Genomic DNA, 55,305 nt, shown 5'->3' on the forward strand with positions numbered 1-55,305 from the left:
GGATGTAGCGCTTGAGGCTCTCGACGACGACCGGGGCTAGCCCCTCCAGCGGTTCGTCGAGGATGAGCAGGTCGGGCTGAAGCGCCAGTGCCCGGCCGATAGCGACCATCTTCGCCTGGCCGCCACTGAGGTTCTGGACCTTCGCGTCCCGGCGGTCATCGAGTTCGGTCAGCACGTCGTAGACGCTCTCGATGACCGCGTCCTCGTCGTCGATACCGCGGGCCTTCCCGCTGGTCCAGATGGGGAGCCGGAAGTTTTCGTCGACAGTCATCCCGGTGAACAGCTTCCGGTCTTCGGGCTGGTAGCCGATGCCTCGCTTGGGTATCAGCTCCGAGCGGATGCTGGTCAGCTCCTCGCCGCGGAACTTGACTGAGCCGCTCCAGACCGGCGTCAGGCCCATGATGCCGCGAAAGGTACTCGTCTTGCCGGCCCCGTTCCGGCCGACGAGACCGACCGCCTCGCCGGCGTTCACGTCGAGGTCGATGTCCTCGGTCACCTGGAACCCTTCGACGGCGGCGTTGAGACCGCGGACGGACAGCAGGGCGTCGCTACTCATCGTCACCCACCCCAAGGAGGAGCCGCCGGAGTTCGTCGTCCGTTTCGAGCATCGTCGGCGGCCCGACGCCGTGGACGGTCCCCTGGTGGAGCGCCACGACGCGGTCGGCGTACTCGGTGACGATGTCCATGTCGTGCTCGATGGTGACCGTCGTGACGCCCTCGGCCCGACCGACCTCGACAATCGTCTCGATGACGTACTCCTTCTCGCGGGTCGACACCCCGGAGGTCGGCTCGTCGAGCAAGAGGTAGTCCGGGTCGAGACCGAACGACATCGCTACGTCCAGTAGCTTCCGGTCGCCGTGGGGCAGTTCCTCGGCGAGGGTGTCGGCGGCGTCTTCGAGCCGGAACTTCGCAAGCAGTTCATCGACCTTGGTCTCCACTTCCGCGTGGCCGTCGGCCATCGAGAACAGGCTCCAGGTCTTGCCCTGTTCGGTCAGCACCACCGTCCGGAGGTTCTCCCGGACCGTCATCTCCTCGAACACCTTGACGACCTGAAAGCTCCGGGCGATACCGGCGTCGACACGACCGTTTGCCGACATGCCGGTGATGTCGTCGCCGTCGAGGACGATGGAGCCCTCGTCCGGCGAGAGAAAGCCGGTCAGCAGGTTGATGAACGTCGTCTTCCCGGCCCCGTTCGGGCCGACGATGAAGACGAGTTCGCCGTCCTCTTTCCCGAACTCGAGCGTGATGTCGTCAGTTGCGACCAGTTCACCGAAGGACTTCCGCAGATTGCGTGCTTCGAGCATATCAGTCGACTCCGAAGAGGATTATTCGCAGGCTGGTCAGCGACTCGGCCACCTTCTGCTCTATCGATTGCACGGCGGTCCGGCCCCACGATGACAGGACGGAGGGCTCTCGACGCAGTTCATTGAGCCGCGTGTTGACGATGCCGCCGGACCGGAGCGAGCCGACGATTCCCCGCGGGAAGCCGTACACCAGGATCAGGAGCACCACACCGGTCAGGAACTCGTAGTACTGGGTCACGTCTTGCCCCACGTCCTGCAGGAAGACGAGGACGACACCGCCGATGAGCGGGCCGACCAGCGTCCGGAACCCGCCCAGTATCGCCATGAACAGGATGTCGCCCGACCGGAGGAAAAACAGCGTCCCCTCCGGGCGAACGTACTGGCGGACGACGGCGTACAGCCCGCCCGCGACGCCGCCGTAGATGCCCGAGATGACGAACGCGGCCCAGACGTAGCGGCGGACCGGCAGGCCGATGAACCGCGCCCGGGTCCGTTCCTGCCCGATGGCGTCGAGGGCGTTTCGGAACGGCGACTGCGTGATGCGGTACATCACGAACAGGCCGATGAGGATGACGACCACTGTCAGGTAATACGTCAAGATCTGGTACACGTCGGGGCTAAACGCGGTCCCGAACAGGAGCGGCTGGTTCGCCGGCCCCGGCCGGATCGGGAGCCCGTCGCTCCCGCCGAGCGCGCTCTGGCCGAGCGCGATGGCGTACAGGAGCTGGCCGAAGGCCAGCGTCAGGAGGGCGAAGTACAGCCCGGTGTGTCGCAGGGATAGCACTCCGATGATGGCCGCCATCACCGTCGCGGCGGCGATGGCCCCGAGCAACAGCAGGCCGACGCTCTGGACGCCGGCGTAGCGGGCCAGCACTGCGGTCGCGTACGCGCCGGTGCCGAAGAAGGCCGCGTGGCCGAACGACGTGAGCTTCGTGTGGCGAAGCAGGAGGTTCAGCCCGACCGCCGCGAAGCCAAACAGCAGGCCCTGGTGGATGACGCTGAGCTGGAGGCTGTCCGAGAGGCTCGCGACGTCGGGAATGATGAACAGGAACACCACCCCGAGGGCGAGGAAGGCCGCCTCCCGGCGAGTCACTTCGACCCCGAGGAAGCGGTACGCCGGCGTCCCGTCGCGGTCGACGCGCTCCGGCATCACGCCGTCTCACCCCACGTCCCGAACAGCCCTTCGGGCTTGACTAGCAGGATTAGCGCCATGATAGCGAACGGGGCGGCGATCTCACCCGGCGGATACAGCGTGATCATCCAGCTCCGGATGACGCCGACCAGGAGCGCGCCGACGAACGCCCCGCGGAGGCTTCCCAGGCCGCCGATGACGATGACGACGAACGAGAGCACCAGCGGGTTGGTGCCCATCTCCAGGGTCGCCGACGTGGGCGGGACCGCCATTGCACCGGCGAAACCGGCGAGGAAGGCTCCGAGCGCGAACACCAGCGTGAACACGCGGTCGGTGCTGACGCCGATGGCGGTGGCCATCTCGCGGTCGATGGCCGTCGCGCGGATGATGCGCCCCGTCTTTGTGCGCTCGAAGAACCAGAACAGGCCCACGACGACGACCGAGCCGACGAGGATGACGAACACGTTGTAAGTCGGGTAGTTCAGCCCGACGAGTTCGCTCGTCGGAATCGTGTTGATGGCGCTGTACACGGCGTCGGTCCGTATCGAACTGTCCCCCCAGATGAACTTCTTCACGTCGAGGAGGATGAGCAAGAGGGCGAAGGTCAGCACCAGCTGGTACACCTGGTCGCGGTCGTAGATCTGCCGGAGGAACACCGCCTCGAAGAGGGTCCCGACGGGGAGGAGGATGGCTGCTGTCACCAGAACGGCTGCGAGAACCGCGAGAACGAACACGGCGGTACCGACGACGTCGCCACCCGGTGGGCCGACGACACCGATAATAAACCCGAACACACCGATGGCGGTGTACGCGCCGATGGAGAACAACTCTCCGTGGGCCAGGTTCAGGACGTCCAGGATGCCCAGGATGACGGTCAGGCCCGAGGCTATCATGAACAGAATGAACCCGAACTGGATGCCGTTGAGCGTCTGGACGAGCGCGGCTGTGGGTGTTACGGCCATGGCTCGGTATCAGGCGCTCCAGCTGTCCAGCCAGTCGCTGCCGGTGACGCCCGGCGGCGGCGCGGTCTCGGTCGCCGCGTAGGTGTTCACGTCGTTGAGCCTGGCCGCCCCGAGGTCGTCGTCGTACACCATCTGGCCGGCGAAGGAGTTCGACGCGCCCTGATGGTCCTCGGCGATGTTGTGGTAGCCGGCCGGCGTAAAGAAGCCGTGGCCCTCCAGAACCTGTGCGATCTGCTCCTGGCTGGGGTAGGTCCCAAGCAGGTCGATAGCCTTCTCGACGGCCGTCGCCCACGCGGTGACCGCGCCGTAGCCGCTCATGTAGTGAGCCGTCGGGACCGTCACGCCCTCTTGCTGTGTCGCGGCGTCGAACAGCTCCCGGCCGGGCTGCCAGTTGCCCAGCGCCGGCTTCCCCCAGTAGTAGTTGCGCGACCCGGAGTAGATATCCGTCCCGGCCAGCGCGTCGCCCGGCACGTCGCCGGCCGCGCTGTACAGCGTCGTGCCGAACACCGTCGTGTTCTCGAACATGTCGTTGGCGTTCGCCTGTCGCACAAACGTCGTCACGTCGCCGCCCCACAGGCTGGAGAAGGTCACGTCCGGCTCCTCGTTGTTGATCGAGGTGATGTGGTTCGACATGTCGCTGGCTCCGAGTTCCGGGAACCCCTCGTAGACGATTTCGGCGTCCGTGAGTTTCTGGATTGCCTGCGTGAACACCCGCATCTCGTCCTCGCCGAAGGAGTAGCCGGGGTTGACCCCGGCGACGGTCGAGATGTTGTCCGCACCGATGCGTTCGACGGCCTCGCGGGCCATCGTCACCACCTCCATGATGTCGTAGTTCTGGAAGCGGAAGGAGTAGGTCGGATCGGGGACGGTCTCCTCGTAGAGCGTCGTCACCGTCCCGTCGGTGCTGACGTTGATGATTCCGTTCTTCTCGACCTCAGGGGCGATCTGGCTGTGTGTGCCACTGGAAATCGGGCCGAAGGTGACCTCTTTCCCCTCCTCGATGAACTGGTTGTAGCTGTCGAGCGGGTTCGACCCCTCGTTGACGACGTCCAGTTCGATTTCGCGTTGTCCACCGATACCGCCGGCTTCGTTGATGCGCTGGACGGCGAGTTCGGCCCCGCGCTGGGCCTGAATCCCGAGTACGCCCGGTGCGCCACGTGTGAACGTCAACAACCCGGCCTGTATCGGTTCGTCGGAAATCTCACCGCCGGACTGCTCGCCCTGATCCGCTGTTTCACCGTCGCTCAGCAGCGTCGAGCAGCCAGCGAGTGCTGCGGCGACGGCCGAGCCGCCGACGGCGGAGAGCAGTTTTCGCCTGCCGATGCCACCAGTGTCATGGTCCGTTGTCGTTTGTTCCATAGGTGTGTCCCAATACGCCCCGGATGAGTCCGGGATGTCTGGTCACGCGGTGTGTGCCACGCTCACAGGGATGACTGATTCTTCCGACGTAACCCCCGAATAACGGGAGGTTTACACGTAAACCACGTCGTCGGTGAGACAGCGGAGCAGCGTTCTCGCGCCGGGCTGTGACAGCACCACACGGTCAGTCGGGTATACATGTCAACCCGCCCCTATTCGGACATGTCTAGAGAACGTGTGACTGAATGGCATCCAGCACCTCTCACGAACGGCTCGAAGTCGAGCCCATCGACGAGTCCTCGATACTGTTCGTCGACGACGACCACTACACGAGCGACACTGTCTGTCTGGTGACCGGCGGCGGATCGGGCATCGGCCGGGCGACAGCGCTGGCGATGGCCGCCAACGGGGTGACTGCCGTCGCCACGGATATCGACGAAGACGGTCTCGCTGAGGTCGCGGACACGGCGGCGGACCTCGACCTTGATGGGGCCGTCGAGACCGTGGCCGGCGACCTCGCGAACGACGCGGATATCGAGTCCATCGTCGAGACCGCGGCCTCCCACGGCACCATACGGTATCTCGCGAACATCGCCGGCCTCCAGCACATCGACGCCATCGAGGACTTCCCGATGGAGACGTACGACCAGATGCACGACGTAATGCTTCGCGCGCCGCTCGCGCTGTCGAAGCGCGTCATCCCTCACATCCGCGGGACTGACGACGGCGTGGGTGCTATCGCGAACATGGCGTCGGTCCACGGCCACTACGTCACCTCGGATAAGGTGGCCTACAACGTCTCGAAGTTCGGCCTGCGGGGGCTGACGCAGTCTATCGCCGCCGAGGGCGGCGACGGCCTCCGTGGATTCTCTATCAGCACGGGCTACGTGAAGACGCCGCTGGTCGTCGACCAGATTCCCGACACCGCCGAGCAACGTGGCATCAGCGTCGACGAGGTCATCGACGACGTGATGCTGGGCCAGGCGCGGGTCAAGGAGATGATGGACCCCATCGACGTGGCGAACCTCTTCGTGTTCGGGCTCTCGACACACGCCGACCATCTCAACGGCGGGGACCTGCTGTTCGACGGCGGCATGACAACGACCTACGAGTGAGACAGTGGTGTGTGGACATGCACTGTCCCTGCGCCACACACAAGCGACGCGGAGTCGGGCTACCCCGACCGACCAACGGACGCACGGGGCAGCGGCGGTACGAGTTTATACCAGACGGCCAAACACTACGGAATACTGACGCTATGAGCGACCAAACCGACGTAGACTCAATCGTCCACGAACCGAGCCATTCGTTCGTCGAATCGACGAACGTCTGGGAGTTCATGCAGGAATACGACATCGACAACTACGACGAACTCATCAAGCGAACGACCACGGACCTGCCGGACGAACCTGATTCGGGCGTCGAGTGGTTCTGGGACCTACTCCCGGAGTACCTCGACATCGAATTCTTCGACGCATACGATCAGGTCCGGGACAACAGTGAGGGGCCGCAGTTCACCGACTGGTACACCGGCGGGACGATCAACGCCGCCCACAACGTGCTGGACCGCCACGCGGCGCGGGACAGCCCCACTCGAAACACGGTCGCGCTCATCTGGGAGGGTGAACTCGGCGACGTGCGGGAGGTCACGTACCACGAACTGAACCGGCAGGCAAGCAAGGTGGCGAACTACCTGGAATCCGTCGGCGTCGGCACCGGCGACACTGTCGGCCTGTACATGCCGATGGTCCCCGAGGTGGCGTCGATACTGTACGGCTGTCTCAAGGTCGGCGCGATCGCCGTGCCGATTTTCTCCGGGTTCGGCGTCGACGCGACGGCGACCCGCATCGCCGATGCCGAGTGCTCCGTCCTGTTCACTGGTGACGGCTTCTATCGCCGGGGCTCCGGTGTCCACCTCAAGGAAAGCGCCGACGAGGCCATCAAGCAGGCCGGCGAGGAACTCGGGACGACACCGGTCGAACACACTGTCGTCTATGACCGCCTCGGTATCGCGGACGACCCCGACGAGACGATTCGCTGGACCCGCCGCGACGAGTGGTGGGACGAAGCGATAGAGACCGCCAACGACGAGTACGCGGCGAAGGAACTCCCGAGCAACCAGGAGTCGATGCTGCTGTACTCCTCCGGGACGACCGGGAAACCGAAGGGCATCGTCCACACGCACGCCGGCGCACTCATGCAGGCGGCCAAGGAGATCTACTTCGGGTTCGACCACAAGCCGAGCGACCGCTTCTTCTGGGTGAGCGACATCGGCTGGATGATGGGTCCGTGGACGCTGCTGGGGAACCACGCCTTCGGCGGCACCGTCTTCATGTACGAGGGCGCGCCGGACCACCCCGAACCAGACCGTTTCTGGGAGATGATCGACCGCCACGACCTCACCACGTTCGGCGTCTCGCCGACCGCAATACGGGCACTCCGAAAGAAAGGGGACGAGTGGCTGGAGGGCCACGACCTCTCCAGCCTCCGGTTGCTGGGCTCGACCGGCGAACCCTGGGACCCCGAGAGCTGGCAGTGGTTCCACGAAAACGTCGGGAACGAGGACTGTCCAATCATCAACATCTCCGGCGGGACCGAGATCATGGGCTGCTTTCTCATGCCGATGCCGATTCAATCGCTCAAACCCTGCACACTCGGCGGTCCGGGACTGGGGATGGACATCGACATCGTTGATTCCGATGGTGAATCGATAGCCGACACCCACGAGCGCGGCTATCTGGTCGCCAGGGACTCTTGCCCGTCGATGACCCGGTCGCTCTGGTCGGGCGACGACCGCTACCTGCATGAGTACTGGTCGACCTGGGACGACGTCTGGGACCACGGCGACTGGGCGCAGAAAGACGAGGACGGCCTCTGGTTCCTCCACGGCCGAGCGGACGACGTGCTCAACGTCGCCGGGCGGAAGGTCGGGCCGGCGGAGGTCGAGGGTGCGGCGATGGAACACGACGCCGTCAATCAGGCCGCCGCCGTCGGCGCGCCGGACGACACCACCGGCACTGCCGTCGTCCTCTACACCGTGCTGGAAGCGGGCTACGAACCCGACGACGACCTCCGGGACGACATCCGCGCCGCCGTCGGCGAGGAACTCGGCAAGCCGTTCCGGCCCCGAGAAGTACTGTTCGTCGATGAGTTCCCCAAGACCCAGAGCGGGAAAATAATCCGCCGGGCAATCGCCGGCGTCTACCGCGGCGAGGATCTGGGCGACATGTCCAGCATCGAGAACCCGGACGCACTGGACGAGGTCCGCGAGGCGTCGTAGTCAGCCCCCGACGGCGTCCTCGGCCGGCTTCTCCAGCCGGAGCAATCCAGGGAGCGCCAGCACCGCGAGGACGACTTCTGTCCCGCCGGCGACAAAGAACGCGACTGCGTAGCCGAAGGCTCCCGCGACGGTACCGCCGATGAGGATGCCGGCGAGGAAGCCGACGCTACCGAAGATGTTGAACCCGGCCATAGCGGTCCCGCGCTCCGTCTCGCCGGCGAGGTCCGAAACGAGCGCCATTGTCGCCGGAGCCATCAGTGCGCCGATGACACCGGTCAGTACCATCCCCGCACCGGCGATGGTCACCGTCGGCGCTTGCCCGACGCCGATAACGGTGAGCCCGTACAGTACCGATCCGGCGACGATGGGTGCGGTTCGACCGATGCGGTCCGAGAGCACGCCGAAGGGGTACTGCAGGAGGGCGAACGGCGCGAAAAACAGCGCCAGCATGACGCCGGTTTCGCCGGGTCCCAGTTGGAACGTCTCCCTGAAGTACAGGGTTCCGACAAGCGCGAAAAATCCCGCGGTGAGCCGGTCGATGAACCCGAAGGCGTACGGCACGCCGAGGGTCGGTCGCTGTTTGAGCCCGGACACGGTCGCAGCCAGGCCCGACCGCCCGTCCGACGGTGCGCGGTCGGTCACGAGCAGGGCGGCCACTGCGACGACGAGCGACAACGCGCTCGCCACGTACAGCGGGAGCGTGGTCTGGATTTCGTACAGTTGGCCGCCCAGTGGCGCACCGAGCGCCGTTCCACTGCCGATAGCGATGCCTGCCGCCCCCATGTTCTTGCCGTGGCCGCCGCCGAGATCCATCAGCATCGTCATCGCCAGCGAGAACGCCGCGATGGTGGCTCCGCCCTGAAGCGCTCGCAGGACCAGTACGCCGGCAAACGGGAGCGAGACAGCGCCGGGGAGCCACGCGATGAGGGCGTACAGCACTGCGCCGGCGCCCGCCCCGCCGATGATGAACGGCGTGCGCCGTCCGGTGGCGTCGCTGAGCACGCCCCATACGCCAGCGAAGACGACGAAAGCCCCGAACTCAGCGGCCAGGAACCACATGCTCGCGTTCAGGTCCGTCGTCGCACCCAGCGACCGGACGAGCCTGTCGACACCCGGATACAGCAAGACCTGCGCCAGTAAAACGGCGAAGATAACGCCCGCGAGAACGCCCCGGTCTGTGCGGTCCGTCACAGACAACGGATACAGCGAGCCGAGAAAAATAGATGTCGACCCGAATACGTGACGCTAATCGTAGGATTCCACAACTATCTACCACAGAACGTCGCAGCCGCTAACTCGGGCCAAACCGCCTTACTCAGCGCTATGCGGCGGAACGAACCCGCAGTTCGAACAGCCGTTGTGCTTCGTCGTCTGGTAGCTCAATTCCGCCCCGCAGTTCGGACAGTTGTACTGGTCTGAACTCATTCACCTACTCGTATTGTTCGACAGTACCTAAACCTTTTCTCGACAATCGTCTATAACGTTTTTTCGGCCGCGTTACGGGACGTAGCGAGGCTTAGACTGCAATCAACCGGCTTGTGGGACGGATAATTGCATCGTTCAGAAAGGATGAACAAGGGTCTAAAACGGGTATTGGTCGCCGCCTGTAGCCGTTGCCGCGCACATAACGGCAGCCGTGTCCACTCTGTGCGTTCGACCACACCGGGTCCGGGATTGCTGCCGGCGCGGAATACATCGACTCCTGTCGAAGTGTTAGAGTGACAATATTCAGTGCTGATAGGGGCTTCTGTGCTCCGGGGGTCAGCTACCGGCGACCACTCGTCTCGGTCGACAGGCGGATTCGGCCGTGTATTTACTGTTTGTCGTGGCGAACGTCGCTACTGAGACAGCAAGAGAAACAGCGATACGGAACCGGCGTCGTTCCGTGGCCGTTTACATGTAGCCGAGGTCGCGCAGGCGCTCCATCAGGTCTTCCTTGTCCTGGGCGCGGCCGGCGCGCTCGGTCGTGTTCGCCATGTCCTGCAGCCAAGCGGGCTCTTCGGCGGACTTGTCGGTGCTGACCTCGCTCCCGAGCGAACGGAATCCGGCGAAGTACTTCGGCGAGACCGGCACGTCTTCCTTCTCGATGCCCTCAGGCAGGTCGTCCTGTCCCTGCGGGACGTAGCCGTCGTCCGGGTAGCCCTCGACGGTGTCCGGGACGACGAAGTTCCAGAAGGCCTCCCACACGTCGGCTTCCGCGAACTGGAGAATCGACTGGATGCGGTCGTGCGGCGGGTAGATGTCCGGGTCGTGACGCGGCGAGAAGAACGTCTCGTCGGCGCGGGACTCCTGCTCGTCCCAGCGGATGCCCGACAGGATGCCGTCGACGTCGTGCTCCTCGATAGTGTCGTTGAGCGCCACCGTCTTCAGGAGGTGGTTGCCGACGTAGGTGTCGAGCAGGAACGGGAACGTGTCCTCCTCGTATTCGAGGATGTTCCGAATGTGGTGCTGGTTGTGCTCAGAGAGTTCGTCGACGGGGATGTCGTCACCCGGTTCGAGGCCGTTTTCGTCGACGTAGTTGCCCACGTCCTCGTTGCGCGCCCAGATGACGTCGAGGTCCCACTCGTCGGCCCAGTGTTCGACGAAGTCGATGAGTTCGTCGAAGTGCTGATAGTGGTCGATGAAGACAACCGGGGGTACTTCGAGGTCGAAGCGCTCGGCGACTTCCTTGACGAAGTACAGCGTCAGCGTCGAGTCCTTGCCGCCGGTCCACATCACGACAGGGTTCTCGTACTCTTCGAGGCCGGTCTTCGTGACCTCGATTGCCTTCTCGATCTTGTGGTTGACAGTCGGGTACTCTTCGGGGTCTTCGCCTTCCCCGTCAGTGTAATCAACGTCCAGATAGTCCGGGAACTCTGCTGATTCGGACATAGTGTAATGAGATATAATTACGAGTGCCAAGTACTTTTTGGATGGCCGACAGGTGTGTGAGGCGGTGTCAAATAAAACGGCGGCCGCGCCCGTTCAGGTCACTCGGGTTTTTTGCTGCCGGCGCGAAAGGCGTGGTATGGACGACCGCCCAACCCTCCCGGCTCGCCTCTTTCACCGCTGGCTGTTGCGCTATGTCCCTGTAGCCGCGCTGATCCTGATAGTCAGTGGACTCCTCGGGTACGGACTCGGCAGTCAGGTACCCGCCGAGTGGCTTCAGAACCCCGGAACGACCGGCGAGAATCCCTTCATGCCGGCTGAGCTCACGACAGTCTCTCTGACCGTTAACAACCTCGGGGCGTTGCTCGTGATGGCACTCGGCGCTATCTCGCTCGGTTCGATGACGGTCCTGTCGCTCGTCTTGAACGGCCTGCTCATCGGGGTCGTCGTCGGTATCGCACTCAAGCAGGTCTCGCCCGTCGTCGTCGCCGCACTCATCGTTCCACACGGCCTCATCGAGATCCCCGCACTGCTCATCGTCGCCGCCGTCGGGCTCCGGTTCGGGTGGCGCACGATACAGTACATCCGCGGCCGCACAAACGAACTGGTTACTGGACAGGATCTCCGGGAAGCCGGCTGGCTGCTTGCGACGGCCGCCGTGCTAATCGTGATTGCGGCCTACATCGAAGCGAACCTCACAATCGAAATCGCGTCACGGTTCACGGACGCCGATCTCTCGGGCATCACGCCAGCGTAGCGGTTCGGACCGTCCGCTATTCTGTGTTGAGCTACGGCTCAGCAAAATTGAATCCGTGACCGGACTACGCGCGTTACGAGATGAACTCGTTGTCGCGCCAGTTGACGCCCTCTTCTTCCTCGCCGTCGCGGGGTTCCTCTGCAACGTTGATCGCGGCGGGTCGCTCTTCCCCATCGACGATGCGGACAGCTTCGAGTTCCTCGTCGACCGCCGCAATTGCCGTCAGCGTGCCCTTTTCCGCGACTTTCGCGACCTCACACAGGACCTCGAACATCGCGTACTGGAGCGCTGTGTTCTGGAGCACGGTCTCGCGGTCGCCCTTGAAGCAGGCGTACTCAACGAGTTCGGACTCGATTTCTTCCTCTTCCTCTTCGAGTGCGCCCCACTGGGGGCCACCGCCGGAACTCCCGGTACTCGCGGCCCCGGGCGGTCCCATCTCGTCGGGGTCTTCCTCGTACACCCGATTCTCCGTGACGCTGGCCTTGAGCTGGGCCGTCGGGGTGTACTTACTCATGGAGTCGTCTTTGGCGACAGCGCTGACGATTAGCGTATTGTTTCGACGGGTGATGTCGATGTCAGCGATTTCGGGGGGAAGGTCCGGATCCTCGAAGAAATCGTAGGCGTCTTCCAGTGGCAGTTCAAGTGTCGAGTGAAGTCTGTATACGCGGCTGGTCATGGTTGGGGAAGCGTGTATCAGTCGTCGAAGGCCGTCCGCTGACGCTGTAGTCACTACTCTATAGGGGCCACTTGCTTATATGACCTGTCCTTCATTCGCGGTTTCACCGCTCTATATCAGGCAATATATCAGGCGTATGTTAAAGGTATTTACAGACCTTCTAGCAGGCTATATGGTAGTGGTATTCAGTGCCTACTAGTCGTCCGCAGGCGTGGGATCGCCGTCCTCCAGGTCGACATCCGCTTCAATACTGGGCGGGTACTTCCCGCGGTCGAGTTTCAGGTCCGACTGCGGCCGCGCCATGCAAGTCAGTGCGTAGTCCTCCCGTTCCCGGTCGGTCAGTCCGCGGGCGGCAGGCTGGGTAACCGACCCCTCGACAATCTTCGCCGAGCAGGCCAGGCACATCCCCACGCGGCAGGAGTACTCCTGGGCGATACCCTCCTCGATACACCGCGAGAGAATCGTCTCCTTCTCGGAGACGGTGATTTCCTCGCCCGTCCCCACGAACGTCACCGTGTACTCGGTCATGCTCGGCCCTTTGACACCCCCCAGCAAAACTCTTTATCACCGCTGTCCCGGAGTGAAACGGACCGCTGTCCGTCAATGCCGCATGACGCACCCGTAGTCGGCTGTGCATCGCAGAAACAGTTATAGCAGTGCGTAAAACCGATAGTCGGAATAATTTTCTCTCTCCGGGCAGGACGGGAGTGCATGACCACACACCAGGACGGCAACGCCGGCGGAGCGTCGGCGACTGCACGGACCGTTTCCGTGGACGTTGTCGTCGTCGGGGCCGGGACATCCGGCTGTTACGCCGCAGCGACCATTGCGGACGCGGGCTACGACGTCGTCGTCGTAGAGCGAAAGGACGAGACCGAGGCCGGCCACATCGCCTGCGGGGACGCGCTCAAGGGAGCCAGCGACTTCCCTGAAGCGATTCCGAAGTCACAGCTCGAACCGGCGTTTACCAACACCGATGTCGACCACGGCCGGTTCGAGATTCCACAGGAGGACACCGTTCTCGAAATTCCCGTGCCGGGCGAACTCGCCGTCATCGACCGCTGGGAGTACGGTCGCTGTCTCATCGAGGGTGCAAACGACAGCGGTGTGGAGTTCCACTACGACACGGTCGTTCAGGACGTGTTGCAGGACGACAGCGGCCGCGTGACAGGCGTGAAAGCCATGCGGAAAGGCGACCCCGTCACATACGAGGGTGACATGGTCATCGACGGGGCCGGCGCGCTCTCGATTCTGCAGGACAAGACCGACCTCGAAGACGCGACCTTCGACACGAACGTCCAGTACTCGCAGTTTTGCTCCGCCTACCGGGAGATTATCGAGGTTGACGAGCCGGTCGAGTGGGACGACGCGCTCGTGTTCAAGCCGACCGAGCGCTCCGCCGGCTACCTCTGGTACTTCCCGCGTACGGACACGGAGATCAACGCCGGCCTCGGTTTCCAGATGAACGAGGAGCCGATGGAACTGGTCGACGACCTCAAGCGCGACCTGCAGGGCCGAAGCGAGTTCGAGGGTGCGGAGGTACAGGATAAACTCGGCGCTGCGCTGCCGACGCGCCGGCCATACGACTCCGCCGTCGCGCCCGGATTCATGGCCGTCGGGGATGCCGCTGGACACGTCAATCCAACCACCGGCGGCGGTATCGCCGGTGCGGCCTACGCCGGGACCTACGCCGCCGAACAGGCAATCGAGGCTATCGAATCCGGCCGGACGGACGACGAAGCCGCGCTCTGGGAGTACAACGAGCGCGTGATGGAGCACTTCGGCGCCCGGTACGCGGCGCTTGACGTGTACAACATCTTCACCACCGCCTACGACGTCGACGACCTGATGGCGCTGCTGGCCGCGTTACCCGGCGAGAAGCTCGCCGAGGCGCTGTACGGCGGCTCGACCAGTATCGGGCTCGGACTCAAAATCAAGATGGCAGTCAAGAGCATCGGCCACTTGGGGACCATCCGGGACCTCTACCAGACGAAAAAGGCTGCCGACCGGCTGCTGGACCATTACCAATCCTACCCCAGCGACCGCAGCGGCTTCGAGGCCTGGCAACGCGAGCGTGATTCGATTATGGACGATATCTACGAAGTCACTGGCGCAGAGCCCAAGTACTGACTCGGCGGCTCGTTGCGTTTTTCGGCTGATTCTAATATACTGGTCCGGCTTGTCACCAGCAGAGCTAGTGCTTTTTGGCTGTAATCTGAATAGTAGTTGATTAATCTATGAACTATAGTTCTGAACAACAAGTTTTATTATTTAACAACATGATATCAAAATGAAGTCACACTGGGGTCGGTCGACCGGGGGGTCACCGAGACGGAGACAGCGTGTCGACCGTCGCCCGAGTGGGGGTCAATCATGCTAGCACGCAGATTCCAATCCGACGATAGTGCAGTCTCGCCAGTTGTTGGTGTCATTCTAATGGTTGCAATAACAGTGCTGTTGGCGGCGACAGCAGCGACGTTCTTCCTCGATTTCGGTTCTGGGAGTCTCGGCCAAAGCGCGCCACAGGCGGCGTTTACGTTCGATTACGACGCGGGTAGTCCCGACAGCCTGACAATCGAGCACCGGAGCGGCGACTCTATTCAGGCCGGGAATCTGTACATCACCGTTAGCGGGGCTTCAACCGCCAACGGACAGCACGATTTCCCGAGTCTCGGCGGCGCACCGGCGGCCGGTTCGGAAATCACAGCCGGGTCGAAGGTGACGTTTTCGAAGGCCGCTGATCTCTCGGATGCGACGGTCACGCTGAACTGGAAGTCGCCGGATAGCGGCAAATCGATCCAACTCGCCAGCTGGGAAGCGCCGTAGCGTATTCACTCACTCAGTTGGCTAATCGCTTTACTGACGACATCGATACCGATTGCCAGTGAATTCTCGTCGACGTCGAACGTGGGCGTGTGGTGGCCGCCGGGGTGGTCGGTCCCGATACCGACGAACGTCGCCGTCCCGCTGCGGCCCTGGACGCGGTCCATCAGATAGGTCGCGTCCTCGCTCCCACCGAGGTCGTCGGTCCGAAGGCGGCTTGTGACGCCGGGAACTGATTCTGCTGCGTCGTACACTACACCCGCAAGCGCGTCGTCGCTCACCGCACTCGGCGCTTCTGCGGTCGTCTCGACAGCGACTTCGCAGTCGTGCATCTCGGCCGCGGACGACATGACGGTGTCCGCCCGTTCGCTCATGTATTCCTTGAGCGAGGTCGTCTCACCCCGGACTTCTCCTTCCAGCGTCGCTTCCTCGGGGACGATGTTCGTGGCTGTGCCACCCTCGACGACCCCGGCGTTGACCCGGGTCGCGCCGTCGCCGTGCCGTCGAATCGCGTGAAGGTTCTGGACGGCAGTCGCCAACGCTTGTACGGCGTCCCGTCCCTGTGCGGGATGCCCTCCAGCGTGCGCCGTCTCGCCGGTGAACGTCGCCTCGAACTGCCGAACCGCGAGGAAGCCGCCGACGCCGGCGACGATCTCACCGGTCGGATGATCGAGACCGATATGTATCGCCAGCAAGTGGTCCACGTCATCCAGATGTCCACTCTCGGCGACGGCCTTCCCGCCGCCGATAACCTCTTCGGCCGGCTGGAAGACGACTTTGAACGTCCCCTTGAAATCACTCTCTTTCACTGCCTCCAGCACGCCAAGGCCAATCGTCGCGTGGGCGTCGTGCCCGCAGGCGTGCATGTACCCCTCGTTGGCTGAGCGGAACTCCTCCGTCACCGGGGCATGTGCCACGCTGTCTGACTCCGTTATTGGAAGCGCGTCGATGTCGACCCGGAGCGCGACGGTCGGCCCATCGCCCTGTTCGAGCACAGCGAGGGCACCGGTGAATCCCCCAGTGGCGGCCTCCAGCACGTCCTCACGGGCCCCGGCCTCTCGGGCCTTCGCCTGCCAGTCTTCGAGTTCATCAGCGTCCGGGACTGCCATCCGCGCGTCGCCATCCACGACATCCTGACCGAGATGCAACTGGTCGACGCCGATCCGTTCGAGTTCGTCGACGATGCGACTGGTGGTGTAGAACTCCCGCCACGCGGGTTCGGGATAGCTGTGTAAGTCGCGCCGAACGGACCTGAGCCGTTCCTGTTGAGACTCGTTCATGCCGGCGAAACGGGGCACAGCTACTTATACGAATCCACAGGAGCGGACGACAGTCACTCCGGGGCTACGACCCGCTGCCGACCTGCGTCCGCTGTTCGACGCCGGCCTCGACGTGGATGGCGTTCGGGAAGGTTCGCTGAGTAACGTTCCGAGCGAACTCCTCGTACCCGACGATCTCTATCGTTCGGGTGTAGACGGTGTGAGTCCAGGACTCGAAGCGGCCGCCGCTTGGCCCCAGTGACTTCGACTGAGGAACCCGCAGCTCCTGTGGCTGCTTCGGATGCGGGCCTTTCAGTTCGACCCCCTTCTGTTCGGCGCTCTCTTTGATCTCTGTGACAATGTCCTCGAGGCGGTGTCGGTCCCCACTGGTGAAAGTCAGCGTCGTGACGAAGGGCATCTGTAGACGAACACTCAGCCGCGAGTGACAAAAGGCCATCTGTTTCCGTTGTGTCTCCGATATTCTCTTAAGTAGCGGTGTCATAAAATCCGATAATGATAGAGGCCACGAGCGCGGGAGCCATCCTCTTTCGCGATACGCGTGGCCGGCGGGAGTACCTCCTGCTCAAGAGCCGACCCGGCGATTGGGAGTTCCCCAAGGGCGGCGTCGAGGGCGAGGAAGAGCTCCAGCAGACCGCCATACGCGAAGTGAAAGAGGAGGCCGGCATCGGTGATTTCCGGCTTTTAGACGGGTTCCGCGAAGACTACGACTACGTGTTCGAGGCGAACGGCAACACCATCCACAAGACGGTCCACCTGTTCGTCGCGAAATCGTTCGAAGCGTCAGCCGAACTGTCCACAGAACACCGCGACCTGCAGTGGCGCGACTACGAGCAGGCCATCAACACAGTCACGCAGGACGGCCCCCGCGAGATACTCGAACAGGCAGACGAGTTCCTCGACGAACGAGCGGACGACGAGGAGTAGAGAGAGCGGCGACACTCGGCCGGATTCATCCAGCACCGACGCGGCGCTCTGGATAGCTACCGCTCCGTCGTCGCTTGCTGACCGGCTCAAGTGACCTCACCGGATAACCAGCCCATGAACACAGATCCCCTAAACTAACATATAAATTAAAATACAGAATTACCTTCGATAGTAAAATGCACGACTGCCCACCCCATATGTAGCCTAACCTTTATTTCCGCGATATCATCTGCCGTTGAGATAATTACGAATGGGGATTTATTTTATAAACAGTATTTCCCCCAATACTAACAGTATTTTTAAATAGGATAAGATTACAGTTTTCAAAGAGGCGTCTAAAATGTTAGAAGACGGACTATCGTACCCAATGCAAGGCGACAGTTGGATAGCACAGATGTTGATCGGCGGCGTACTGCTGGTGTTCTTTTTCCTCCTGATCCCAGTGTTCGCGTTCAACGGCTACTTGCTTCGTGTGATCGGAACGACCGTCGAGGGCGAATCCGAACCACCTGCCTGGGACGACTGGGGTGAACTCATCATCGACGGAGTCAAGTTCAGTATCGTCGGTCTCGTGTACTCTATCGTTCCCATAGCTGTCATCTTCGGTATCGGGAGCGTCCTCCTCGGATTGGGTGGTGCTGCTGGGAACTCTGGCGGCGGAATCATCGCCGGCTTCGGGCTCATGACACTGCTCCTTCTGATTCCGGTAATGTTTCTCATTTACTATATTGTCCCGGCAGCACTCGCCAATATGGCGGTCGAAGGCAGCCTTGGAGCAGCGTTCGACTTCTCGCTGCTGAAAAATGTCGTCCTTACGAGTGACTACTTCATCGCAGTCCTGATGCCGATTGTCGTTGGCATTATTACGAACCTCATCAGCAATATTCTGGCGTTTACTGTCATCGGACTCGTTCTCGTTCCGTTCGTCACCTACTACGGGCAGGTCGCCGTCTTCCGTATGTTCGGAACGGCATTCGCAAGCCAGACGAACAAGAGCGCACAGCAGGTAACAGGTCCGACCACGTCAGCCTAACCCAGCAGTTCTTACGCGGCCGGCTATTTTTTCGAGATACGTGACATCGAGTGGTGGAGCCGATTCAGACTCCGAGTTCGCCTTCGAACTGGCCGTCTGTCAATGGGCCGAGCGAGCGTGGTCGCCGTCCGACGATGCGGCGGTGCTGATCGCCAGACAGTTCGGGACGAAACACCGACGCTGGGACACGATTGTACTGGAGTGTGACCCCGACGGACTCCGCGAGCGAGCGACGTTCGGCGGAGACGCGTTCGACTCGGACCTCCTGCACGTCCTGCAGAACGCGCCGGCCGACTGGACGTACTACCGCGACGCGCTGCCTGACCCGGGCTATCCGTGGCGGTACGTCCGGGAGTCGATTCACGAGGCGGCCGACCGGGACGCCATCGAGACCCGAAAGCGGGGCAACCGCATCGAAATCCGTCGGGTGCGACCCTATCCCGACTGGCTCCGTCGGGTCGTCGCCATCGAGAACAAGCCCGACCTGACGGCCAGCGCCGCCAGGAATCTCGTCCCACAACTGGAGCGGGACATCGCGCTGTCGCTGGCCGACGAGGTGTGGGTCGCGACGGCGACGACCGACGAGCGCGTGGAACCGGTCCTGCTGGCGGACCTGCCCGCGGCCGCCGGCGTGCTGACTGTCGATCCCGAATCCGGCACAGCCGAGGCGGTCTGGCAACCGCGGTCGCTGTCAGTGACCGACCCCGGAACGCGCATTCTGGACCGACCGGACGACGACACCAGCGCGGCGCGGTTCGAGTACGCGAGTCCTGATTGGAAGCAAGAGCGGCGGCTCGCCATCGCCGAACGGGCATACGATCGCGGCTGGCGCGCGTACGCGGACACGATGCGCCCCGACTGCAGGCACTTCCAACTCAGCGCCGACGAAACTGGCGTCTATCCACACTGCGCCGCGAAAGGGTGTCTCCCGACGGCGGCGGAGTGTCGGGGGCAGTGTCCGTCTTACGAGCCGGAACCGCCGGCGTGGCGGTCGAAGGACTGGCCGCTCGACGGCGGGCCGGGCAAAGCAATAAAACGGGTGTTAGCGCGGCGACGCCGCCGCCAGCGGCCGGGGCTGTCGGAGTAGCGGACCGACACCGCGACCCGGACTTATTCTTCGGATAGCTCGATGTCGAGTTCGTCCCGGGGAACGGCGAGCCTGAACGTCGGCACCGTCTTCTCGACCGTCTCCACGATACCTTTGTCTGCGAGGCTGCGGAGCGCGGAGCGAACATCGTCGGTGTCGCGGTCCTCACCGACCTCACGGAGGGCGTGTAACACGGCGACGACGCTCTGGCTCTCCTCGTCTGGTCCGGCAATCACGTCGACGATAGCCTGCTGGAGCGGGGTGACTGTCACCGTCTGTATCCGTTCGGAGTCCTCCCCGTCGATGAGCGTCGTCGCCTCCGGCGTCGCACAGATGAGGCTGTTGTCGTTGCGGTAGTAGTACTCCTTGAGTTCGGATTCGAGGTACTGGTGCACCTCGCTCCCGCTGTCCATGTCCCAGCGCTCCTGCAACTCGCCGTTTTTCGTCGGCTGGAGTTCGACGATGTCGGCGAGTCGCTCGCGGGCCTCCTCCGAGAGGGTCATGGCCCGTCGGTACGACGACCACGTATTTCGGTGTTCTGAATCCCGATCACTCGTGCCTGAGTGCGTCGATGGGGTCGACCCGCGCCGCTCGCCAGGCCGGGTAGAGGCCGGCGACGACGCCGACGAGCACGCCCACGCCGACCGCGAGCGCCATCCACAGCGGCGCAAGCGAGAACGTGACCTCGGCGTACTGGGTCGCGCCGTAGCCGACGAGCAGTCCGAGCGGGACGCCGAGCAGCGAGCCGATGGTTCCGAGCAGCGCGGCCTCGACGAGGAACACCTGCATCACGTCGCGGTTCCGCGCGCCGACGGCTTTCATAATGCCGATCTCGCGGGTCCGTTCGGTCACGCTGACGAGCATCACGTTGGCGATGCCGATAGCGCCGACGACGAGCGCGATGACGGCGATGCCGGTGACGAAGCGCGTGATGCGCTCGATGACGTCGCTGATCTCCTCGACGAAGTCGTTGCCCGAGCGAGCGACCAGTTCCGTGTCGTCGGCCGACAGCGACCGCGCGTCAGAATTACCGGAGAGGTACGTCTGAATCGCCGACTGCGTTTCCGGGATCGCCCGAGGATCGACGACGAGGGTCACCTGCGGATACGCACGCTGTCGCACGCCCGCCGAAGGACTCTCGACGACGGAGTCGTAGAACGGGTCGATGGGGACGTACACCCGTGGCTGACGAGCGAACTCGCTGACCGGGACCTCGCCGCGGGTCCCGTTGACGACGCCGACGACGGTGACAGTCCGCTCACTACCGTCGGGCATCGTCATCGTGAGCCGTTCGCCGGTCGTGAGGTTCTCGGAGAACGACCCGGCCATGCGCTCGTTGACGACGACTGCTTCTTCGTCAGCCTCGAAGGAACGGCCCTCGACGAGGACACCGTCGGTGATGCTGGCCGGTCGCGTCGCCGTGACCTGCTGTCTGGCGAGCGTCCGATTCCCGTGCTGTATCGATTGTGTCTGGACGATCCCGCGCGGGAGCACCGCCTGTACGCCCTGGATTCCTTCTAACTGCTGAATGTCGTACTCCGTGAACACCGGCTGGAGCGTCCGGTCGAAGTCGTCGTCGCCCGACGGCGTCCCGAACACGTAGATGTTGCCCGCGTTCGACGTCTCGATGTCGCCGACGATTTCGGCCTCGACGCTGGCCCCGAACGTGGCGAACGTGATGACCGACGCGATGCCGATGACGACGCCGACGACCGTCAGCGCCGACCGGAGCTTGTGCGCCCTGATAGATCGGAGCGTGATGCGGACACTCTCGCCGGTGTCCATCAGTGCCGCCCCCCGGAGACGTTCTCGACGGACTGGATGTGACCGTCCTCGACGTGGACGATGCGCTCGGCCCGCTCGGCGACGTGGCGCTCGTGGGTCACCAGCAGGAACGTGTTGCCCGCCGCGTGGAGGTCGTCGAACAGGTCGAGTATCTGCGCGCCGGTGTCCGTGTCGACGTTACCGGTGGGCTCGTCGGCGAGTATCAGCGCCGGGTCGGTCGATAGTGCGCGGGCGATGGCGACCCGCTGGCGCTGGCCGCCGCTGAGTTCCGAGGGGACGTGGTCGGTACGGTCGGCGAGCCCCACCTCCGAGAGGAGCGACACTGCCCGTTCGCGGCGACGGTCGCGGTCCCAGCCGTCGAAGACGAGCGGCAAGGCGACGTTCTCCACCGCGGACAGGCGCGGCATGAGGTTGAACGTCTGGAAGACAAAGCCCACCTCGGTGCCGCGGATGTCAGCCCGTTCGGCCTCGCTAGCCGACGAAACGTCCTGTCCGTTGACCACGACCTGCCCCGACGACGGCGTGTCCAGCCCGCCGATGAGGTTCAGGAGCGTGCTCTTGCCGGAACCGCTTGGACCCATCACCGCCGTGTACGACCCCGCCGACAGGTCCAGGCTCACGTCGTCCAGCGCCGTCACCGTCCCGCCGAGGTCGTACTGCTTGCTGACGCCGTCGACGCGGACAGTCGTGTTCGCTGACTCGCTCACAGCCCGGCGTACGGACTGGACAGCAATGAGGGGTTCGCCGGGTGCAGATTCCGCCGGATACAGTCCGTTTTCTGACAAGAGGAACCCACTTACCACTCCAGTCCTAAGGCCGGGCAATGACAGCCGATACCGGACGGAGACTGGCTATCGTCGCGGTGTTCGTCACCATTGGACTACTGGCTGCTGGGGCGGTCGCCGGCGTGTCCGGCCTCAGCGAAATGGGGCAGCCGTCCGGCGACGACGTGCTCGACCGAACCGAGCAGCGCTACGATGCGGCCGAGACAATTACCGGGACCGCGACAGTGACCGTCACGAACGACTCGGAATCGAAGACTTCGACGGTGGAGTACGCTGCCGCTGAGCCGAACAAGACGTGGGCCGCCGTCACGAGTGAGAACCGGTCCTACGAGATGGGGACGAACGGAACCGTCGTCTGGGCGGTCGGCGAGAACCAGTCCTACGGCCGCGAACTGCCCGAGGAAGCCGCGGCGATGAACGACACTACGGACCCGGTTCCCGAGGAGAACGTCACTGCGACGCTCCGCGGGACCGCCGAAGTCGACGGCGAGTCGACGTACGTCCTGGACCTCGAACCGACGAACGAGAGCATCGACGCGCCGAACACGACGCTATGGGTCGATACCGAGGACTACCGGGTCCACAAGCTGACCACCGACGACGGGACGAACCGGACGGAACTCACCGTTGAGGAGACGAACTTCAACGTCAGCATCGACGACAGCCAGTTCGCTCCACCGGCTGACCGGGTCGCCGTCACGACCGTCGAGAGGTACGACTCCTACGACGCGGCCCAGTCCGCGACGGACCTGGACCTGCCGAAGTACGAGAACGGGACGTTCGAAGAGGCACGGTACATCAGCCGGCCCGAGAGTACGGCTGTGGCCCAGCAGTACGACGCTGACGGGGAGAACGTGACAGTTCTGACCGCTACCGGCGCGTCGAGCTATCTTGACGACGTGGAGAACGGGACGGCAGTGCAGGTGAACGGGCAGAACGCGACCGCAATCGAGCGCGACGACAGTGCTGTCGTCTACTGGACCGAGGACGATGTCACGACCGGCGTGGTCGTCGAGGGGACGACCGAGGAGGCCGTCGCCGCGGCTGAAGAACTGTAGCGACGCCCGCTGACTTTCTACGTTCTACAGGCCGTCCAGCGTCGCCTGAACTGACGCCCAGTGGCTCCCTTTCCAGAAGTGCTGCCCGCAGTCGGTACAGCGCCAGACCGTCTCGTCGTCCGCGTTCGGTGCGTACTCCGGCGTCGGTGCCACCGGATCGACCTGTTCGACCGGCCCGTTGCAGACGCCACAGTGGGCCGGCTCCGGAGCGAGTGAAAGATGGAAGCCGGCATCGGCGAGTTCCCGCAACTGGTCCTCGACTGCCCGCTCGGTGAGGAGCACGCTCTCGGGTGCGCGGGCGGCGAGGTCGCTGTCCCGAGTAATCACCAGCCGGTCCTCACGTTCCGCTATAGCGAGGAGGTCGTCATCAGCCTCGGCGTCCCGGTCCAGCGCGTACGCCGTGTCGTAGCCACACATCCGCAGATAGGTGGCGAGCTTGCCGAGCATCGCATCGAGCACGAGCCGGTCGCTTGGGGAATTCTCAGGCATCGAGGAACTCGCGGAGGTCCTCGGCGTCGCGGGTGTTCAGCACGTCGTCCGTCTCGACCCAGCCCCGCCGCGCCGTGTGGACGCCGTAGCGCAGGAGTTCGAGATCGCGTGGGCTGTGTGCGTCCGTGTTGATGGCGATTGTCGCCCCGGCTTCGAGGGCCTGCTTGACCGCGCCGCCGCCGAGGTCCAACCGGGCGGGGTTGGCGTTTATCTCCAGCGCTGTGTCGCTGGCAGCGGCGACTTCCGCGAGGCGCTTGATGTCGACGTCCAGCCCCTCACGACGGTTGAGATACCGGCCTGTCGGATGGCCAATGACGTTCACGTCGGGGTGTTCCGCTGCGGCGACGAGGCGGTCCGTACCGTCCCCGTCCAGCGCGGCGTGTGGCGAGGCGACGACCACGTCCAGGTCCGCCAGCAAGTCGTCGGCGACCGAGACGCTGCCGTCCGCGGCGATGTTGGCCTCGACGCCGGTGAACACGTCGATGTCGGCGTCCGCCGCGACCGACTCGACCTCTACTATCTGCTCGCGGAGTTTCTCGTCCGGGACGCCGACGCCGCCGACCATCCCCGGCCCCGTCGCGTGGTCCGTGACCGCGAGGTAGTCGTGACCGAACGCGGCGGCCCCTTCGACCATCTCCGCAATCGTGTTACGACCGTCCGACCAGTTCGTGTGGGTGTGGATATCGCCGCGGACCTCGCCCTCGGCGAGGAGGTCCGGGAGCGACCCGTTGGCGGCGGCTTCGACCTCGCCGCGGTTCTCGCGGAGTTCCGGCGGCACCCACTCCATGCCCAGCGCGTCGTACACTGCGTCCTCGGTTTCGCTGGCCACTAGTTCACCGGCCCGCTGGTCGTCATCCTCAACGCCCTCGACATCGAAGACCCCGTACTCGTTGACCTTCAGATCCCGCTCGATAGCGCGGTTGCGGACCGCCACGTTGTGGTCCTTGCTGCCGGTGAAATACTGCAGCGCCGCACCGAACTCCGATGGGTCGACGATCCGAAGGTCGACCCGAACGTCGTCCGCGTAGGCGCTGGCTTTCGTCTCGCCGGACTCGATAACCCGGTCGAGTCCCTCCCAGTCGGCGAACCGCTCGACGACGGCCTCAGCGTCGGTACTCCCGACGAGCACGTCCACGTCGCCGATAGTCGGCCGCCAGCGGCGAATCGAGCCGCCGAGCGCGCACTCGGGCACGGCGTCACCGGCGGCCATGTAACTCCGAATCCGGTCACCGTACGGTCGGGCCTCGCCGAGTAGCGACCGCTCGTGGGCCTCACGGGCGAAGTCGATGTTGTCGAGGATGTTCTGCTCTGTTTTCGCGCCGAAGCCCGACACCGCCTGTATCTCGCCGGCCTCTGCGGCGGCTTCCAGTTCATCAAGGGTGGTGATGCCCAGCGCCTCGTACAGCGAGCCGACGGATTTCGGTCCCACGCCCTCGACCGCCGTGAGAGCATCCATCTCGACTGGGAGTTCCTCGCGGAGTTCGGTTAGCTCCTCGATTTCGCCAGTGTTGACGTATTCAACGACCTTCGAGGAGATTGCATCGCCGACGGCGTCGATTTCGCCGACGCTGTCTTCCCCCTCCGCGGCGAGGCCCTCAATAGCCCCGGGGAAGTCCCTGATGTTCTCGGCCGCCCGGCGGTAGGCTCGGGGCTTGTACTCCACCCCTTTCGCGTCCAGCAGGTCGGCAAACTCTTCGAGCAGTGTCGCGATTTCGTCGTTCCGGCTCATGTTAGTAGCTCCGCCCGGCACGACCCGTGCCGGAGTCCGCGTCCTCGTGACCCAGTGCTTTCTGGAGGAACTTCATCCAGCGCTTCCTGTCGGCCGTCTCCTGGGTCTGCGCTTCCTGTTCGATGTTGGCCGCACCGAGCTGTTCGAGCGCGTTGAGCGCCCGGTCGATACCGATGATGGCCGTGGCAAGCTCTTCGCCGCGCTCGTAGCTCACTTCGTTGTCCTCGATCCGCTGCTTGCGCTGGAGGCGCTCGCGCCGCAGGTTCTTTTTCGCCTGCTCGACGCGTTCGCGCTCGCCCCGCGGAATCGTCTCCCGACGCTTGATTTCGAAGACGAACGACTGGAGTTCGATCTCCTCGCCCTGCACGGTGATCGCGTCGGGGATCTCCGCACCGACGGTCGCGCTGTCGCGTTCGATGCGCTCCAGCAACTGTTTGCGCTCGAACTCTTTCACTACCTGAGTGTTAGACCGGGGTGCCCTTACCCGCTTCGCCCATCGGCTACCAGGGTTTACACGGGAGTGCCTGCTTCGCACCACCCGACTGAGCCCGGTCAGCGCCCTGTTTCAGGCGACCCTCGTGGGCGGCCCCGACCGATAGAAAACGAAGTCGGCGATATCTTTTTCATGGTTTCTGTCGTTCTCATTGTACGAGAGTAATACCGTCCCCCTCGCTTATTACATGACTCTAACGTTCGAACCGCTTGACGACCGCCCTGGACTTGCGGTTATTGATCAGATCGAGCGCCAGCGCTACCGGATACACACGCCGACCCCCGTCGCGCTCCGGGAGGCAGCGACCGACGTGTTTCAGTACCCGGTCGGGGACGCTGTCCGGATCCGAACGCGCGCTATCGAACTGCCGACAGTGGTCATGGTGTACGTCCGTGACGATGCCGGCGCGATAGCCGCCGAGGTTGCCCAGTTCGAGTCTGAGACGCTGCCGCCGGATGACTACGTGCTGGACCCGCTGACGCAGATCAAGACGTATATGCGGGTCGAGGACACCGCGGTAGAGGTCACCGTCGACTCGGACCGGACCCGTATCGAGTTCGACGCTCCGACAGACCTGCTCATCGGCGCTCGCTCCCAGCACGACCGGCCGGCGGCCACGGTCACGACGACCGAGCAACCGACCGACGTGATGGCCGCGGTCGAGACCTTCGGGTCGGCGCTCAAGGCCTACGACCCCGAGCGCTCCTACCCGACGCTTCGCGGCCATCCACCGGCGCTTGAGGTCGGAGACAGTCTGGACATCCCGTCGGATATCGACAGGCCGGACACTGGTGTCACGCTCGAACTGCCGCCTGACCTCGCTTCGATCTTCGTCGCCGCACCGCTGTCGTACTACCTCGGGGCTTCGCTCGTCCCCGCGTCCGAGCCGCGGCTCACAACCGACACAGGATTCACGTACTCGCTCGATACCGCACGGGGTTTCGAATCCGAGGTCGGACGCACGCTCAAACGCCTCTTCTTCCTCGATTGTGTCACGCGCACCGAGGGATTCCACCAGATCGACTTACACGAGCGAGCGGCCATCGAACCGTACGTCGACCTCAACTTCCAGTCGCTGTATCAGCAGCCGCTGGCGGAGCAGGTCGCTACCTATCTGCAGGTCCCGTACGACGTCATCGAGGACCACATCCCGAAGTGGCGGTTGACGACGCACATCGACCCGGTGCCGGCGAACGCGGAACAGCTCCCGTACGTCGTCGACGACCTGGCTATCGTCCGAACGCATCAGCAACAGCGGCTGAATCAGGCGAGCGTTCCGGCGGAGGTCGAGGCCGAATTCACCCGGGACGACGTCATCACCCGCGCCGCGAGTTCCGACGCTGCGACCGCTCCATCTGAGGCGGACTACGTCGAACCGCAGGCTGAGGACTCATTGGAACAGGCCTGGATCGGGGACAGTATCCCCATCGGTGCGAGCAAGCTGACCAAAGCGGCGTTCGAACACCGACTCGACCGCGACACGAACGCCGAGGACATCACGATTCGCGTCGTCCAGAACGACGCTCGCATGGACGAGGAACGGCAGGTCGTCGACGACGTGTACGGCACCCGCGACGACTTGCCGTTCGATGTCACGGTCCACGACGACCTGACGACGGCGGAGCTCAGGACCGTTCTCACGACCGACGCGGAGTTCTTCCACTACATCGGCCACACCGAACACGACGGCTTCGTCTGCAGCGATGGCAAACTGGACGTGACGGCGGTCGACTCGGTCGGCATCGACACCTTCCTGCTGAACGCCTGCAACTCCTACAACCAGGGGTTAGCGCTCGTCGAAAAGGGTGCAATCGCTGGCATCGTCACGCTTAACGAAGTGCTGAACGACGGCGCGGTTCGCATCGGTGAAACAGTCGCCAGGCTGTTGAACTGTGGGTTCCCTCTTCGAGCCGCGCTTACTATCGCACGCGGTGAGAGTATTCTCGGTGGGCAGTATATCGTGGTTGGTGATGGTGGTATTACGGTCGCACAAGCAGACGGTGGGATCCCAAATCTACTTGAAATAGAACTAACTGAAACCGGCTACAGCGTAGGGATGAATACATACTCGACGGATAATAAGGGGTTAGGAGCTATTATGTTCCCCCATTTTAATGATTGTGAGGAGTATTATTTAGTCCCGGGTTCTGTTGACAGATTCACAATCTCCAGAGAGGAATTGGTAGAGTTTTTACATATGCAACAGGTGCCTATCAAAGCCAATGGAGGTCTCTACTGGAGTGCTTCGATAGATTTGGACAATATTAAGTGAAATTTCGAATTGCTTCGTAGTTTGTACTGTGACACAGAGACTACTGCGCTGTGTTAGGTGACTCTATTTTTATGGCCCAATGTACGTGCTATTATTAGCTGCTGCAGTCCCCGCCTGTGACAGTAGCATCAGGAGGGTGAACAGTGCGCCGGCCATTTTCGGGTGCTCTGCGAGGTATTCGCGCATGGTAGTATCGGACATGATACGAATTTGATGTAGGACGGAGAATAATTAAATTTATCTGAAGCGTACCTACATATTACATATTGTATTAAGTATAGAATTAAAAGATAAATCCGGAAATCAATACATAGAGGTCTTGTATCGCCCATCTAGCGATCAAATAGCACGAACGGGTCGCACGTTCTCAAGAAGGCCCACAGCGATACACCCCATCAGTAGCGTTTAGTAGACTGGTATGTAACTACTGGCCAGGATTAGGTATTGATGCCTAGATGGAATTCGCCTGACTATTATTTGAAATATATACGTCCTGCTGGCTCGCTTCGGGGACCAGACGTAGGGGGGTCGGGGTATACAACAATCACTACCGGCCTGACTGAATGGCTGATTGCTTTCGACTTCTGTACTATCGACAGCACCGGGAGAAAAGATGACCTCTGAGGAGGAGTGGCGGCTCGGAGACAAGATAGTGGAACTCTCCAGCGAGGCCATCAGCGGAAGTCGCCACGCGACGACGCGTCACACACCGCTTCTCCGGACCGAATCAGCGGATCAACACGACGAAATGCAGACAGAGGTACCGATTCCGCTGGCGAAGGTCGAGCAGTCCCAGCAGTGTACCGTGTTGCACGTCGACGACGACCCACAGGTTGGTGAACTGGTCGAGATGTATCTCGAACGCATCAACGACCATTTCAATGTCGTGACGAAGACGAGCGCCGTCGCCGCGCTCGATTTCCTCCGGACCGAGCAGGTCGACTGTATCGTCAGCGACTACGACATGCCAAACACCGACGGGCTGGAGTTTCTGGAACTCGTCCGCGAGCAGTACCAGGACATCCCGTTCATTCTGTTCACCGGCAAGGGTAGCGAGGAGATCGCGAGCGAGGCAATCGCGTCGGGCGTGACGGACTACATGCAGAAGGGAGGCCGGTCAGATACGTACGACGTCCTCGCCAACCGAATCGAAAATGCTGTCGAGCAACACCGCACCGAACAGCGGTTCTGGAACGCCCTCTCGTGGTATCAACGGCTCGTCGAACAGGAGCTCGCGGGTGTCTGTATCATTCAGGACGGGACGTTCGTCTACGTGAACCAGAAGCTGGCCGACATTTTCGGCTACGACCAGAGTGAACTCATCGACGAATCACCGACTATACTCACTCCAGAGGGCGACGAAAGCCGATTCCCCGGCGCACTCCGAACGGCAGAGTCAAACGAGCTTGATACGTTCCATTCGGAATTTGCGGGGCAACAGGCCGACGGCGAAACGCGCACCATTGAGGTGTCCGGCGGGTCAATCGAGTACGACGGCGAACCGGCGTGGATCGGCGTGCTCCGGGACGCTGAAAGCAACCCTGACATCGGCGAATAAGCCGCTGCGTCGCGAAACCCGTCACAGACTGACAGCCGACAGTATAAGCACAATCCCTTTCCACCGCCCACTCCTACCGTAGGACAATGTCGGAGTGCGATGCCTGTGGAAAGCAGGAGAACATGCCGTACCAGTGTGGGCACTGTGGCGGGACCTACTGTGCGGAACACAGACTGCCCGAGGCCCACGATTGCCCCGGACTGGATAACTGGAGCGATCCGGGCGGCGTGTTCGACAGCGGGTTCGACGAGAGTGTAAACACTGGCCAGACCTCCGGGGGCGGCGGCGTCGCCGACCGGCTCGGTATCGACACCGGACCCGGCGGGCCGCTGGCGTACTTCCGGGGGAACGTCACGTACCTGTTCCTGGCGATCATGGGTATCGTGTTCATCCTCGAACACGTCGTCATCCTTTCCCTCGGTCGCGAAGCCTTCCAGACGCTGTTCGTCCTCCATCCGAACAATCCAGAGTACGTCTGGACCTGGGTCACGTCGGTGTTCTCACACGCCCCCTTCGGATTCTATCACATCTTCGGAAACGGGATTATCATCTACTTCTTCGGCCGACTCGTCGAGCAGCAGATCGGGTCGAAGAAGTTCGCGATCTTCTTCCTCGTGTCCGGCGCGCTGGCAGGCCTCGGACAGATCGCAATCCAGACGGTGCAGGGAACGTCTGCTGGTGTCCTCGGAGCCAGTGGCGCGGCGCTGGCGATCATGGCGTTCCTGACCGTCCTGAAGCCTGATCTCCGCGTGTACCTGTACTTCTTGATCCCGGTCCCGATCTGGGCGATCACCGGCTTCTACTTCCTGTTGAGCATCTTCGGGTCGCTCAATCCGATGGGGGCCGGCCTGCTCGGCGGGAACGTCGCCCACCTCGCCCACCTCATCGGCCTCGTCATCGGCCTCTGGTACGGCCAGAAAATCAAGGGGCAGACCCGGATGCCCGGCCAGATACAGTTCGGCGGTGGCGGCGGCCCCGGTGGACCGGGCGGTCCCGGTGGTCCGGGCCGGCGTCGTCCGTGACGATGGACCCAGTTCGCCCCGATTTCATCCCCGACCCGTCGCTATCTCAGGCGGAGATGGAGGCGCTGCAACGCGACATTGCCGAGGTCGCGCGGTTCGAGGACGACCTGGATGTCTCGCCAGCGGCCATCGCGTCCGCTGGGGATGCACCGGACGACGACCAGACGACGCTGAGCGCCAGCACCGACGACACAACGAACCCGCCGCTCGTCGCCGGCGTCGACCAGGCGTTCGTCGACGACAGAGCCGTCTCGGCTATCGTCGTACTACGGAACGGCGAGGTCATCGAGCGGGTCAGCGCCGTCGAGCGAACCGAGATTCCATACATTCCCGGCCTGCTGTCGTTCCGCGAAGGCGGCGCAATCCTGGCCGCGTTCGCGGAGTTGGAGGCCGACCCGGACGTGGTACTCGTCGACGGCAGCGGTCGAATCCACTTTCGGGAGGCCGGCCTGGCGACACACATCGGCATCACACTGGACGTACCGACCGTCGGTGTCGCCAAGAGCCTCCTCTGTGGCGCGCCGGAGCAGTCCCTCGACGAGACGTACCCGGAAGGGACGCGGATTCCGATTGCAGCCGACGACAGCGTCGAGACCTGTCCCGACGGGACGGTCATCGGCCACGCACTCCAGACGCGGCAGTACGACTCGCCGAACCGGTATATCAATCCACTTATCGTCAGCCCCGGCCATCGCGTCAGCGCAAGTACGGCGGCGGACATCGTCGAAGCCACCGCCGACGGCTACAAGCTCCCCGAGCCGACCCGGGTGGCCGACAGCTACGCCGACGAGGCAAAGGCAGCCGTGAATAATCCGTCCGAATAACCGACAGTATAACTTCCCGGGGTGTGTTCTCCCGGCCAACACATGGCGAAGACGGTGCTGATTACGGGTGCGTCCTCGGGTATCGGGCGGGCGAGTGCCGAGGCGTTCCTGGCCGACGACTGGACTGTCTGGGCGACCGCCCGCGAGGAATCGGACATCGAAGACCTCGGCGAAGACGGCTGTGAGACTGCCGAACTCGACGTGACGAACCCGCGCGAATGCGAGCGGGTCGTTGAGTCGCTCATCGAGGCCGAGGGACGGCTCGACTGCCTGGTGAACAACGCCGGCTACCCGCAGTTCGGCGCGGTCGAGGACGTGTCGACGGCGGCGCTCCACGAACAGTTCGACGTGAACCTCTACGGCCCGCACCGACTCATCCGCGAAGCGCTCCCGCATATGCGTGCCCGGGAGAACGGGACCATCGTCAACGTCTCCAGCGTCGCAGGCCGTATCGCGTTCCCGAATCAGGGTGGCTACGCCGCTTCGAAGTTCGCCCTGGAGGGGCTCAGCGACGCGCTCCGGATGGAGGTCGAGGAGTTCGGCATCGACGTGGTGCTCGTCGAACCCGGACCGGTGGAGACCAACTTCGACGACCGCGCCGAGGAAGAACTCGACGAGCTCGACAAGTCCGGCGCGTACGACTGGCTGTACCAGGCCCACGAGGATTCGAACCTCGTCGGCATCCAGGACGCGCTGTCGGTCACGCCCGGCACGGTCGCGCTGACTATCCGTGACGCCGCCAGCGCCAGCGACCCCGAGCCGCGGTATCCTGTCGGTCAGGGCGCACAACTGCTTCTCATGCTCGATTACCTGCCGGCGCGGTGGCGCGACGCGGCCTTTGGCGTCATCCGGAAACTGACGAGTTAAGCAACGACTGCCGCCCGATACACCAATCCGTCTCAGTCCAGACAGGCCGCCACAACCGACAGCAACCGCTCGCCGCGCACTTCCTCGGCGAACAGCGGGACGCGGCGCACATCGTGGCCGCGGAACATGTCCTGTGACCGGGCCAGCGCGTCCTGCTGGACCTGCCAGCGCCGGGCACAGAACTCGCAGTCGGCGTGGTTCGGGCCGGCGATGTCTACGTCCTCGCCGAGCACTTCGCTCGGGTCCTGCATCACCCGGTTGACGACGACGGTGCTGACGGGAATGTTGAACTCGCCGAGCTGGGCGAGCAGTCGCTCGGACTCGACGACTGAGAGTTCTTCGGGCACCATCACGATGCGGAAATCCGTCTTTTGCGGGTCCTGTAGAATCCCCCGGAGGTGCTCTATTCGGTCCGAAAGCTCCTGCAGGTCCTCGATGCCGGCCTCGGCGTCGACGTCCTGATCGTCGCCGAACATGCCGGTGAGGTTGTCCATCATCCCCGAAAATCGCTCGCGGAGTTGGAGGATCTTCCCAACCATCGAATCCATCGTCTCGGGGAGTTCCAGCAGTCGGAGCGTGTGACCGGTCGGGGCGGTGTCGATGACGACGCGGTCGAAGCGGTCGTCGTCGACGTAATCCAGCAGGAGGCGAAGGGCCGCGGCTTCGTCGGCCCCGGGCATCGACCCGCCGAGGAGTCCCTCCTCGCCACCGATGGGGTCCTCGCCCTGGCCTGCGCCTGCTGCGCCGCCTGCGCCACCGCCGAACATGCCGTCGCCGCCGAGCAGTTCGCCCACGCCGCCGAGTGCGTCCTCTTCGACGCCGAGCGGCCCTTCACCGACGGCGGCCTCCGGATCGATTTCTGCGGCGTACAGCGGGATGTCCTCGCGGATGCGCGTCGGTGTTGCCGGGATATCTGCCTCCAGCGTGTCCGACAAGGAGTGGGCGGGGTCCGTAGAGACGACGAGCGTCGCCGTGTCGTCGCGCGCGGAGGCCAGCGCGGTGGCCGCGGCACACGTCGTCTTGCCGACCCCGCCTTTCCCGCCGTAGAGGACGTACTCCGCCGCGTCGATTCCCGCGGGTGCGTCGATGTCGTCGACCGCCTCGACGTCGAGTTCGCTCATGCCAGAAGCTACGCTCGTCCGGCCTTGAGTACTTCCCGAAAAGGAGTTGTCCTACTGCCTCGAGGAACGCGCTTCACGGACGTCCGCGCCGTCCCGGAGTTTGTCCTCGCAGTTCGGACAGACCCGGGGGCCATGGCCTTCGACGGCTTCTGGTGTAAAAACCCGTACGTACTGCTCGGTTACGAACTCGCCGCAGTTCTGACACTCGGGCATCTATAGGTACACTCGTTCCACGATGTAAATGCTTTCCGCTGACAACGAAATCTTCCGGTTAATCAACAGGCGGCACTACTGGTGGTCGGCCCAGAACGAACCCAGTTGGCTCGCGAGGAAATCGGGTGTCATCCGGGTGAACTCCTCGCGCTCGCCAGCGGGCAGGTACTGATACACCGAATGGCGCGCGTCCGGCGTGTATCGGCGGCCGACTAGCGCCCGCACGCCGACCTCGTCGACACCGCGGATGACGCGACCGATGGCCTGGCGCGCGCGCCGCACGGCCGGCACTGTCAGGGCGTACTCGAAGGCGTTGTCCTCGCCGAAGGCGTCGCCGTATGCTCGCTGGACACCCCGGACGCGGGGCGACCCGATATTCACCAGCGGGATGCCCACGACGGCACAGGTCGATAGCTTCTCGCCGTCGTAGTCGACACCCTCCGTCAGCGTTCCGCGCGTCGACGTGACCATGACTTTCCCGTCGCCGCTGAAGAACTCGCGTTTCAGCCGTTCGGTCTCCTCGTTGCTCGATGACTCGTCCACGAGGACCGACTTCTCGACGGCCGCTTGCAGGTACGCGCCGGCCCATCGGGCCTCCCGGTAGTTCGGCATCGCTATCATCACATTTCCGGGTGAGCGACCCAGCGCGCGCAGCGCCTGGGCGTACTCATCACGCGTCGGGTTCCAGCTGTCACCGAGCGGCCGCATCGTCTCGGGATCGCCGCGGTTGCGCGCGGTAAACGGCGTCGCATCGACGAGATACGACGCCCGGTTCTCGGACGGGAACGGCAGATCGTACGTGGTCGTGCGGACCGGTCGTCCGTCGCCGGAATCCTCGTCGGGGGCCGTCGACCCCGTCTCGGCCATCGAGTCCAGCCCGGAAACGCGGGTGAACACGTCCAGCGGCTCCAGCGTCGCGCTCATCAGGATACCGCCCCCGAGGTCGTCGAAGACGTTCCGCAGGGCCGTCGCGGGCATGCAGTTGTAACACAGCAGGCCCGGCGTGTACACGGCCTGGTAGTCGGCGTCGAGGCTCTGCCCGTGATTGGGCGAGTGCTCCAGTTCGATCTCCCGGAGGAACGTCGCGTGGTCGCGCTCCCACCACTGCCCGGCCAGCACGCCGACGGCGGCACAGACCGGCTGGCGGGTCAGCCCGAGCTGGTCGATCGCGTCCTCGACGGCGGCCCCGACCTGGGACAGCGAGCGCCAGAGCGACCCGTCGTAGCCCTTGCGCTCGGCCCACTCGGTCAGTTCGTCCTGCTCGACCGTGTCGGGGTCCCGCAGCGGGATTTCGCGGTCGTGCTCCGGCAGGGTCGACGGGTCCGCACGCCACCCCTCGTGTTCGGCGTCGAGAAACGCCTCGACGCGGTCGTCGAGCCACCGCACGAGGTCATCGTAGAACTTCCGGGCCTGGTCGACTGCGTCCAGCGGGACCTCGCGGGCCGACAGTACCTCGCGGACCTGCGCCTTGTGGTCGGCGCTCTGCTGGGCGCGCTGGATGAGCGTCGTGCAGTCGTTGCGCGCCTGGACGATGGTCTGGCGACCCAGGCGGTCCGACAGGAGGTCCCGCACGCGCTCTTCGAGTCGGTGGGCCTCGTCGACGATGACGAGCGTCTGGTCGTCAAGCACGTCCGACAGCAGCGGTCGAGAGCCGGGGTCGAACAGGTGATTGTAGTTCCCGACGATCACGTCGGCCTCAGAAAGCATGACGCTCATCACCCGGTGCGGGCAAGTCCCGCGCTCCGTCGCCGCTGGGAGGTAGTCGTCCATCGTTACGACGTGTTCCTCGCCGGCCGAGAAATCGACAGGCGACCCCTTGTTGCGGGCGTACCAATCGGCTTCGAACGGACAGTACAGCGGCGGGTCCGACCCGTCGGCCATCGACTCCGGGGCGGTCGGCTGGGCCTGTCGGTACGGCGAGTTCGCACCCGCTGTCGAGAGCGTGTTGTCGCCCAGCGTCGCCTGGTCGGCGGCGTCGGGACGCGCGGCCGCGGCGAGGTCCTGGCCCTTCCGCGGGTCCCACCACTGGTCGTCGTCGGCCTCACCGGCGATTGCGGCGTCCGCGACGGCTGCGCCGTCCGAGCGCCCGCCGTCCTCGACCAGCCGCGCCGTCGCCTCCCTGAGGTCCTCACAGCGGTCGTGCGTGCTCACGTCGTCGGGGAACTGCCCTTCACGACCGTACGGGCAGAGGTCGCGCTTGCCGACCAGCGAGATACCGTCGAAGGGCTCCTCTATTCCAGCGTTGAGCGTCCGAAGGTCGTCGACGAACTGCTGGAGCTGCTGTTTGACCGGGGTGACGACGACCATCCGTTCGTACAAATCCGTATCGCGGACCAGCGTCGCGCCGGCGGTGAGCGCGGCCATCGTCTTGCCGGTCCCGCAGGGCCCCTCCATCGCGAGAAAGCCGCGCGCCTTGCCCGCCTCGATGGCTCGTTCGACGGCGTCAGCCTGGTTCTCGTATGGCTCGTCGAAGCCGAAGTACGTGCGCCAGGACTCCGTACCCGTCGAGGCGGGGTCTGCCATTGGGCCGGGATTAGTCGTCCCGGTATTTGAACCGCGGGGTTCGAGTCCATCGCCGTCGCTCCCGCTCTGTGTGAACAGTGTCGAGACCGCAATGAACGGAAAAACGGGCAGTGACTGACCGCCGCCCAGTCACTAGCACCGAGCCGTTAGTCCAGCAGGCCGAGATCGCTGAGTCGCTCGACGATAGTGTCGACGGCTTCCTCCGCGTCCTCCTTTCGCTTCCCGCCGGTGACGACGAGCTTCCCCGAACCGAACAGCAGCGCGACCACGTCGGGCTCGTCCAGTCGGTAGACGAGGCCCGGGAACTGCTCCGGCTCGTACTCGATGTTCTCGAGGCCGAGGCCGATTGCGATGGCGTTGAGGTTGAGCGAACTCCCGAGGTCCGCGGAACTGACGATGTTCTGGACGACGATTTCGGGGTCGTCGTCGACCTGGATGTTCAGGTCGCGGAGTTTGTCGAAGACGATACGCAGGCTCTGGTGGACGTCGTCCGTGGATTTCGCACCCGTGCAGACGATCTTGCCCGACCGGAAGATGAGCGCGGCGGATTTGGGGTCCTGTGTCCGATAGACGAGGCCCGGGAACTGCTCGGGGTCGTAGTCGGCCCCCTCCAGGTCCATCGCGACGCTCTCAAGGTCGAGTTCTTGTCCGATACCGGTCGAAGCAACGACATTTTCGATGTCAATGCTCTCTTTTGGGTCGACCATATAGTGTTTTAAATACCGGATTTAAATCATATAAACGTTTGTGATGCTGTGATTACTAGTCGTTCTTCGACCTCTACCGCGTCCGACAGATTCCATTCAAGTAGGGGCACGTCGGCCGAGCGACCCGCTGTGACTGTTTGTTCCGGCCCTGTAAGGACTGCCAGCCCGGCGGTCACTGGGCCGCTGAAAACGGAACTGTTCCGCTATACGGTCCGTCCGTCGTTGTCGACGACGCTCGCAAACGCCACGTTCTCCTGTACGGTCTCGATCTCGACGGTCGGCGAGTCGCCCGGTTCGCCGTCGGGGACGATGACGACGTAGCCCCGCTCGACCTTGGCGATGCCGTCGCCCTGGTCGCCCAGCGATTCGATGGTGACGTTTCGGATCTCGCCCTCGTCGACCGGTGGTTGCGGGACGCCGGTGTCGGCTCGCTCCGGGTCGGTATCCTGTGTGGGCGTCTGTGGCTGGGCTGGCGCCGACGAACCGGCATCGACCTGTGATAGCAGACCGACGCGGTAAGTCTCGCCCGGCGAAATCGCGCCGTGGGACACTTCGCTTTTCGGAATCTCGACAATATATCGGTCCCCGTCAGTCTCTACTCGCGCACTGAACAATGTACTGAGTGCATCTGGAACTTCGACCATAGCCTATTCTACGGCTCATGATAGATAATGGTCCTGCCCTGATGTGGTGAAAATTGCCGGCAGTTGGCGATCAGTCGTCGCTTTCGACGCGATTGGTGCCCGTACCGACCCCGGCCTCGTCAAGCAGTTCCGCCCTGTGCTCGTCTAGCAGCGGCGCGCGACCACCGGGCGAGGGCATGGTTTCGGTCATCTTTATCGGACTGCCGGCGATGGTTATCTGTTCGTCGGCGCCGGGCTGGTCGACATCGGTGAGCATCTCCCGGTCGTGGATGTGGGGGTCGTCGAAGATGTCGGCGGTGTTCTGGACCGGCGCGGCCGGCACGCGCCCTTCGAGCAGGTCGAGGAGCGTCTCCGAGTCGATGGTAGCCGTCCAGTCGGCGATTTCGCGGCGCAGGGACTCGCGGTTCGCGATCCGACTGCCGGCGTCGGGGTAGTCCGCGGCGAGGTCCGGACGCTCCATCGCCTCGCACAGCGTCTCCCAGTGGCCGTCGGCAAACGCCGCGATGACGACGTGGCCGTCGGCGGCCTCGAAGGAGTCGTACGGGAACAGCGTCGGGTGAGAGTTCCCCTGCCGGGTCGGCGACTCGCCGTCACAGGAGTACTGGTACACCGTTCGCTCACACAGCGACACCATCGAGTCGTACATCGCCGTATCGACGTACTGCCCCTCGCCAGTGCGTTCGCGGTGATGCACGGCCGCGAGGATACCGACGGCGTTCAGCACGGCAGTGAAGAGGTCGCCGACGCCGGGGCCGACCTTCGTCGGCGGGCCGTCCGACTGCCCCGTGATTTCCATGACCCCGCCCAGCGCCTGCGCGATGAGGTCGAACGAGGGCTGGCCCTGCCGGTGGGTTTCGCCCGTCCGCGGGTCGCCAAAGCCCCGGATGGAGGAGTAGATGAGGTCCGGGTTGTGTTCCCGCAGCGTCTCGTAGCCGCAGTCGAACTTCTCCATCGTGCCAGCCTTGAAGTTCTCGACCACCACGTCTGCGCGCTCAACGAGCGAAAGGAACGCCTCGCGATCTTCATCGGTCCCCAGATCGAGTTCGAGCGAGCGTTTCCCGCGGTTGACGCTCTGGAAGTAGCCGCCGTAGGCTTCTTCGTCACCGTCGCTCACGAACGGCGGGTTCGACCTGATGAGGTCGCCGCCGGGGCGTTCGACCTTTACCACGTCCGCGCCCATGTCTGCGAGCAACATCGTACAGTACGGTCCGGCGAGGACCTGTGTCAGGTCGAGCACACGCAAGTCGTCAAGCGCACCCATGGGAAAACCACGACGGGGCGGCCGCATAAACCTTCTTGAATGTCCGTTATAAATTCCTTAAGGCCATATTATCATGAAAGACCATTAGGTTTATCACTACCCGCCGATGACGGGGTAGTACATGCCCCGGACCGTTATCCTCGGCGTGATTGGCTCCGACGCGCACGTCGTCGGCATCACGATTCTAGAGCAGGCGCTCTCGGCCGCTGGCTTCGAGGTCATCAACCTCGGCGTCCAGACGTCACAGGACGAGTTCGTCTCCGCCGCGAAATCTCACGACGCCGAGGCAGTACTGGTATCCTCCCTGTACGGGCACGCCCGTCAGGACTGTGAGGGGCTTCACGACGAGCTCGACGACGCCGGGCTCGACGTACTCACGTACGTCGGTGGGAACCTTGCTGTCGGACAGTCCGACTTCGAGGAGACGCAGGCGACCTTCCGACAGATGGGTTTCGACCGCGTCTTCGACGCGGAGACGGACCCGGAGGAGGCAATCGAGATGCTCCGCGAAGACCTGCAGCTATCCACAACAGAGGCGGAGCAGATCAGGGTTGACGGGTGACTATGCCAACTGACGAGCGACTCAGCGACGACCAGCTACAGCGCATCGCAAACGAACTCAGGGACAACTGGCACACGGGTCGGGAAGTCGACTTCGAGGAGGCTATCGCCTTCCACGAGTCGCTGCCTGCCTCAAAGCAGTTCGCCACAGTGCTGGAGTCGGCCGACCAGCCGCTCCTCCAGCCGCGGGCGGGCGTTCCCTGCCTCGAAGAGCAGATCGACCTGCTGCGGTACCTGCAGGACGAGGGCGGCGCGGACCTCCTGCCGACGACCATCGACTCGTACACGCGCGACAACGAGTACGAGAAGGCTGAGGAGGGACTGGCCGCCTCCCGCGGCAGCGACGAGAACGAACTGAACGGCTTCCCCGCGGTGAACCACGGCGTCGAAGACTGCCGGCGGCTCATCCGGGCGCTCGACGCACCGGTCGAGGTCCGGCACGGCACGCCTGACGCCCGGCTACTGGCGATGGTCACGCTTGCCGGCGGCTTCCAGAGCTTCGAGGGCGGGCCGATTTCATACAACATTCCGTACACGAAGCGGCACGACCTCGCGACGACTATCGAGCACTGGCAGTTCGTCGACCGGCTCTGTGGGGCCTACACCGAGCGTGGCGTGACAATCAACCGCGAACCGTTCGGCCCGCTGACGGGCACGCTCGTCCCACCGAGCATCGCCATCGCGGTGATGCTCGTCGAAGGCGAGCTTGCTGCGACACAGGGCGTCCGGTCGCTCACGCTGGGCTACGGGCAGGTCGGAAACCTCGTGCAGGACGTGGCGGCGCTGCGCGCCCTGCGGAAGCTCGGTAACGAGTACCTCCGCGACGAGGTGACCGTCACGACCGTCTTCCACGAGTGGATGGGCGGCTTCCCGCCGGACGAGGCCCGCGCTAACGGCGTCATCAGTCTCGGCGGCGCGACGGCAGCCGTCGCCCAGCCGGACAAAGTCATCACGAAGTCCGCCCAGGAGTTCCAGGGCGTGCCGACGAAGGAGGCCAACGCGGCCGGGTTGCGGACGACGAGACAGCTTATCGATATGATGATCGAACAGGACATCGACCTCGGGGGTATCGACGAGGAACAGGCGCTCATCGAGCGGGAGACACGGGCGCTGATGGACGCGATCTACGACGCCGGCGACGGCGACGTGGCACGGGGGGTCATCAACGCCTTCGACAGCGGCGCGCTGGACGTGCCGTTCGCGCCGAGCGACGCCGCTGAGGGCGCGGTGCTACCGGCCAGAGACGACGACGGCCGGGTCCGCATCTTCGAGTTCGCGGACCTCGCGCTCCCGGACGACATCAAGGAGATCCACGCCGCGCGGTTGGGCGAACGGGCCGAGACCGAGGGGCGCGACCAGTCCTTCCGGATGGTCGCCGACGACGTGGACGCCATCAGCGACGGGAAGCTCATCGGGCGGCCGACCGGTGACAACAGCCCCGCGGGAGGTGCGAGCGATGCGGATTGAGGACGTTCGGACGGTTCCCGGCTTGTCGGGGTTCTTCTTCGACGACCAGCAGGCAATCAAGGACGGGGCGACCCAGAGCGGGTTCGCCTACGACGGCCAGCCGGTCACGGAGGGGTTCGACCGCATCCGCGAGGCCGGCGAGGCCCTCATCGTGGAAATCGAACTCGCCGACGGCTCCATCGCGACGGGCGACTGTGCTGCGGTCCAGTACTCGGGGGCCGGCGGCCGCGACCCGCTGTTCCGGGCCGAGAACTACCGTCCCGTCGTCGAGGGTCCCGTTGCCGATGCGCTCCGGGGCCAAGATGCGACACAGTTCGGTGCCAACGCGACGATGCTGGAGGAGATGAACGCACAGCGGTCGGGCGGCGACCAGCTCCACACCGCGGTCCGCTACGGCGTCTCACAGGCGCTGCTGAACGCCGCCGCACAAGCACGCGGGGTGACGCCGACGGACGTGCTCGCCGACACCTACGACACCGAACCGGCCACGTCACCGATTCCGGTGTTCGGCCAGTCGGGTGACGAGCGCCGCACCAACGCCGAAAAGATGCTCATCAAGGGCGTCCCGGTGTTGCCCCACGGCCTGTTCAACAGCGTCGAGAAGGTCGGCGAGAACGGCGAGGGGCTGCGTGACTACCTCGCGTGGCTCTCGGACCGGGCGACGGCCCTCGGGCCGGAGCCGTACTCGCCGCGCTTCCACGTCGACGTGTACGGTATTCTAGGGAAGGTGTTCGGCCCGCCGTACGACCGGACCGAGGTGACGGACTACTTCGAGACGTTGCGGGAGGCCGCCGCGCCGTACCCCCTCCAGGTCGAGGGGCCGATGGACGCCGGCGGCCGGCAGGCACAGATAACCGCGATGGCCGAACTCCGCGAGGGACTGGCCGACGCCGGCGTCGACGTGGATATCGTCGCCGACGAGTGGTGCAACACCTTCGAGGACGTGCAGGCGTTCGTCGACGCGGAAGCGGCCGACTTGGTCCAGATTAAGACGCCGGACCTCGGCGGCATCCAGCGCTCGGCCGAAGCGGTGCTGTACTGCGATGGCACGGACACCCGGGCCTACGTCGGCGGGACGTGCAACGAGACCGTGACTTCCGCGCGGGCCTGTGCCCACGTCGCACTGGCGACCGATGCCGCGCAGGTGCTGGCGAAACCGGGGATGGGCTTCGACGAGGGGTTCATGGTCGTCACGAACGAGATGCGGCGGGCGCTTGCCAGGCGGGACGCCGCGCGGGAGGTGCCGGCCGATGACTGACTGGACCGATCCCGACGCGCTGGACCTCTCGGACGGCGAGACGTTCGACTCGCTGCTTGACCGGGCCGATACCAGGGAGAAGGGCCACTTCTTCGAGTTCTTCGCGGAGGGCGACGAACTCGCTCACGACCCCGGCCTCCGACTCTCCCATCACGGCAGCGAGCAGTGGATGGGCCAGACGCTCAACCACGACCCGGCGTACTGGCGGGCCGACACCGCACAAGAGCGTGGCTTCGAGGAGCGCCCGGTTCACCCGGACTACCTGCTGGCGTGCGTGATGGGCATCACCGTCGAGGACCTCTCGGAGAAGGGCGGCTACTTCCTCGGCCGAGACGACGTGGAGTTCCACCAGCCCGCGACGGCCGGGACGCCGCTGTCGGTCACGTCGACCGTCGTCGACACCCGAACGTCCTCCTCCCGGCCGAAGTACGGCATCGTCACCTGGGAGACGGAGGGTCGGGACCGCGAGACTGGCGAGACGCTGGTCTCCTACCGGCGGACGAACATGATTCCGCGACGCGAGCCGGCGGCGACCGACGGCGGCGCTGTCGGCGAACAGGACGAGGGTGGGCCGTCCATGCCGGACACCCTCGTCTCGCCTGACGGCGAGCGCTTCGAACATTTCCAGGCGGCGCTGGAGCGGGCGGACGCGGAGAACGCCGCCGTCGCCTACCGCCACGAGCGCGGGCGGACAATGGACGACCAACTGGTCGCCGGCCTCCCGTTGGCAACGCTCAACACCGCCCGCCAGCACCACAACCGCGACGAGATGGCCGACTCGCCGTCGGGCGACATCGTCGCCTACGGCGACGTGACCCGCTCGATTGCGCTGGCCCACGCCCGCTCGGACGAGGCGACTTACCGCGAACAGCGGTTTGCTGACGAGCGGTTCCACGATTTCGTCACGCTGGGCGACACCGTCTACGGCTTCACCCGCGTCCTCGACTGCGACCCAGACGCCGGGCCGGAACGAGCCGGCGCGGTCACGTTCGAACACGTCGCGTTCAATCAGGAGCAGACCCCGGTCTACTCGGGCCGGCGAACCGCACTCATCCAGCGACACCAATGACACGACTCTGCCGAACCTTCCAGACCGCACCGGCCGCGATACCGAACGACAACAGCGCGAAGTTCCTCGTCTCGGGGCTCACCAGCGAGGGGTTCCAGACCCCCGACTGGCTCGTCCCCGACATTGAGGACGGCACTGCGCCGTCGATGAAAGACGAAGCCGTCGACAACATAATCGAACACATCCCGGACCACGCCGACGACTTCGCCGGGGACATTCTCCCGCGGGTCGAGTGGGCCTACGACGACGCCGACGCCCGCGAGCGCGGCATCGAGCAGGTGACCCGCCTCGCGGCCGAGGTCGGCGAGGAACTGGACGGCTTCGTCTTCCCGAAGGTCGGCCGTCTCGACGACGTGCGCGACGCTGCGGGCGTCGTCGCCGACGCGGAGCGCGATGCCGGGCTCCCCGAAGGAACGCTGGAGATGGCGATTATTCTGGAGACGGCCCCCGGCCGCTCGGACCTTCGCGAGATCTGCCAGTACGCCACAGACTCCCGGCTCTCCGGGCTCGTGTTCGGGCCGGTGGACTACACAGCGGAACTCGGCGGTCGCACGCTCGACGGCGAGCGGCCCCGCTGGGACGGCCTGCTCGAAGCCCTCTCAAACGAGACGAGCGCCGCTGACATCGTCGCCATCGGCGGCCCCTTCGACCAGTTGTTCCACGAGCGCGCCGGCGTTACCTACTACAACGCCGAGGGGTACGCCGATCAGGTGGAGTACGAGGCGACCATCGGCATCGACGGCTCGTGGTCGCTGCACCCCAAGCAGACCGAGCAGGCGAATCGCATCCACATGCCGACGGTGGAGGAACTGGAGCGAGACCTCCACAAGATCGAGTCGTTCAACGAGGCCAAGCGCGAGGGGACCGGCGCAGTCGTCGTCGACGGCCAGATGGTCGACGAAGCGACCTACAAGAACTTCGCCAACACCGTCAAAACCGTTCGAGCCATCGACGAGACGCATCCTGCACAGACCGAGGAGTACTACGACGACGACCTGCTGGCGCGGGCGAAAGACGTCGAACTGATCTTCGGCTAAGCCGGCAGTCGCTTTTTACTCGAAATAGTTCGCCAGCCGTTGGGCTGCCTCGTCCACCCGAGGCGTCACGAGTGCGAATCGTATCCAGTCACGCCGAGACTCGCCGAAGGCCTCGCCGGGCATCCCGGCGACGCCGGCCTCGTCGATGAGTTCGTACACGTTCTCGAACGACCCGGGGAAGCCGGGGAACCGCGCCATCACGTAGAAGCCGCCATCGGGGCGGTTGTACTCGGCCCCGACTTCCGCCAGCGCAGCGCAAAAATCGTCGACGCGGTCTTCGAGTCGCCGTCGGCACGCGGCGTAGTAGTCGGGACTCGTGGTCTTCAGCGCCCGCAGGACGGCGTACTGCGCCGGCCGGCTCCCGGTGACGTTCGTGAGCATATGCTGGGTGCGAGCGCGTTCCAGAAGTGCGCCGGTCGGGCCGTCCTCCGGCGGGAAGATTGCATAGCCGACCCGGAAGCCGGTGATCGCCATCGTTTTCGAGAGGGAGTTGGTGGCGACGACGTGGTCGGAGTCGGCGTGCAGCGCCGAACTGAACCGACCCGCGTAGTCGAAGTGGTCGTACACCTCGTCGCTGAGCAGCAGCGCGTCGTACTCCTCGGCGATGGCTGCGAACTCGGCCATCGCGTCGGCGTCGTACACCGCGCCGGTGGGGTTGTTCGGCGAATTGACGACGATGACGGCCGTCTCGTCGCTCGCGGCTGCCCGAACGTCCGCGGGGTCCAGTCGGTTGCGCTCGTCGACTGGGACGAAGGAGATGTCCGCGCCGACGAAGTTTGCCCGGCCGGCGTAGTAGGGGTAGACCGGGTCCGTCAGGAGAATCTCGTTTCCGTCGAAGTGGTGGAGTCCGCCGGTCATCGCGAGGTGGTTTGCCTCACCCGCGCCGTTCGTGATGAGGACTCGGTTCCGGTCCACCCCACGCCGAGCGGCGATTTCATCGCGGAGGGGCGTCAGCCCGACGCTGGGCGGATACTGGTAGTCGTCGGCCGGAGCCTCGGCGTAGTCTCTGAGCCCGTCCCGAAGCCCCTCGGGCGGGTCCCAGTCGGGGTTGCCCGACACCATGTCCACCACGTCCCGGTCGGCCCGGGCCGCATACTGCATGACCCGGAAGAACTGGGGTTCCGTGTAGTCCATACCCGGTCTCGGGCTGCCGGCCCCGTTTGCTTTTCTGTCTACTGGCGGATGTACAGCGTCAGTCCGCCGAGGACCAGCAACAGCATCCCCCACAGGAGGTCCGACCCCGGCAGGACCCAGAGGAATAGCGTCACGAGACCCGAGGTAACAAGTGACCAGCCAAGCGTCGTCTGATAGCTCATACACGCAGTTGTGTCTCCGAACTGAAAGTATTCCGGCCCGCCCTGAACGCTTATTCGCCCATCGCGACAACTACCGCTAATGACAGACGATACAGCGGACCCAGTCGAGAAGCGCGTCGGCAAGCGTCTCCGAGAAGCTGATGCCACAGTCGCTACCGCGGAGTCCTGTACCGGCGGCCTTGTCGGGTCGAAAATAACGGACATACCCGGTTCGAGCGACTACTTCGACCGCTCGCTGGTTACCTACTCCTACGAGGCCAAGCGAGAGCTGCTCGCCGTCTCGCGGGAATCGCTGGACGCCCACGGCGCAGTCTCAGAACCGGTCGCTGTCGAAATGGCTCAGGGCGCTCGTGATACCGCCAGGACAGACTGGGGCGTCGCCACGACTGGCGTGGCCGGGCCGAGCGGCGGCTCGTCGGAAACGCCCGTCGGGACGGTGTACATCGCCGTCGCCGAGGCCGCCCCGTGGGGGACCAACGAGTCCGGCGTGACAGTGTCCCGCTACGAGTTCGATGGCACCCGTCGCGAGGTCAAAGCGGCCATCGCGACACAGGCGCTCCGGGACCTGGAAACCGCCCTACAGGAGTAGTAAGCTCTTTCAGTTGGGACACAGACGGTCCGGTAGATGAACAAACGTGGGCACGTCCTGAACGCCGTCCTCCTGAGCATCGGACTGGGATACGTCCTTGACCCCTCGGGCGACGTGACGACATTCGCGACAATCACGGAAGTGTTCCTTCCCGTCGTTCTGGGCGCACTGTTCCCCGATGTCGACACCGCCTTCGGCAAGCACCGCAAGACGCTGCACAACATCCCTGTCCTCGTGATCTTCCTGGCCCATCCGCTGTATCACGGCGGCAATCTCCAGTGGGTGTGGCTCGGCGTCCTCACCCACTACGTGCTGGACTACTTCGGTTCCCGCCGGGGCATCGCGCTGTTTTACCCCATCTCGGACAAAGAGTACGGGTCACCGACGGGTGTGACGACTTCCAGTGAGTATGCGGAGGTTGTCACCGTCGCGATTACCATCTTCGAACTGGCCGCGGTCGGGCTGTTGATACATGTGCTCCCACAGTACCTGCCGCCGTCGGTCCGTACCTTCGTCGTCGAGAACAGCGCGTTTCTGGTTTAGTACACTTTCACATCGTCGAACCGACCGCTGTACGCGACGTGGTCCGGATGAGTTGGCTCGGTGCCCTGTAGCATCAGCCGGTCGAACTTGCCCCAGGTGTTTTCCAGCCCCAGGTGCGCCCACTCGACTGCCCGGCGGATGTCGTGTGAGAGGCCGTCACGATGGAACAGCGACCGCTCCACGTCGTCTTTCAGCGCTGCACTGAGCGCCGCCACGTCGTCGAACGCCTCGGCGAAGTTCACGTAGGCCTCGCCGACGGTACCACGAACGTGGGCATACGACGAGACGAACGGCTCGTGGCCGGTCTCCGACATGAACGACTGCGCGCGGTCTCGGTGGTGGGACAGTTGCTTGGGGTTGTACACTTCCAGCGCGTCGATAACGTCGTCGTACGCTTCGATGTCGTCCAGTCCGAGGCTCACGTTGAGAAACCCGGGGTGGGGGACGAGCACGGCTGCGCCCTGACGGTCCAACTCTCGCATCGCGCCGTCGAAGGTGATGAAATCCGGGATCGGCTCTTCGAGGCCAATCGCCAGCACATGCCTGCGCTGTTGCCAGGTGCCAGTAAATATCTCTCTGGCTGGAAACACAGTCAGCTCTTCGTCGGAAAACGCCTCTGCTTGCCGCCGTATCTCCGGTAGCCGCGTGAAATGCGGCGCGTACACCAGCGCGTCGAGGCCACGTGCCTTCGCGCGCTCGACGACCCCGTCGTCGAGCACTTTCACGTGGAGATCAACGGCGTACCCCTCGGGTTGCACGGTGAACGCTAACTCCGTACTGCCATTAGGGGTTTCCGTTTCGGCAGCCTTCGGGACAGACCGATGACAGGTGGCAGCCAACGTTTTTAACCCCGCGTCGCATGCCACTGAGCAAATGCCACGCTGGGAGTGCGACATCGAAGGGGACGACAGACAGTTCGACCGCGTCGAGGAGCTTATCATCCACCAGTCGGTCGAACACGACCGCATCGAGTGCAAGGTCTGCGGTGCCGTCGTCCCCGACGGCTACTTCGCTATCAAGCACGCCTTCGACGAACACTCCCGCGCGGAGTACGTCCGCGCCTACGACGCCTCTGCCGCCGAGGTCCGCCGCCGCGAACAGATCAAGGAGTCCGTCGAGGCCGCCGCCAACATGAGCGAGGTCATCGACCGACTGGAAGGCGGCGAAGCGTAGCGACTGCGCGCTTTGTGAAACATAGGCGGAAGTTTAGTCGCCGCCGTTAGCTCGCTAAAAAGGCTACCGTACGGTCTCACGGCTCGCTCCGCTCCCGTTCGAGTTGAACGAGGAGCGCTTCGCTCAGCGCTCTTCGGAGTCGAGAACGCGAATCTGGTCGCCACGCACAGTGACCGGAATCGGGACCGTCGCTTCCTACTGCTCCACCTTTTTCTTCGTCGGGTACGCTCACTGTGTTCGCGCACCACTCCTCGAAAAACGTGGGCGAAAAAGCGGGCCCTCACGTCGTTCGGGCCAGTGAACCACCGGCTCCGCCGGTGGATATGTGCCTACCGCTCTTCGGAGTCGAGAACGCGTATCTGATCGCCACGCACGGTGACCGGAATCGGGACCGTTGCCTCGTACAGTTCGACGGTGACCTGATCCTTGCCTTCGTCGATGCGCTGGACCTGCGCCTTCTCGCCCTTGAACGGGCCGGCGATGAGTTCGACGATGTCGCCCTCCGCGATGCCTTCCACGTCCGGTTTCGGCGAGAGGAAGTGCTCGACTTCCGCCATCGAGGACTCCCCCTGCACGACGCCGTTGGCGTGGGGTATCTCGTCGAGGATCCGGTCGAAGACGTTGTGATCGTCCGCTTCGACCATGACGTAGCTCGTGAGCGAGTCCGGTGCGAGCGCGGCGTGGATCTCGTCTTCCTCGCGGGAGATGATCATGTCCGCGACGGTGCGTTCCTGACTGGCCGTGGTTTTGACTGCGTAGATTCCCATCGGTTTACACCGGCTTGCTGCCAGGGATGAAGGTCATCACGGCGAAGATGATGAACCCGAGCAGTCCGACCAGCGCGATGCCCGCGCCGGCGATTTTCGCGATCTGGGAGAACTCCTCCCACGACGGCGTACTCGCCAGTTTGAGTACGCGGATGTAGGAGGTGAGATCGTATGGAACGTCCATAGCGGGTCGTACCCACTGGTGGCTTTTCTATATTGTGGTGCGCGGCGACGAGTCCGCACCTCTCACAGAGCGCTTTGGGTACACCGTCGAAAAAAGTAGTCGACAGAGCGAAGCGATGGCCGAAACGGGCGTTCCGAACTCGTCGGTTAGTCGTCGGTCAACGCAGTCCCGTCCGATCCGTGTGCTCCCAGTTCACTGCCGTCACCGGCATCGCCGGTTTCGAACTGGTCGATGAGCTCCTTGAGGTCTGTCGCCTGACTGGAGAGCGACTGTATCTTCTCGGTGACCTCCGTGATCGACGCCGTCTGTTCCTCGGCGGACGCGGCGACGTTCTCGGCCTCGGCGGACGTCTCCTCGCTGATCGAGCCGACTTCCTCGGCCATCGAGACGACCTCTTCCATCGAAGCCGCCTGCTCGTCGGTCGCGTCGCTGATAGCCTGGACGCCGTCGTTTGCCTCGTTGACCTGCTGGACGATACTGGTCAGCGAGTCCGTCGCGTTTTCGACCGTTTTCTTCCCAGTGTCGACGCTCTCACCCATCTCCTGCATGTCCTCGACAGTGGTGTCGGTCCGGGACCGAATGTCGTCGATCATCGACTCGATATCGGTCGTTGCTTCCTGCGTCTCCTCGGCGAGCGTCTTGATCTCGCGGGCCACGACGGCGAACCCTTCGCCCGCCTCACCGGCCCGAGCGGCTTCGATGTTCGCGTTGAGCGCGAGCATGTTCGTCTGCTCCGCGATTTCGTCGATGAGCGTCGTGACTTCGCCGATGCGCTCCATCTCCTCAGCGAGGGACTCCACCTGTTCGATAGCCTCGGTGGACTTCCGTTCGAGCGCTTCGATTTCGGCGGCGGCTTGCTCAGCGTATTCGCGGCCGGACTCGCCGTCGTTGACGGCCTGTTGTGACTTCGACGCGACTTCGTCGGTGGACGAGGTGATTTCCTCGACGGTCGCCGAGAGGTCGGTCATCTCGTCGCTCACCTGCTGGATGTTCCGGTTTTGCTCGTCAGCGCCTTCGGCGATCTGTTGCACCGACTCGCTCACCGACTCGCTGGCCGACCGCACTTCCTGTGCGCTCGCGGAGATCGTCTCCGTCGAACTGTCGACGGTTCCGGCGAACCCTTCGATGCGGTTGACCGTCCGTTCGAGCTCCGTGATCATCTCGTTGAAGCTCTCCGCGATGTCGACCATCGCGTCGTAGTCGCTGTCGGTGGCCATCCGCTGGGTGAGGTCTCCGGCCGCCGACTTGTCCATCACGTCGCTGAACTCGGCCGCCTTCGCTTCGAGGGCGGACGCCATCGCCTCGGCGTCTTCTTTCGCCGCCTCCGCCTCGTCTCTGGCGGCTTCGACGTCGGTAATCAACGTCTGGATGTCCTCGCCCATCTCCTCCAGCGCCGCACCGAACTCACCGGGGATGCTCTCGTCGAGCGCCGGGTCGTCGAACCGCTTGTCAGCGAGCGCGTCGGCCTGATTCGCGGCGGTTGTCAGGTACGCCTGCATCGACGCGAATGAGTCGTACAGTTGCCCCATCTCGTCGACGCGCGTGGTCTCGGGGAGGGTGCTGTTGATCTCACCGGCGGCGATGTCCTCGGCGCTTTCGGCCACGCGGGAGAGCGCGTTCGCGGTTCCGCGCCCGATTGTCACGCCGACGACGAACAGTGCCCCCACGGCAAGCGCCAGCAGGAGCGCGATGTTCTCGGAGACAGCCGACTGCAGGGCGAACGCGCGGTCCTGCGGGACGTGATACAGCAACGCCCACTCAGTGCCGGTGACCGGCGTGTACGCCATCACGTACTGGCCGTCTTCCATGCCCGTTCTGGCGGAGACGGACTTGTAGCCGGTTTCGCCGTTCAGTGCTGCTTCGACGCTCGTGTCGGTCGCGTCCCCGGTCGCTGCGTACTCTTCGAGAATAGAACTCTTCCGGTTGTCGAGAATGATCTGTCCGTTCGACCCGACGACCTTCACGTCGCCGGTCGCAAACGGTGACGTGAACTCGTGGGAGCGCGCTTCGAGCGACGCCGTCAGCACGACGTATTCGTCGCTGCCGGAGACAGGCTGGACGAACGCAATAACCGATTCGTTACTGCTCTTGTACGCTTCGGACGTGCCCGTCGGACCCGACGAGACGACTGCACCACTCGCGTCGGTCCACGGATCGTCGACGTTGCTCAGTGCGACGCCGTTCAGTTCGTCGTCGGTGCTGGCGGTGACTGTACCGTCAGCGGCGTCGACGTAATGAAGCGCCCGGACGTCTCCCGGTAACCCAATGAGCTTCTGTTCGAGCCACCGCTGGTGTTCTCTGTCAGAGGTGGACTCGGACCGATCACCGATAGACGCCGCGAGAAACGACGCCGTCGACTGCTTGTTCGAGACCCAAGTTGAGACGGAACTCGATTGGGACTCCGCGACACCGCGGATTTGATCCTCTGTCTGTGACTCAACTAGCGCCCCCGTTTCGAGGTTGATGGCTGCCCCACCGAGTGCGAGCAAGACGACCACGCCGAGCAACAGGACGCCGAACTTCGCCGCGTACCGACGCCGAATGACGTCAGGGAGCGCACGCTCCGTTGCCTGAACCAGCCGGCTCGGGAGCGAACTCATCGGGACCCTCCCGATTTGAAGAACTGTGGTTGCAATAGCTCCAGCGACTCGACTGACCCGTTAGTGACCCGCTCGATCAGGTACGAACTCAGCGGTTCGAGGTCAGCCGTCAGGTCGACGCTGCCGGACGCACCCTGGTAATTCACTGCCCGGCCTGCTTCAGTGAGTGACCGAACACGACCGAAGTCGCCGACAGAGACAGTGTGTCCAGACCCGCCGGAGACTGACTGAATGGTCTCGGCGATTGCCGGACCGCTGCTTTCGCCGGCCTGTTCGGCGGCACACGCCATCAAAAACAGCGCGTCGTACGCGTTGACCGAGTACGCTCGGGGATCATCGATATCCGGGAGCCGGCGGACCAGTTCGAAGTACGCCTGCGTTCGCGCAGAGGACAGCGACGCGCTGTAGAACCCGTCGTAGTACGACGGGAGGTCACCGCCGAACATCCCCGCAGACAGCACCCATGGAACGTCGTACTCCGACTGGTTGTACGCATCAAGGATACCGCGCTCCTGGCCGGAGACGCTGGTGAAGCTGACGGCATCAGGGTCGTTCTGGAACACGTCTGCGAGCGTGTCGTCGAACGATTCCGACGACGGGTCATATCGGATATCGGCGACGATATCGGCGTTCAGTGCCTCACGCTGTGCGTCCGCCAGTCCGGCACCGAAGGAGTTGTCGATGCTCAGTAACGCGACGGAGTCCGCATCGATGTACAGCGAGTCGTCGACGGCCTTCGCCATTACCACCGCTTGCGTCCCGTCACTCGGCACCGTTCGACCGAAGTATTTCCGCCCGTTGGCTCGGCCGGCAGTCGATAGCTGCGGGGCAGTACTGGCGGGGCTGACCTCCATGATTTCGTCGCTGGCTGCTTCCGGAGCGAGAGCGAGCGACGCATCACTGACGAGGCCGCCGACGAAGCCGATGACACCACGGTCGACGAGTGATCCGTACTGCTCTACCGCGGTTTCGGCGTTCGCCTCGGTATCAAGAATGGTCACTTCGACGTCGTTACCGCCGATACCACCGGCGGCGTTGACGTCGCTTGCTGCCTGCTCGACCATGCGCTTGCCGTGTTGTCCGAGTGGGGCGAGCGCACCACTGAGTGGGAGGAGTGCACCAAACTGAACAGTGTCACTGCCTCCGCTCAGAGAACCGAGACAACCGGATGAGAGTCCCAAGCTCCCAACGGCCAGACACTTTTTGAGAACATTACGCCTCGAATCTGAGTACATGCGAAGAGAGTTAGAATTTCCGGATAAACGCTTTTCGGCGAGAGTATCATTTATGATAGCAAACGTGTGGAGATAAATTCATTTACTGGCAGCTAGGGAGAGTCAGAAAACTGAGACAACGAGGCAGTTCAGTCGACGTAGTCGATGTCTTCACCGAGTTGCTGGGCGGCCTTCTCCTGTTCGGCCTCGCTCTGGCCGTATATCTGCGGGCTCTCGACGCCGGTGACGACGATCATCGTCTCCATCTTGCCCTCGAACTCGTTGTTGACCGACGCGCCCCAGATGATGCGAGCGTCGGGGTCGATGCGGTCGTAGATCTCCTCGACGACGCCCTCGGCTTCCTCGATGCTCATGTCGGGGCCGCCGACGACGTTGACGAGCGCGGAGTTCGCACCGTCGAACTCCACGTCAAGTAGCGGCGAGCGGAGCGCCGAGCGGATGGAGTCCTGTGCCTTGTTCTCGGAGTCGGATTCGCCGAGGCCGATCATCGCGACACCGCCGTTCTCCATGATGGTCCGAACGTCGGCGAAGTCCACGTTGACGAGGCCGGGCTTGGTGATCAGTTCGGTCATGCCCTTGACCGAGCGCATCAGCACACGGTCGCAAATCTTGAACGCGTCCTGCAGCGGCATCGACGGCGCATAGTCCAGCAGGCGGTCGTTCGGCACGACGATGACCGTATCGGAGACCGAACGGAGTCGTTCGAGGCCAGCGTCGGCGTTGGCACGGCGGCGTTCACCCTCCGCGGTAAACGGAATCGTGACGATAGAAATGGTGAGTGCGCCGGCTTCCTGCGCGGCCTGTGCGACGACCGGAGCCGCGCCGGTGCCGGTGCCGCCGCCGAGACCTGCGGTGACGAACACCATGTCTGAGCCGTCGATAGACTGCTGGATGTCCTCGATGTCCTCCTGGGCGGCCTCCTCGCCGATTTTCGGGACCGAACCCGCGCCGCGGCCGCCGGTGCGCTTGCGGCCGATGAGAATCTTGGTGTCGGCGGCCACCTCGTCGGCGAGGTGCTGTGCGTCGGTGTTTGCGGCGACGAGTTTGGCCCCGTGGATGCCCTCCTCCATCATCCGGGTGACCGTGTTCCCGCCAGCACCGCCACAGCCGACGACCGTGATCTTCGTTTCCAGGTCCTTGACGACGCTTGCCAGTTCCTCGTCGGACATCGTCCCGGACGTGGACATGTCTTGAGACGGCGTCGATGTCGTTTCGTCGACAGTTCCGCCAGCCGCGTCCTCCCCGTCTTGTTCTGCCTCGTCGATAGCGTCGTCAATTATCGAATCCATAATTTAAAACCCCCTTGCAGACGAACAGTTATTAGTTTTCCCCCTACGTCTGACGCACGTCTGACGTGTTGAGTCCTAGTTTTACCGGCTGACGCGCCAGTGTTCACAGCGTATATCGACGTATACGCTCGCGCTGGAAACGCTCCGGGCCAATCTCTTCGCCGCCGATTTCGACGGATTGGCCCGAGGCGAGTTTCCCGAACTTGGGCCCTTCGGGGATACCGGCCGTTCGTGCGAGGTCCGGGTCGAACGCCGTCTCCCGGGCGACCAGTTCGTCCGCGGTCCAGTCGACGCTGTCGAAGCGCCGTTCGAGGATTTCGACCAGCGGTTCGACGACCGCTTCTAAGCCTGTCGTTGCCGGACAGACAATCGGTCCGGTGAGGACAGTCCCGTTTTGCTCGGTCGCGTACGCGATGGACTGGCGTTCGATAGTCTCACGCAGTGCCTCGCTATCGACACCGCGCACGTCCGAAATAAGCTCGCTCGGGAGGTCGATTACGGTCCATTCCCCGTCGTACCCGGGCGCAAGCTCTCCGAACCTGAGACCATCGTCGACCGGCCGGACAGCGTCTTCCAGCGTCTCGACGAGGCCCAGGTCGACACCGGTCGTCTCCCGAACGAACGTCTCACTGATGACACGGTAGCCCAGCGACTCGATCGCTGCCTGGAGGTCCGGCCGGTCACCCTCCATGAGGGCGTAGTCGGCCGCACTGGCCGCCAAAGCGCGTTCGAGAACGGCGTCGCGCTCCGCGTCGCTGTCGGCCCACTCTGCCAGCGCGTCCAAGGACCAGTTGGCGGCGATGTGGCCGACCGCCCAGTCCGTCTCGCGGACGACCCGCTCGAACCGCGGGGCGTAGTGGCCGCCGCCGACGCCGAGGAGGTGGCGGCGCGTCCCGTTTTCCCGCGGCTTGTCGGCCGGCTCGTCGGCGAGGTCCAGTATCGCCCTGGCGGCGGCTTCGGCGGCGTCGGGGTCCTCCCACTGTGGCTCCGCGCTGCCGACCTCGACGAACATCGACGGGACGCCGACAGCCGTCGGGCCGTGGTGGGTACACTCCATCCCGACTTCGTATTCCGGCGGGGCGTGGCGCTGGAGCGCCGAAACCACGGCCTCGTGCGCACCGGGACAGGCGCGCGCGAACTGGCCGTCCTCGCCGCCGAACTCCGCGACGCCGAAGTTCCCGGTGTGGTGAGCCGTCAGGAGTTCGTCGGTCTCGCCGGCGTGTTTCGAGGCGAACACCAGCAGGTCCGGGTCGTCGAACGCCGCCGCGACGTTTTCGATGTCCAGATGTAGCGCCTCGAACTCGCGGAGTTCGACGCTGTCTGTTCGGTAGACCGTCTCGCCGCCCTCGGTGTCGGGGCGCGTCTCGTCGACGCTCGTTTC

The 55,305-nt window shown here is 63.9% G+C and carries 55 protein-coding genes (2 of these 55 only partly in view); 22 read left to right on the forward strand and 33 right to left on the reverse strand.

The window, feature by feature from the left end; translation table 11 throughout:
* The 5 genes in view from ACNO8S_RS06055 to ACNO8S_RS06075 are tightly spaced (at most 9 nt apart) and all read right to left on the reverse strand, a layout consistent with a single transcriptional unit that may run on beyond the window.
* Window positions 1-556, reverse strand: partial view of an ABC transporter ATP-binding protein gene (locus ACNO8S_RS06055; RefSeq protein WP_420182653.1) — the 5' portion only. Its footprint begins 182 nt before the window's first position; only the first 556 of its 738 coding nucleotides appear in the window; the start codon lies at window positions 554-556; the stop codon falls past the left edge of the window.
* A complete protein-coding gene (locus tag ACNO8S_RS06060) occupies window positions 549-1,304 on the reverse strand; it encodes an ABC transporter ATP-binding protein (RefSeq protein ID WP_336357983.1) in 756 nt (251 codons plus the stop codon). The genes ACNO8S_RS06055 and ACNO8S_RS06060 overlap by 8 nt, the downstream gene beginning before the upstream one ends.
* A gap of 1 nt (window position 1,305) precedes the next feature.
* Window positions 1,306-2,454, reverse strand: coding sequence for a branched-chain amino acid ABC transporter permease (locus ACNO8S_RS06065; RefSeq protein ID WP_050037948.1), 1,149 nt, complete (start codon window positions 2,452-2,454; stop codon window positions 1,306-1,308).
* Complete coding sequence (locus ACNO8S_RS06070) at window positions 2,454-3,398, reverse strand: branched-chain amino acid ABC transporter permease (RefSeq protein ID WP_050037949.1); 945 nt, start codon at window positions 3,396-3,398, stop codon at window positions 2,454-2,456. The genes ACNO8S_RS06065 and ACNO8S_RS06070 overlap by 1 nt, the downstream gene beginning before the upstream one ends.
* Window positions 3,399-3,407: 9 nt before the next feature.
* Window positions 3,408-4,757, reverse strand: coding sequence for an ABC transporter substrate-binding protein (locus ACNO8S_RS06075; RefSeq protein ID WP_420182654.1), 1,350 nt, complete (start codon window positions 4,755-4,757; stop codon window positions 3,408-3,410).
* Between the two features lie 245 nt (window positions 4,758-5,002).
* Between ACNO8S_RS06075 and ACNO8S_RS06080 the strand changes: the two genes are divergently transcribed.
* On the forward strand, window positions 5,003-5,872 hold the full coding sequence (locus ACNO8S_RS06080; protein WP_420182655.1) for an SDR family oxidoreductase: 870 nt from the start codon (window positions 5,003-5,005) through the stop codon (window positions 5,870-5,872).
* A gap of 143 nt (window positions 5,873-6,015) precedes the next feature.
* Window positions 6,016-8,037: an AMP-binding protein gene (locus ACNO8S_RS06085; protein WP_420182656.1), complete on the forward strand. Its 2,022-nt coding sequence runs from the start codon at window positions 6,016-6,018 to the stop codon at window positions 8,035-8,037.
* Here the strand turns inward: ACNO8S_RS06085 and ACNO8S_RS06090 are convergent, their stop codons facing one another.
* Both ACNO8S_RS06090 and ACNO8S_RS06095 read right to left on the reverse strand, forming a co-directional pair.
* A complete protein-coding gene (locus ACNO8S_RS06090) occupies window positions 8,038-9,228 on the reverse strand; it encodes an MFS transporter (protein ID WP_151103299.1) in 1,191 nt (396 codons plus the stop codon). It lies immediately after the preceding gene.
* Between the two features lie 702 nt (window positions 9,229-9,930).
* Complete coding sequence (locus tag ACNO8S_RS06095; protein ID WP_005534748.1) at window positions 9,931-10,908, reverse strand: phosphoadenosine phosphosulfate reductase family protein; 978 nt, start codon at window positions 10,906-10,908, stop codon at window positions 9,931-9,933.
* A gap of 136 nt (window positions 10,909-11,044) precedes the next feature.
* Between ACNO8S_RS06095 and ACNO8S_RS06100 the strand changes: the two genes are divergently transcribed.
* Entirely contained in the window at window positions 11,045-11,662 is a 618-nt protein-coding gene (locus ACNO8S_RS06100) for a stage II sporulation protein M (RefSeq protein WP_008309491.1), read from the forward strand.
* Between the two features lie 73 nt (window positions 11,663-11,735).
* On the opposite strand, the gene ACNO8S_RS06105 is transcribed toward ACNO8S_RS06100, so the two are convergent.
* Both ACNO8S_RS06105 and ACNO8S_RS06110 read right to left on the reverse strand, forming a co-directional pair.
* Complete coding sequence (locus ACNO8S_RS06105) at window positions 11,736-12,338, reverse strand: DUF7110 family protein (protein ID WP_008309489.1); 603 nt, start codon at window positions 12,336-12,338, stop codon at window positions 11,736-11,738.
* 195 nt (window positions 12,339-12,533) lie between these two features.
* Complete coding sequence (locus ACNO8S_RS06110; protein ID WP_014040180.1) at window positions 12,534-12,866, reverse strand: 2Fe-2S iron-sulfur cluster-binding protein; 333 nt, start codon at window positions 12,864-12,866, stop codon at window positions 12,534-12,536.
* Between the two features lie 183 nt (window positions 12,867-13,049).
* Here ACNO8S_RS06110 and ACNO8S_RS06115 point away from each other — a divergent pair, with 183 nt between their 5' ends.
* Entirely contained in the window at window positions 13,050-14,468 is a 1,419-nt protein-coding gene (locus ACNO8S_RS06115; protein WP_151103300.1) for a geranylgeranyl reductase family protein, read from the forward strand.
* A gap of 306 nt (window positions 14,469-14,774) precedes the next feature.
* Window positions 14,775-15,164: a type IV pilin gene (locus ACNO8S_RS06120; RefSeq protein ID WP_050037955.1), complete on the forward strand. Its 390-nt coding sequence runs from the start codon at window positions 14,775-14,777 to the stop codon at window positions 15,162-15,164.
* Window positions 15,165-15,169: 5 nt separating this feature from the next.
* On the opposite strand, the gene ACNO8S_RS06125 is transcribed toward ACNO8S_RS06120, so the two are convergent.
* Both ACNO8S_RS06125 and ACNO8S_RS06130 read right to left on the reverse strand, forming a co-directional pair.
* Window positions 15,170-16,441: an amidohydrolase gene (locus ACNO8S_RS06125; protein ID WP_050037956.1), complete on the reverse strand. Its 1,272-nt coding sequence runs from the start codon at window positions 16,439-16,441 to the stop codon at window positions 15,170-15,172.
* 64 nt (window positions 16,442-16,505) lie between these two features.
* Window positions 16,506-16,838, reverse strand: a complete 333-nt coding sequence (locus tag ACNO8S_RS06130) for an uS10/mL48 family ribosomal protein (RefSeq protein WP_008309480.1) — start codon at window positions 16,836-16,838, stop codon at window positions 16,506-16,508.
* A 95-nt stretch (window positions 16,839-16,933) separates the two neighbouring features.
* On the opposite strand from ACNO8S_RS06130, the gene ACNO8S_RS06135 reads away from it, so the two are divergent.
* From ACNO8S_RS06135 to ACNO8S_RS06145, 3 genes are all read left to right on the forward strand, one after another.
* Window positions 16,934-17,365 carry a bis(5'-nucleosyl)-tetraphosphatase gene (locus tag ACNO8S_RS06135; RefSeq protein ID WP_008309479.1) on the forward strand — a complete coding sequence of 144 codons (432 nt, stop codon included), beginning with the start codon at window positions 16,934-16,936 and terminating at the stop codon, window positions 17,363-17,365.
* A gap of 367 nt (window positions 17,366-17,732) precedes the next feature.
* Window positions 17,733-18,398, forward strand: a complete 666-nt coding sequence (locus ACNO8S_RS06140; protein WP_225306753.1) for a DUF4013 domain-containing protein — start codon at window positions 17,733-17,735, stop codon at window positions 18,396-18,398.
* 40 nt (window positions 18,399-18,438) lie between these two features.
* On the forward strand, window positions 18,439-19,485 hold the full coding sequence (locus ACNO8S_RS06145) for a DUF5787 family protein (RefSeq protein ID WP_050007300.1): 1,047 nt from the start codon (window positions 18,439-18,441) through the stop codon (window positions 19,483-19,485).
* A 23-nt stretch (window positions 19,486-19,508) separates the two neighbouring features.
* Here the strand turns inward: ACNO8S_RS06145 and ACNO8S_RS06150 are convergent, their stop codons facing one another.
* Genes ACNO8S_RS06150 through ACNO8S_RS06160 form a run of 3 tightly spaced genes read right to left on the reverse strand, consistent with a single transcriptional unit; the run spans window position 19,509 to window position 21,977 of the window.
* The gene (locus ACNO8S_RS06150) at window positions 19,509-19,988 is read right to left on the reverse strand and encodes a DUF5797 family protein (RefSeq protein ID WP_004516865.1); all 480 of its coding nucleotides are present in this window, start codon (window positions 19,986-19,988) and stop codon (window positions 19,509-19,511) included.
* A 46-nt stretch (window positions 19,989-20,034) separates the two neighbouring features.
* Complete coding sequence (locus tag ACNO8S_RS06155) at window positions 20,035-21,270, reverse strand: ABC transporter permease (RefSeq protein WP_420182657.1); 1,236 nt, start codon at window positions 21,268-21,270, stop codon at window positions 20,035-20,037.
* The gene (locus tag ACNO8S_RS06160) at window positions 21,270-21,977 is read right to left on the reverse strand and encodes an ABC transporter ATP-binding protein (protein ID WP_014040188.1); all 708 of its coding nucleotides are present in this window, start codon (window positions 21,975-21,977) and stop codon (window positions 21,270-21,272) included. The genes ACNO8S_RS06155 and ACNO8S_RS06160 overlap by 1 nt, the downstream gene beginning before the upstream one ends.
* Window positions 21,978-22,093: 116 nt before the next feature.
* Here ACNO8S_RS06160 and ACNO8S_RS06165 point away from each other — a divergent pair, with 116 nt between their 5' ends.
* A complete protein-coding gene (locus ACNO8S_RS06165) occupies window positions 22,094-23,113 on the forward strand; it encodes a LolA family protein (RefSeq protein ID WP_050037959.1) in 1,020 nt (339 codons plus the stop codon).
* A 24-nt stretch (window positions 23,114-23,137) separates the two neighbouring features.
* On the opposite strand, the gene ACNO8S_RS06170 is transcribed toward ACNO8S_RS06165, so the two are convergent.
* From ACNO8S_RS06170 to ACNO8S_RS06180, 3 genes are read right to left on the reverse strand one after another with little or no spacing between them, the layout of a single operon-like run.
* Window positions 23,138-23,602: a Mut7-C RNAse domain-containing protein gene (locus ACNO8S_RS06170; protein ID WP_023843238.1), complete on the reverse strand. Its 465-nt coding sequence runs from the start codon at window positions 23,600-23,602 to the stop codon at window positions 23,138-23,140.
* Window positions 23,595-25,331 carry a DNA polymerase/3'-5' exonuclease PolX gene (polX, locus tag ACNO8S_RS06175; protein ID WP_420182658.1) on the reverse strand — a complete coding sequence of 579 codons (1,737 nt, stop codon included), beginning with the start codon at window positions 25,329-25,331 and terminating at the stop codon, window positions 23,595-23,597. The genes ACNO8S_RS06170 and polX overlap by 8 nt, the downstream gene beginning before the upstream one ends.
* Window position 25,332: 1 nt before the next feature.
* A complete protein-coding gene (locus tag ACNO8S_RS06180) occupies window positions 25,333-25,785 on the reverse strand; it encodes a DUF5788 family protein (RefSeq protein WP_420182659.1) in 453 nt (150 codons plus the stop codon).
* A gap of 226 nt (window positions 25,786-26,011) precedes the next feature.
* Here ACNO8S_RS06180 and ACNO8S_RS06185 point away from each other — a divergent pair, with 226 nt between their 5' ends.
* Window positions 26,012-28,096 (forward strand): hypothetical protein, encoded by a 2,085-nt coding sequence (locus ACNO8S_RS06185; RefSeq protein ID WP_420182660.1) that lies wholly within the window; start codon window positions 26,012-26,014, stop codon window positions 28,094-28,096.
* A 69-nt stretch (window positions 28,097-28,165) separates the two neighbouring features.
* Here the strand turns inward: ACNO8S_RS06185 and ACNO8S_RS06190 are convergent, their stop codons facing one another.
* Window positions 28,166-28,297 (reverse strand): DUF7503 family protein, encoded by a 132-nt coding sequence (locus ACNO8S_RS06190; RefSeq protein WP_255359471.1) that lies wholly within the window; start codon window positions 28,295-28,297, stop codon window positions 28,166-28,168.
* 412 nt (window positions 28,298-28,709) lie between these two features.
* Between ACNO8S_RS06190 and ACNO8S_RS06195 the strand changes: the two genes are divergently transcribed.
* From ACNO8S_RS06195 to ACNO8S_RS06210, 4 genes are all read left to right on the forward strand, one after another.
* Entirely contained in the window at window positions 28,710-29,654 is a 945-nt protein-coding gene (locus ACNO8S_RS06195) for a response regulator (protein WP_420182661.1), read from the forward strand.
* An 86-nt stretch (window positions 29,655-29,740) separates the two neighbouring features.
* Complete coding sequence (locus ACNO8S_RS06200; RefSeq protein WP_420182662.1) at window positions 29,741-30,676, forward strand: rhomboid family intramembrane serine protease; 936 nt, start codon at window positions 29,741-29,743, stop codon at window positions 30,674-30,676.
* Window positions 30,677-30,678: 2 nt separating this feature from the next.
* Entirely contained in the window at window positions 30,679-31,500 is an 822-nt protein-coding gene (locus tag ACNO8S_RS06205; protein WP_174878658.1) for an endonuclease V, read from the forward strand.
* 42 nt (window positions 31,501-31,542) lie between these two features.
* A complete protein-coding gene (locus ACNO8S_RS06210; protein WP_014040198.1) occupies window positions 31,543-32,367 on the forward strand; it encodes an SDR family oxidoreductase in 825 nt (274 codons plus the stop codon).
* A 32-nt stretch (window positions 32,368-32,399) separates the two neighbouring features.
* On the opposite strand, the gene ACNO8S_RS06215 is transcribed toward ACNO8S_RS06210, so the two are convergent.
* From ACNO8S_RS06215 to mct, 6 genes are all read right to left on the reverse strand, one after another.
* Window positions 32,400-33,488: an ArsA family ATPase gene (locus ACNO8S_RS06215; RefSeq protein WP_064287971.1), complete on the reverse strand. Its 1,089-nt coding sequence runs from the start codon at window positions 33,486-33,488 to the stop codon at window positions 32,400-32,402.
* Between the two features lie 51 nt (window positions 33,489-33,539).
* On the reverse strand, window positions 33,540-33,701 hold the full coding sequence (locus ACNO8S_RS06220) for a DUF7563 family protein (protein WP_004516852.1): 162 nt from the start codon (window positions 33,699-33,701) through the stop codon (window positions 33,540-33,542).
* A gap of 75 nt (window positions 33,702-33,776) precedes the next feature.
* Complete coding sequence (locus ACNO8S_RS06225; RefSeq protein ID WP_420182663.1) at window positions 33,777-36,224, reverse strand: ATP-dependent DNA helicase; 2,448 nt, start codon at window positions 36,222-36,224, stop codon at window positions 33,777-33,779.
* A 146-nt stretch (window positions 36,225-36,370) separates the two neighbouring features.
* Window positions 36,371-36,931, reverse strand: coding sequence for a TATA-box-binding protein (locus tag ACNO8S_RS06230; RefSeq protein ID WP_004516850.1), 561 nt, complete (start codon window positions 36,929-36,931; stop codon window positions 36,371-36,373).
* Between the two features lie 203 nt (window positions 36,932-37,134).
* Entirely contained in the window at window positions 37,135-37,575 is a 441-nt protein-coding gene (locus ACNO8S_RS06235) for a TRAM domain-containing protein (protein WP_014040201.1), read from the reverse strand.
* 70 nt (window positions 37,576-37,645) lie between these two features.
* A complete protein-coding gene (gene mct / locus ACNO8S_RS06240) occupies window positions 37,646-38,836 on the reverse strand; it encodes a succinyl-CoA:mesaconate CoA-transferase (protein ID WP_014040202.1) in 1,191 nt (396 codons plus the stop codon).
* 121 nt (window positions 38,837-38,957) lie between these two features.
* Here mct and glmS point away from each other — a divergent pair, with 121 nt between their 5' ends.
* The 5 genes from glmS to citE are packed head-to-tail and all read left to right on the forward strand — an operon-like array spanning window position 38,958 to window position 44,228.
* The gene (gene glmS, locus ACNO8S_RS06245; protein ID WP_050037967.1) at window positions 38,958-39,398 is read left to right on the forward strand and encodes a methylaspartate mutase subunit S; all 441 of its coding nucleotides are present in this window, start codon (window positions 38,958-38,960) and stop codon (window positions 39,396-39,398) included.
* A gap of 2 nt (window positions 39,399-39,400) precedes the next feature.
* On the forward strand, window positions 39,401-40,864 hold the full coding sequence (locus tag ACNO8S_RS06250) for a methylaspartate mutase subunit E (protein ID WP_191449366.1): 1,464 nt from the start codon (window positions 39,401-39,403) through the stop codon (window positions 40,862-40,864).
* Window positions 40,854-42,122 carry a methylaspartate ammonia-lyase gene (locus tag ACNO8S_RS06255; RefSeq protein ID WP_191449367.1) on the forward strand — a complete coding sequence of 423 codons (1,269 nt, stop codon included), beginning with the start codon at window positions 40,854-40,856 and terminating at the stop codon, window positions 42,120-42,122. The genes ACNO8S_RS06250 and ACNO8S_RS06255 overlap by 11 nt, the downstream gene beginning before the upstream one ends.
* Window positions 42,115-43,191, forward strand: coding sequence for a 2-methylfumaryl-CoA hydratase (mch, locus tag ACNO8S_RS06260; protein ID WP_420182664.1), 1,077 nt, complete (start codon window positions 42,115-42,117; stop codon window positions 43,189-43,191). The genes ACNO8S_RS06255 and mch overlap by 8 nt, the downstream gene beginning before the upstream one ends.
* A complete protein-coding gene (gene citE, locus ACNO8S_RS06265; protein ID WP_420182665.1) occupies window positions 43,188-44,228 on the forward strand; it encodes an L-malyl-CoA/beta-methylmalyl-CoA lyase in 1,041 nt (346 codons plus the stop codon). The genes mch and citE overlap by 4 nt, the downstream gene beginning before the upstream one ends.
* Before the next feature lie 15 nt (window positions 44,229-44,243).
* Here the strand turns inward: citE and ACNO8S_RS06270 are convergent, their stop codons facing one another.
* Window positions 44,244-45,362, reverse strand: a complete 1,119-nt coding sequence (locus ACNO8S_RS06270) for a pyridoxal phosphate-dependent aminotransferase (protein WP_014040207.1) — start codon at window positions 45,360-45,362, stop codon at window positions 44,244-44,246.
* Window positions 45,363-45,400: 38 nt separating this feature from the next.
* A complete protein-coding gene (locus tag ACNO8S_RS06275; protein WP_004961837.1) occupies window positions 45,401-45,544 on the reverse strand; it encodes a hypothetical protein in 144 nt (47 codons plus the stop codon).
* Window positions 45,545-45,623: 79 nt separating this feature from the next.
* On the opposite strand from ACNO8S_RS06275, the gene ACNO8S_RS06280 reads away from it, so the two are divergent.
* On the forward strand, window positions 45,624-46,133 hold the full coding sequence (locus ACNO8S_RS06280) for a CinA family protein (protein ID WP_014040208.1): 510 nt from the start codon (window positions 45,624-45,626) through the stop codon (window positions 46,131-46,133).
* 36 nt (window positions 46,134-46,169) lie between these two features.
* Window positions 46,170-46,676, forward strand: coding sequence for a metal-dependent hydrolase (locus ACNO8S_RS06285; RefSeq protein ID WP_008309440.1), 507 nt, complete (start codon window positions 46,170-46,172; stop codon window positions 46,674-46,676).
* Here the strand turns inward: ACNO8S_RS06285 and ACNO8S_RS06290 are convergent.
* Complete coding sequence (locus tag ACNO8S_RS06290) at window positions 46,673-47,434, reverse strand: PHP-associated domain-containing protein (RefSeq protein ID WP_420182666.1); 762 nt, start codon at window positions 47,432-47,434, stop codon at window positions 46,673-46,675. The two genes, ACNO8S_RS06285 and ACNO8S_RS06290, sit on opposite strands and share 4 nt — an antisense overlap.
* A 115-nt stretch (window positions 47,435-47,549) precedes the next feature.
* Here ACNO8S_RS06290 and ACNO8S_RS06295 point away from each other — a divergent pair, with 115 nt between their 5' ends.
* Window positions 47,550-47,849 carry a DUF7565 family protein gene (locus tag ACNO8S_RS06295; RefSeq protein ID WP_004516837.1) on the forward strand — a complete coding sequence of 100 codons (300 nt, stop codon included), beginning with the start codon at window positions 47,550-47,552 and terminating at the stop codon, window positions 47,847-47,849.
* Window positions 47,850-48,178: 329 nt separating this feature from the next.
* Here the strand turns inward: ACNO8S_RS06295 and ACNO8S_RS06300 are convergent, their stop codons facing one another.
* From ACNO8S_RS06300 to ACNO8S_RS06325, 6 genes are all read right to left on the reverse strand, one after another.
* Entirely contained in the window at window positions 48,179-48,616 is a 438-nt protein-coding gene (locus tag ACNO8S_RS06300) for a transcription elongation factor Spt5 (protein ID WP_004516836.1), read from the reverse strand.
* 4 nt (window positions 48,617-48,620) lie between these two features.
* Window positions 48,621-48,800, reverse strand: a complete 180-nt coding sequence (locus ACNO8S_RS06305; protein WP_004592944.1) for a protein translocase SEC61 complex subunit gamma — start codon at window positions 48,798-48,800, stop codon at window positions 48,621-48,623.
* Between the two features lie 146 nt (window positions 48,801-48,946).
* Window positions 48,947-51,400 (reverse strand): methyl-accepting chemotaxis protein, encoded by a 2,454-nt coding sequence (locus ACNO8S_RS06310; RefSeq protein WP_420182667.1) that lies wholly within the window; start codon window positions 51,398-51,400, stop codon window positions 48,947-48,949.
* Window positions 51,397-52,635, reverse strand: coding sequence for an ABC transporter substrate-binding protein (locus tag ACNO8S_RS06315; RefSeq protein WP_420182668.1), 1,239 nt, complete (start codon window positions 52,633-52,635; stop codon window positions 51,397-51,399). The genes ACNO8S_RS06310 and ACNO8S_RS06315 overlap by 4 nt, the downstream gene beginning before the upstream one ends.
* 128 nt (window positions 52,636-52,763) lie before the next feature.
* Entirely contained in the window at window positions 52,764-53,924 is a 1,161-nt protein-coding gene (gene ftsZ, locus ACNO8S_RS06320) for a cell division protein FtsZ (RefSeq protein ID WP_004592941.1), read from the reverse strand.
* Window positions 53,925-54,027: 103 nt separating this feature from the next.
* Window positions 54,028-55,305, reverse strand: partial view of a D-aminoacyl-tRNA deacylase gene (locus ACNO8S_RS06325; RefSeq protein ID WP_420182669.1) — the 3' portion only. 78 nt of this gene lie beyond the right edge of the window; the window shows 1,278 of its 1,356 coding nt (coding positions 79-1,356); the start codon falls outside the window, past its right edge; the stop codon is at window positions 54,028-54,030.

It is taken from the genome of Haloarcula sp. KBTZ06 (assembly GCF_048595605.1).
GTDB lineage: Archaea > Halobacteriota > Halobacteria > Halobacteriales > Haloarculaceae > Haloarcula > Haloarcula hispanica.

What these genes read in the sequence shown, in the direction of transcription:
- ACNO8S_RS06135 (WP_008309479.1), top strand. Translation starts at nt 16,934, where the DNA reads ATGATAGAGGCCACGAGCGCGGGAGCCATCCTCTTTCGCGATACGCGT.
- ACNO8S_RS06085 (WP_420182656.1), top strand. Translation starts at nt 6,016, where the DNA reads ATGAGCGACCAAACCGACGTAGACTCAATCGTCCACGAACCGAGCCAT.
- mct (WP_014040202.1), bottom strand. Translation starts at nt 38,836, where the DNA reads ATGGGTGCGCTTGACGACTTGCGTGTGCTCGACCTGACACAGGTCCTC.
- ACNO8S_RS06100 (WP_008309491.1), top strand. Translation starts at nt 11,045, where the DNA reads ATGGACGACCGCCCAACCCTCCCGGCTCGCCTCTTTCACCGCTGGCTG.
- ACNO8S_RS06250 (WP_191449366.1), top strand. Translation starts at nt 39,401, where the DNA reads ATGCCAACTGACGAGCGACTCAGCGACGACCAGCTACAGCGCATCGCA.
- ACNO8S_RS06165 (WP_050037959.1), top strand. Translation starts at nt 22,094, where the DNA reads ATGACAGCCGATACCGGACGGAGACTGGCTATCGTCGCGGTGTTCGTC.
- ACNO8S_RS06125 (WP_050037956.1), bottom strand. Translation starts at nt 16,441, where the DNA reads ATGAACGAGTCTCAACAGGAACGGCTCAGGTCCGTTCGGCGCGACTTA.
- ACNO8S_RS06215 (WP_064287971.1), bottom strand. Translation starts at nt 33,488, where the DNA reads ATGAGCGAACTCGACGTCGAGGCGGTCGACGACATCGACGCACCCGCG.
- ACNO8S_RS06225 (WP_420182663.1), bottom strand. Translation starts at nt 36,224, where the DNA reads ATGGCAGACCCCGCCTCGACGGGTACGGAGTCCTGGCGCACGTACTTC.
- ACNO8S_RS06295 (WP_004516837.1), top strand. Translation starts at nt 47,550, where the DNA reads ATGCCACGCTGGGAGTGCGACATCGAAGGGGACGACAGACAGTTCGAC.
- ACNO8S_RS06220 (WP_004516852.1), bottom strand. Translation starts at nt 33,701, where the DNA reads ATGCCCGAGTGTCAGAACTGCGGCGAGTTCGTAACCGAGCAGTACGTA.
- ACNO8S_RS06185 (WP_420182660.1), top strand. Translation starts at nt 26,012, where the DNA reads ATGACTCTAACGTTCGAACCGCTTGACGACCGCCCTGGACTTGCGGTT.
- ACNO8S_RS06315 (WP_420182668.1), bottom strand. Translation starts at nt 52,635, where the DNA reads ATGTACTCAGATTCGAGGCGTAATGTTCTCAAAAAGTGTCTGGCCGTT.
- ACNO8S_RS06230 (WP_004516850.1), bottom strand. Translation starts at nt 36,931, where the DNA reads ATGGTCGACCCAAAAGAGAGCATTGACATCGAAAATGTCGTTGCTTCG.
- ACNO8S_RS06140 (WP_225306753.1), top strand. Translation starts at nt 17,733, where the DNA reads ATGCAAGGCGACAGTTGGATAGCACAGATGTTGATCGGCGGCGTACTG.
- ACNO8S_RS06105 (WP_008309489.1), bottom strand. Translation starts at nt 12,338, where the DNA reads ATGACCAGCCGCGTATACAGACTTCACTCGACACTTGAACTGCCACTG.
- ACNO8S_RS06170 (WP_023843238.1), bottom strand. Translation starts at nt 23,602, where the DNA reads ATGCCTGAGAATTCCCCAAGCGACCGGCTCGTGCTCGATGCGATGCTC.
- ACNO8S_RS06310 (WP_420182667.1), bottom strand. Translation starts at nt 51,400, where the DNA reads ATGAGTTCGCTCCCGAGCCGGCTGGTTCAGGCAACGGAGCGTGCGCTC.
- glmS (WP_050037967.1), top strand. Translation starts at nt 38,958, where the DNA reads ATGCCCCGGACCGTTATCCTCGGCGTGATTGGCTCCGACGCGCACGTC.
- ACNO8S_RS06280 (WP_014040208.1), top strand. Translation starts at nt 45,624, where the DNA reads ATGACAGACGATACAGCGGACCCAGTCGAGAAGCGCGTCGGCAAGCGT.
- ACNO8S_RS06070 (WP_050037949.1), bottom strand. Translation starts at nt 3,398, where the DNA reads ATGGCCGTAACACCCACAGCCGCGCTCGTCCAGACGCTCAACGGCATC.
- ACNO8S_RS06235 (WP_014040201.1), bottom strand. Translation starts at nt 37,575, where the DNA reads ATGGTCGAAGTTCCAGATGCACTCAGTACATTGTTCAGTGCGCGAGTA.
- mch (WP_420182664.1), top strand. Translation starts at nt 42,115, where the DNA reads ATGACTGACTGGACCGATCCCGACGCGCTGGACCTCTCGGACGGCGAG.
- ACNO8S_RS06130 (WP_008309480.1), bottom strand. Translation starts at nt 16,838, where the DNA reads ATGCCCTTCGTCACGACGCTGACTTTCACCAGTGGGGACCGACACCGC.
- ACNO8S_RS06270 (WP_014040207.1), bottom strand. Translation starts at nt 45,362, where the DNA reads ATGGACTACACGGAACCCCAGTTCTTCCGGGTCATGCAGTATGCGGCC.
- ACNO8S_RS06205 (WP_174878658.1), top strand. Translation starts at nt 30,679, where the DNA reads ATGGACCCAGTTCGCCCCGATTTCATCCCCGACCCGTCGCTATCTCAG.
- ACNO8S_RS06080 (WP_420182655.1), top strand. Translation starts at nt 5,003, where the DNA reads ATGGCATCCAGCACCTCTCACGAACGGCTCGAAGTCGAGCCCATCGAC.
- ACNO8S_RS06255 (WP_191449367.1), top strand. Translation starts at nt 40,854, where the DNA reads ATGCGGATTGAGGACGTTCGGACGGTTCCCGGCTTGTCGGGGTTCTTC.
- ACNO8S_RS06195 (WP_420182661.1), top strand. Translation starts at nt 28,710, where the DNA reads ATGACCTCTGAGGAGGAGTGGCGGCTCGGAGACAAGATAGTGGAACTC.
- polX (WP_420182658.1), bottom strand. Translation starts at nt 25,331, where the DNA reads ATGAGCCGGAACGACGAAATCGCGACACTGCTCGAAGAGTTTGCCGAC.
- ACNO8S_RS06095 (WP_005534748.1), bottom strand. Translation starts at nt 10,908, where the DNA reads ATGTCCGAATCAGCAGAGTTCCCGGACTATCTGGACGTTGATTACACT.
- ACNO8S_RS06305 (WP_004592944.1), bottom strand. Translation starts at nt 48,800, where the DNA reads ATGGACGTTCCATACGATCTCACCTCCTACATCCGCGTACTCAAACTG.
- ACNO8S_RS06060 (WP_336357983.1), bottom strand. Translation starts at nt 1,304, where the DNA reads ATGCTCGAAGCACGCAATCTGCGGAAGTCCTTCGGTGAACTGGTCGCA.
- ftsZ (WP_004592941.1), bottom strand. Translation starts at nt 53,924, where the DNA reads ATGGATTCGATAATTGACGACGCTATCGACGAGGCAGAACAAGACGGG.
- ACNO8S_RS06110 (WP_014040180.1), bottom strand. Translation starts at nt 12,866, where the DNA reads ATGACCGAGTACACGGTGACGTTCGTGGGGACGGGCGAGGAAATCACC.
- ACNO8S_RS06115 (WP_151103300.1), top strand. Translation starts at nt 13,050, where the DNA reads ATGACCACACACCAGGACGGCAACGCCGGCGGAGCGTCGGCGACTGCA.
- ACNO8S_RS06075 (WP_420182654.1), bottom strand. Translation starts at nt 4,757, where the DNA reads ATGGAACAAACGACAACGGACCATGACACTGGTGGCATCGGCAGGCGA.
- ACNO8S_RS06065 (WP_050037948.1), bottom strand. Translation starts at nt 2,454, where the DNA reads ATGCCGGAGCGCGTCGACCGCGACGGGACGCCGGCGTACCGCTTCCTC.
- ACNO8S_RS06150 (WP_004516865.1), bottom strand. Translation starts at nt 19,988, where the DNA reads ATGACCCTCTCGGAGGAGGCCCGCGAGCGACTCGCCGACATCGTCGAA.
- ACNO8S_RS06155 (WP_420182657.1), bottom strand. Translation starts at nt 21,270, where the DNA reads ATGGACACCGGCGAGAGTGTCCGCATCACGCTCCGATCTATCAGGGCG.
- citE (WP_420182665.1), top strand. Translation starts at nt 43,188, where the DNA reads ATGACACGACTCTGCCGAACCTTCCAGACCGCACCGGCCGCGATACCG.
- ACNO8S_RS06300 (WP_004516836.1), bottom strand. Translation starts at nt 48,616, where the DNA reads ATGGGAATCTACGCAGTCAAAACCACGGCCAGTCAGGAACGCACCGTC.
- ACNO8S_RS06210 (WP_014040198.1), top strand. Translation starts at nt 31,543, where the DNA reads ATGGCGAAGACGGTGCTGATTACGGGTGCGTCCTCGGGTATCGGGCGG.
- ACNO8S_RS06275 (WP_004961837.1), bottom strand. Translation starts at nt 45,544, where the DNA reads ATGAGCTATCAGACGACGCTTGGCTGGTCACTTGTTACCTCGGGTCTC.
- ACNO8S_RS06285 (WP_008309440.1), top strand. Translation starts at nt 46,170, where the DNA reads ATGAACAAACGTGGGCACGTCCTGAACGCCGTCCTCCTGAGCATCGGA.
- ACNO8S_RS06190 (WP_255359471.1), bottom strand. Translation starts at nt 28,297, where the DNA reads ATGTCCGATACTACCATGCGCGAATACCTCGCAGAGCACCCGAAAATG.
- ACNO8S_RS06200 (WP_420182662.1), top strand. Translation starts at nt 29,741, where the DNA reads ATGTCGGAGTGCGATGCCTGTGGAAAGCAGGAGAACATGCCGTACCAG.
- ACNO8S_RS06120 (WP_050037955.1), top strand. Translation starts at nt 14,775, where the DNA reads ATGGTTGCAATAACAGTGCTGTTGGCGGCGACAGCAGCGACGTTCTTC.